Below are 43,686 nucleotides of genomic sequence, written 5' to 3' on the forward strand. Positions count from 1 at the left end.
GGCCGCCGCTCGCGTCCTGGGCAAGGTCCGGCAGCTCTACGCCGACGGATCGTTGCTGCTCGGGGCGCCGACGGACTGGTCCGACCCGGCGGCCTTCGTCCAGGGGCTGACCGCCATGCAGTGGTCGGGGCTGTGGGCGTTGCCGCAGGTCAAGAAGGCTCTCGGGGACGACTTCGGGGTGCTGCCGTTCCCGAAGGACGGCGCCGGGAAACCAGCCGTCCCCGTGGGCGCGTACGGCTCGGCGGTCAGCGCGCGCAGCAAGCACCAGAAGGAGGCCAAGGCGTTCGTGAAGTGGCTGTGGGTGGACGGAACCGACAAGCAGGAGGACTTCGCCCTCTCGTACGGCTTCCACATCCCCGCCCGTATCTCGCTCGCCAAGAAGGCCAAGCAGCTCAAGGAGGGCGCGGCGGCGGAAGCGGTGCGCTTCGCCACCGATCACGGCTTCGCCGAGCCGCTGCTCTGGACGACCGCCAGCCGCACCGCCTATCAGGACGCGCTGAACCACATCATCAAGGACGGCGCGAATCCGGAGACAGAACTGAAAGCAGTCGTGCGGAAGGTCAACTCGGAGTTGCAGCGGGCGAAGAAGAAGTGACGGACGTGGGCGGGGTGAGGCAGAGCGGGGTGGGGCAGGGCCGGGTGCCGATGCGGGGGCGGGACGGCGAGGCCCTGGAGGCCGGCCTAGGCAGCCGGGCCGCAGACGTCGGCCGGGACGGCGGGGCCGCAAAGGGTGGCCAGGGTGGCCAGGCCGGTGGAGCTGGTGAGGCCGGTGGGAGCGGCCAAGGCGGCGGCGCCGGCCGTCTGCGGCGCTTCCGCGGCCCGCAGAACCGGAACCTGTGGTTCTGGGCCTTCGTCGGACCGTTCGCGATCGGTCTCGCGTTCTTCACGTACGTTCCGCTGGCCTGGAGTGTCTATCTCAGCTTCTTCGACGCCCACAACACGGTCAGTCCGACGGACTTCGTCGGGCTGGACAACTATGTGTCGATGCTGGGCGATCACGCGTTCCTGAGCAGTTTGGGAACGTTCCTGCTGTTCACGGCCTTCATCGTGCCGACGACCTACGTGGTGTCGCTCGCGCTCGCGCTCATGGTCAACCGGCTGCGCTTCGCCCAGGCGTTCTTCCGCTCGGTCTTCTTCCTGCCGACCGCGTGCTCGTACGTGGTCGCCGCGCTCATCTGGAAGCTGTCGATCTTCAACGGGGTCAGGTTCGGGCTCGCCAACACCGTGCTGGGGTGGTTCGGCGCGGACCAGACAGCCTGGCTGTCCACGTCCGACCCGCCCTGGTACTGGCTGGTGATCGTGACCGTACGGCTATGGCTCCAGGCCGGTTTCTACATGATTCTGTTCCTGGCGGGACTGCAACGGATCTCTCCGCGACTGTACGAGGCCGCGGCGGTGGACGGCGCGCGGCCCGGCTGGCAGACGCTGCGCCACATCACCCTGCCGCAGCTGCGCGCGACCTCGGTCGCCGTCGTCCTGCTGCTGGTGATCAACGCGTTCCAGGCGTTCGACGAGTTCTACAACCTGATGTCCGACGCCCGCGGCTACCCGCCGTACGCCCGTCCGCCGCTGGTCTACCTCTACTACACCGCGCTCGGCCAGGAACAGAACCTGGGGCTGGGGAGCGCCGGCGCGGTCATCCTCGCGCTGATCATCGCGGTGGCGACCGTCGTACAGGCCCGCTGGTTCGGGCTCGGACGGAAGGAGGACTGATCGCCGATGACCGTATCGAAGCGGGTGGACCCCCGCGTACGGACCGGACGCGCCCTGCGCGCGGTGATCGTCACGATCCTCGCCGTCCTCTTCCTCATCCCCTTCTACCTGCTCGTACGCAACGGCCTGGCCACCGAGCAGGACATCACCGCCCCCGACTGGACGTTCTTCCCGCGCGACATCCAGTGGTCGAACCTGACCGATGTCTTCGCCGATCCGAACCTGCCGCTGGCGCGGGCGCTGCTGAACTCCACGCTGATCGCGGTGTCCACGACGGTCGGCACGGTGCTGCTCGCGTCGCTGGCCGGGTACGGGCTGGCACGCATCCCGTACCGGTACGCCAACGTCGTCTTCTACGCCATCCTCGGCACCCTGATGGTCCCGGCGGCGGTCACCTTCGTCCCCAGCTTCGTCCTCGTCTCGACGCTCGGCTGGATCTCCACCCTGCGCGGCCTGATCATCCCGACCCTGTTCAGCGCCTTCGCCTGCTTCATATTCCGTCAGTACTTCCTGGGTTTCCCGAAGGAGCTGGAGGACGCGGCGCGGGTGGACGGGCTCGGCCACTGGCGTACGTACTGGCGCATCGTGGTGCCCAACTCGCGCCCCGTCTTCGCGGCCGTCGGCACGATCGTCTTCATCGGCGCGTGGAACGCGTTCCTGTGGCCGCTGGTCATCGGGCAGGACCGCGAGTCCTGGACGGTACAGGTGGCGCTGTCCACGTTCACCACGGCCCAGAACCTCAACCTGCACGAGCTGTTCATCGCCGCGGCGATCTCGATCGCCCCGCTGGTGGTCGTGTTCGTGCTGTTGCAGCGGTACATCGTGGCGGGGGTGGAGCGGTCCGGGATCGACGACTGAGGGCGCTGGGTTGCGGACGGCGGGGCCATTCGGCGACCAAAGCTCAGTGGTTCGGCGACGAAAGTCGGTAGCGGGGCGCATGGCGCCTGTGGGGATACTCGACCATGAGCGAAGCGACGAAGCCGGCGCAGGGCCAGGGTGCCGCCCTCACCGTCGGCGAGCATGACCCGGAGTTGGTCAAGCGCCTGGAGGACGGGCTCGACGCCTTCAACGCCGCGGCCACGGGCCACGCCGAGGAGGCCGAATTCTCGGTACGGGTGACGGACGCGGACGGCGAGCTGATCGGCGGGCTGAGTGCCCGGGCCTGGGGCGGGCTGTGCGACATCCACCTGCTGTGGATACGAGAGGACAGCCGCGGACAGGGCTGGGGCACGAAGCTGCTGCGGGCCGCCGAGGAGGAGGGGATACGGCGCGGCTGCGACCGGGCCGCAGTGTCCTCGTACACCTTCCAGGCACCGGAGTTCTACCAGCGGCAGGGATACGAGGAGGTGGGCCGTCTGCCCGGGATACCCGGTGGTCATGAGGACGTGTATCTGTACAAGAAGCTCGGCTGAGGTCGAGGCGGGGGCGGGCCCGGCAACTTGTCAGGGGCGTGACGGGTGGGTCCGGTGTGCCCGGTGCCACCCGCCCCGCTCATGAGGTACGGTGCGTGCCATGACCACGTACTCGACGTCCCGTGAGGCGGAGCCGCTGCGCTGCGGCCCCCACGGCGAGTGCGCACCCCGCGGCATGACGTTCCTGCGCCGCCGTGGCCGGGTGGGTTCTCCCCCGGCCACCGCCCTCCGCCGCTGTTGGTGATCACCGGGCGATGACCGCCCGTCTCCACGGCAGCGTCCCCGGCCTGTCCTGACCGGCACACCGCCCTCACCAGGCCCGGCCACCTCCGCACAGCGCGAAGCGCTTCTCGTACCGCGCGGAGCACTCCCCGCACCGCGCTTCCCCCACCGCGCTTCCCCCACCGCGGATCTCGCAGCACACGCTCCGCGCCGGGTGCCCGCACCCGTGACCCGCGTCCCGTACCTCGCTCCTCACACTCCAGGAGGACCAGTTGACGGCCATCACCGACCCCACCACCCCGATCTCTTCCCGCCCCACCCTCCGCGACCATCGCATCCCCGCTGACGGCCTGTACGAAGGCCACCGCGTCCTGCGCCGCACCCCCGAGGACTGGGAGGACCGCCCGTACGAGCGCTTCGATGTCGTCCCGCAGGCGAGCACCATCGGTGCGGAGATCCGCGGCCTCGATCTGTCCCGGCCGCTCACCCCGGCGCTGCGCGACGATCTGAACCGCGCGCTGCTGGAGTGGAAGGTGCTCTTCTTCCGGGGGCAGCACCTCACGTCCGCCACGCAGCGCGCGTTCGCCCGCAACTGGGGTGAACTGGAGACGAATCCGCTGCTGGCGACGGGTGACGCGGAGGACGTGGCGCGGTTCGACCGCAGCGCGGTGCCGACCTTCGAGAACGTCTGGCACACGGACGTGACGTTCCGCGAACGCCCCGCGCTGGGCGCGGTGTTGCAGCTGCGCGAGGTGCCGGCGTTCGGCGGCGACACCATGTGGGCGGACATGGCGGCGGCGTACGACAACCTGCCGCAGGACGTGAAGGACCGGATCGACGGCGCCACCGCCGTCCACGACTTCCTGCCGGGCTTCGCCCGCTTCTACTCCGCCGAGCGGCTGGCACCGTTCCAGGAGCAGTTCCCGCCGGTGGAGCACCCGGTCGTACGGCGGCATCCAGAGACCGGCCGCCGGATGCTGTTCGTCAACACCTCGTTCACCACCCGCATCGTGGGGCTGGAGCGGGCGGAGAGCGACCGGCTGCTGCGGCTGCTCTTCCAGCAGGCGCACGTGCCGGAGTTCCAGGTGCGGTTCCGCTGGCAGGCGGGCGACATCGCGTTCTGGGACAACCGCGCCACGCAGCACTACGCGGTCAACGACTACAGCACGCAGCGCCGGGTGGCCGAGCGCGTGGCGATCGCGGGCGACCGGCCGTACTGAGGCGGGGATCGCGGTGGTACGGCACCCCCGTGCCACCGGCCGTACCAAGGCGAGGGCCACGGTACGACGCCCCGCGCCCCTACCCACCCCGAGCGCAGGAACGTTACTGCACGCCTCCGGCACCCAGGGGCTAAGCACCCACCTCCCGAGCCTCCATCTCCCGGCCCCCTGCCTCCCGAGCCCCCATCCCCCTGGCTTCCCACTCCTCGCTCTCCTTGATCTCCAGCCCCCTGATCTCCAGCCCCCGGGTGTCCACCCCGCGCACATCGACCTCCGGCCCGCCCCGCAGCAGCGCCGCCCCCAGTGGCGTCAGCGTGTGCAGCACGGCATTGCCATGACGCAGCGTCAGGAGCAGGCCCGCGTCCCGCAGCACCGTCGCATGCTGGCTGGCCGACGCCAGCGACACGTCGACGCGCCGCGCCAGCTCGCTCGTCGTGCAGCCGCCGCCCACCCCGTGCAGGATCGCCGACCGGGTCCGGCCGACGAGCTTGCCCAGCGACGCGTGGACGGGGGCGGCCGGCGTGACGAGGCGGGGCGCGGGGTGTTCGACGGGGTAGACGAGGACGGGCGTCAGGTCCGGGTCGTAGAAGGTGACGGGGGTGCGGCGGCAGAAGAACGAGGGCAGCAGGAGCAGCCCCCGGCCGTTCAGGAAGAGGTCGCGGTCCGCCGGGTAGTCCACCTCCAGGACCGGTGGCCGCCACCGCATGGTGGGCGGGAGCGTGGCGAGGAGGTGGTCGGCGCCGCCGTCGAGGAGCGCCCGGCCGCGGGCGGCGCGGTCCGCCTCGATACGGGCCTGGAGCCGCGGCCAGTACGGCGCGACCGCGTTCTCGTAATAGCTCTGCAGCGCGCCGGTGAGCCGCCCGAGCGCCGCGGAATCGCCCTCGCTGAGCGCCCGCAGCCACGAAGGCAGCGGGCGGGTGGCGGGCAGCCGCGAAAGTTCGGCGTGTAGTCGGGCGGGCGGGGTTGCGCGCACCGCTTCAAGCCCTTCGTCGAGGCCGAGCAGCCCCTCCGCGGGCGTCAGGAAATCCGGAAAATAGCCGCGCGTGGGAACGAGCGGCGCCAGCAGCCGTGTTTCACCATTCAACCGGGAACGTGCTTCGGCACGCCATTTGCCGAGGACCGGGCCGGGCCGCCGGTCGCGCAGTCGGTGAAAACTTAAAACGGTCTCCCACAGCACGTCAGGGCGCGCGGCAATGCGCACCCGGGCCAGATCCGGTCCACTGAAATGGACGCGTAGCACCGAACCCCCACCAATGCTCCTAGTCGACCCCCCGGCCCTCTGAGTATGCACGCAGACACAGGCTGTCACCACGCCCTTTTGGCCAGAGTTGAAAGGGGTCGCGCCATCGGCGCGTTCCCGGAAAGCTGTAACTCAATTCGACGGCAAGGCGAATGGAACGGATTGCTCGATCCCGTGGGGGGTGACGAGGCAATAACCGACCGCTCAGCATTTGCCGTGGAAGGCCGTCAACCAGGCCGACATGGCTGACGGCAGCTCCCGAGGGGGGAGTCCGGAGAAAAGCGAGGGCGGCACCTCCGCACAGGTGCCGCCCTCGTCGGGTCCGGAGCCGGGTTGGGGTTGAGGGTTGGGCCCCGGCCGGCTCCGGTTGTTGGTGGGTGGGGTCGGTCAGCGGCTGTCGCTGCCCAGGGACTCCGCTGCCGCGCGGCCCGCTTCGAGGCGGGCGACCGGGATGCGGAACGGGGAGCAGGAGACGTAGTCCAGGCCCACCTCGTGGAAGAAGTGCACCGATTCCGGGTCGCCGCCGTGTTCGCCGCAGACGCCGAGCTTGAGGTCGGGGCGGGTGGCGCGGCCGGCTTCGGCGGCGCTGCGGACCAGGGAGCCGACGCCGTCCTTGTCGATGGTCTCGAAGGGGCTGACGCCGAAGATGCCCTTCTCCAGGTAGGCGGTGAAGAAGCTGGCCTCGACGTCGTCGCGGCTGAAGCCCCAGACCGTCTGGGTCAGGTCGTTGGTGCCGAAGGAGAAGAAGTCGGCGGACTCGGCGATCTGGCCGGCCGTCAGGGCGGCGCGGGGCAGTTCGATCATGGTGCCGAGGGTGAGCTTGAGGTCCACGCCGCGGGCCTGCTCGACCTCGGCGATGACCTGCTCGGCCTCCTCGCGGACGATCTCCAGCTCCTGGACGGTGCCGACCAGCGGGATCATGATCTCGGCGCGCGGGTCGCCCTTGGCGGCGTTCTTGCGCTCGGCCGCCGCCTCCGCGATGGCCCGTACCTGCATGGCGAACAGGCCGGGGATGACCAGGCCGAGGCGTACACCGCGCAGGCCCAGCATCGGGTTCTGCTCGTGCAGCTTGTGCACGGCCTGGAGGAGGCGCAGGTCGTTCTCGTTGGCGTCCTTGCGGGACTCGGCGAGGGCGACGCGTACGGAGAGTTCGGTGATGTCGGGCAGGAACTCGTGCAGCGGCGGGTCCAGGAGGCGGACCGTCACCGGCAGGCCGTCCATGGCCTCGAAGAGCTCGACGAAGTCGGCCTTCTGGAGGGGGAGGAGGTCGCCGAGGGCGGCCTCGCGGTCGGCGTCGGTGTCGGCGAGGATCAGGCGCTCGACCATCTCGCGGCGCTCGCCGAGGAACATGTGCTCGGTGCGGCACAGGCCGATGCCCTGGGCACCGAACCGGCGGGCGCGGGCCGCGTCCTCGGCGTTGTCGGCGTTGGCCCGTACGCGCAGCCGGCGCACCCGGTCCGCGTACGCCATGATCCGGTGCACGGCCTTGACCAGCTCGTCGGCGTCGTCGGCGCCGGCGTGCATCCGGCCCTCGAAGTACTCGACCACCGGGGACGGGACGACCGGCACCTCGCCGAGGTAGACCTTGCCGGAGGAGCCGTCGATGGAGATCAGGTCGCCCTCCTCGACCACGATGCCGCCGGGCGCGGTCAGACAGCGGCGCTTGGTGTCGACCTCCAGCTCCTCGGCGCCGCAGACACAGGTCTTGCCCATGCCGCGGGCGACCACGGCGGCGTGCGAGGTCTTGCCGCCGCGCGAGGTCAGGATGCCCTCGGCGGCGATCATGCCGTTGAGGTCGTCGGGGTTGGTCTCGCGGCGGATGAGGATGACCTTCTCGCCGGAGCGGGACCACTTGACCGCGGTGTAGGAGTCGAAGACGGCCTTGCCGACGGCGGCGCCGGGCGAGGCGGCGATGGCCCGGCCGATCATCTGCGTCTTCGCGTTCTCGTCGAAGCGCGGGAACATCAGCTGCGCCAGCTGCGCGCCGTTGACCCGCTGGAGGGCCTCGGCCTCGTCGATCAGGCCCTGGTCGACGAGCTGGGTGGCGATGCGGAAGGCGGCGCCGGCGGTGCGCTTGCCGACGCGGGTCTGGAGCATCCACAGCTTGCCGCGCTCGATGGTGAACTCGATGTCGCACAGGTCCTTGTAGTGCGTTTCGAGGGTTTCCATGATGTGCATCAGCTCGTCGTACGACGGCTTGTCGATGCCTTCGAGGTCGGCGAGCGGCACGGTGTTGCGGATGCCCGCGACGACGTCCTCGCCCTGCGCGTTCTGGAGGTAGTCGCCGTAGACGCCCTGCTGGCCGCTGGCCGGGTCGCGGGTGAAGGCGACGCCGGTGCCGGAGTCCGGGCCGAGGTTGCCGAAGACCATGGAGCAGACGTTGACGGCCGTGCCGAGGTCGCCGGGGATGCGCTCCTGGCGGCGGTAGAGCTTGGCGCGGTCGGTGTTCCACGAGTCGAAGACCGCGCGGATGGCGAGGTCCATCTGCTCGCGGGGCTCCTGCGGGAAGTCCCGCCCGGTCTCCTTGGCGACGATGTCCTTGAACTGGCCGACGAGGCTCTTCAGGTCGGCCGCGTCCAGGTCGACGTCGACGCGTACGCCCTTGGCCCGCTTGGCCTCCTCCAGCGCCTCCTCGAAGAGTTCGCCGTCCACGCCGAGCACGGTCTTGCCGAACATCTGGATCAGGCGGCGGTAGGAGTCCCAGGCGAAGCGCTCGTCACCGGCCTGGGCGGCGAGGCCGGAAACCGACGCGTCGGACAGGCCGATGTTCAGCACCGTGTCCATCATGCCGGGCATCGAGAACTTCGCCCCGGAACGCACCGACACCAGAAGGGGGTTGTCGGCCTGGCCGAGCTTCTTGCCCATGGTGGCTTCGAGCGCTTCGAGGTGCTCGGTGACCTCGGCACGCAGTGCCGCGGGCTCCTGGCCGCTGTCCAGGTAGACCTTGCATGCCTCGGTGGTGATGGTGAACCCCGGCGGAACGGGAAGCCCCAGGTTGGTCATCTCGGCGAGGTTGGCACCTTTGCCGCCGAGGAGGTCCTTGAGGTCCTTGTTGCCCTCGGTGAAGTCGTAGACGAACTTCGAAGGCTCGGACGGGGTTACGTGGGGATCTTGTGTTTCCGGCACGGGACTCTCTCCTCGCCGCGGTCTGCCCTGACGGCGAGGAACATACCCAGATCGAAGGTGTCTGGGTACGTCCACTCGGTCGACATACGCCCGTAACCCGCCGTCGGCCAGCAGATCGAAAGTCGCGGCGGGCGAAGAGGTTTATTCAAGAGTTGAAGGCAGGGTTGCTCAGTGCGAGCGGAAGGGGGTAGATCCGCTACGCGTCGCGAACTTTCACTTGATCATTCGAACGCGAGAGGGGTGGCACCCAGTGCCATCGTTTGGAAGGTGCACTCCCTCGCGAACTGCTCATCTGAGCGCACCCCCTATCAAGGGTGGCGAGAATCACGCCCTCGCGCCCGCCCCGGTCCCGCCATGCGGACCCGGAATCGGACCCGGAACCGGACCCGGCGGACGCCTCATCCGCCCGAAGTGTCCAGTTCCGCGTCCGCCGTCACGCCCGCGCGGTCGTACGGGTCGTCCAGCCAGCCGTCCGGCAGAACCACCCGGTTCCGGCCAGATGTGCGGCCACGCGGTCCGTCGGCGCCCGCGGGCCAGGGCTGGTCGAGGTCCAGCTCGCTCATCAGAGCGTCCAGTTCGTCCAGCGACGAGGCGATTGCCAGCTTCTTGCGCAGCTCCGAGCCGATCGAGAAGCCCTTCGTGTACCAGGCGACGTGCTTGCGGAAGTCGATGACGCCGCGCGCCTCGTCCCCCAGCCACTCCCCCAGCAGCGTGGCGTGCCGCAGCATCACGGCCGCGACCTCCTTGAGGGTGGGCCGCGCGTACGTACCCGTCCCCTCGAAGGCCGCCACCAGGTCGCCGAACAGCCACGGCCGCCCCAGGCAGCCGCGCCCCACGACCACGCCGTCGCAGCCGGTCTCGCGCACCATGCGCAGCGCGTCGTCCGCCGACCAGATGTCCCCGTTGCCGAGCACCGGGATCTCCGGGACGGCCTCCTTCAGGCGCGCGATGGCGTCCCAGTCGGCGGTGCCGCCGTAGTGCTGGGCCGCCGTGCGGCCGTGCAGCGCGATGGCCGTGACGCCTTCCTCGACGGCGATCCGGCCCGCGTCGAGGTAGGTGATGTGATCGTCGTCGATGCCCTTGCGCATCTTCATCGTCACGGGCAGCCCGCCGGCGTTGGAGACCGCCTCGCGCAGGATGGAACGCAGCAGGTGGCGCTTGTACGGGAGGGCCGAGCCGCCGCCCTTGCGGGTCACCTTCGGCACCGGGCAGCCGAAGTTCAGGTCGATGTGGTCGGCCAGGTCCTCCTCGGCGATCATGCGGACGGCCTTGCCGACGGTGTCCGGGTCCACGCCGTACAGCTGGATCGAGCGCGGCTTCTCCGTCTCGTCGAAGTGGATCAGCTGCATGGTCTTCTCGTTGCGCTCGACCAGCGCCCGCGTCGTGATCATCTCGCTGACGAACAGGCCCTTGCCGCCGGAGAACTCCCGGCACAGCGTCCGGAAGGGGGCATTGGTGATCCCGGCCATCGGCGCGAGGACCACGGGCGGCTGCACCGCGTGCGGGCCGATCTGCAGCTGAGTCATGGGGAGCGGGCTTCCTTCTGGGTCGGCGGGTGGAGGGGGCGACCTCCCATTGTCGCGCACCGGCGCGGGAGGGTTGACGGGGTTGTTGTGACGTATCTGCCGGAGGCTCTGATCGGGGGCGTTGTCGCGGGCCGCCCGACGTTCTGATCGGGGCCGTTGTCGCGCCCCAGCCGACGTTCTGATCGGGGGCCGCCGTCCCGACCGGAGCCGCCATCCCGACCGGGGCCCCGTCCCGCACGCGCGCGGCGGTTTCGACGCCAGGTGGGAGCCTTGCCGGGGCCGCCGTTACGCACCCGCCCGACACCCCCGGAGCCTCCGCCCCGCCCCCACCCGGCATCCTCCCCGGAGCCCCCCGCGCCCGTTCGTTGTAGCGTTCACCTATGCCCCAGCTCAGCCATCGGCGACGCCTGCTGGTCCTGGCCATCTGCTGTATGAGCCTGCTGATCGTCAGCCTCGACAACACCGTGCTGAACGTCGCGCTGCCCTCCATGCAGAAGGACCTGGACACCACGCTGTCCGGGATGCAGTGGACGATCGACGCCTACACCCTGGTCCTCGCGTCGCTGCTGATGCTGGCCGGCTCCACCGCGGACCGGCTCGGGCGGCGCCGGGTCTTCCAGGCGGGGCTGGTGGTCTTCGCGCTCGGCTCGCTGCTGTGCAGCCTGGCGCCGAACCTGGAGTGCCTGGTGGCGTTCCGCATGGTGCAGGCCGTCGGCGGCTCGATGCTCAACCCCGTCGCGATGTCGATCATCACCAACACCTTCACCGACCCGAAGGAACGGGCCCGCGCGATCGGCGTGTGGGGCGGCGTGGTCGGGATCAGCATGGCGGCCGGGCCGATCGTCGGCGGGCTGCTGGTGCAGAGCGTCGACTGGCGCGCGATCTTCTGGATCAATGTGCCCATCGGGGCGCTCGCGCTGTTCCTGACCGTCCGGTACGTGCCGGAGTCGCGCGCCCCGCACCCGCGCCGGGTCGATCCCGTCGGGCAGCTGCTGGTGATCGCGCTGCTCGGCACGCTGACGTACGCGATCATCGAGGCCCCGGCCGCGGGCTGGACCTCGCCGCTGATCCTGGGCTTCGCCGCGACCGCCGTCGCCGCGCTGGCCGGACTGCTGTGGTACGAGCGCCGGCGCGCCGAGCCGCTGATCGACCTGCGGTTCTTCCGCAGCGCGCCGTTCAGCGGCGCCACGGTCGTGGCGGTCTGCGCGTTCGCCGCGCTCGGCGGCTTCCTGTTCGTCAACACGCTCTACCTTCAGGACGTCCGGGGCCTGTCAGCGCTGGACGCCGGGCTCTACATGCTGCCCATGGCGGGTATGACGCTGGTCTTCGCACCGCTGTCCGGGCGGCTGGTTGGAGCCGTGGGCGCGCGGCTGCCCCTGCTGCTGGCGGGGCTGGCGATGGTGGCCAGCGGGGTACTGTTCGCGGCGTTCGAGGCGGAAGCGAGCACGCCGCTGCTGTTCACCGGGTACGTGCTCTTCGGTATTGGATTCGGGCTGGTCAACGCGCCCATCACGAACACTGCGGTGTCCGGGATGCCCCGTACGCAGGCGGGTGTGGCGGCGGCGATCGCCTCCACCAGCAGGCAGGTGGGGCAATCGCTGGGCGTCGCCGTGATCGGGGCCGTACTGGCCAGCGGGACGCGGGCCGCCGCCACGGGGAGCCAGTTCGTCGAGGCGAGCCGCCCGGCATGGTGGATCATCGCGGGCTGCGGCGCGGCCGTACTGCTGCTGGGAGCACTGACCACCGGCCGCTGGGCGCGCGAGACCGCACGCCGTACCGCAGAACGACTGGAATCGACGCAGGACGCACCGGACGGGCAGACCCCGCCGCCCGGGCCCGGACCCGGCGACCAGCCTCAGACGCGGGTCAGGGCCTGATACCGCTGATCAGGGTCTGAAGCCGCTGATCAGGACCCGCAGCCGCTGATCAGGGCCTGAAGCCGCTCCAGCCGCTCGCGCGATTCCTCGTCGTCGGGGGTGTAGGTGAGCATCCTGGGGCCGTGGTTGGGGCCGGTCCACAGGCCGGTTGCGGAGAGGCGCAGCAGGCCGACCTCCTTGTGGCGGAAGATCTTGGAGTGGCTCACCGGCCGTACGACCTCCTGGCGCGCCCAGATCTCACGGAACTCGGAGGAGGCCGCCTCCAGCCGTGCCACCAGCGCCTTCCAGGCCGGTTCGGCGACGTGCCCGGCCATGGAGGCGCGGAACTTGGCGGCCATCACGCACAGGGTCTTGTCCAGCTCCACCAGGCTCGCCCGCCAGTCGGCGTTGGTGAACGCCAGCCACATGCAGTTGCGGTCCTCCTCCGGCAGCGCGTCCAGGTCGCACAGCAGCCGCCCATAGGTGCTGTTGTACGCCAGGATGTCGAAGCGGCTGTTCTGGACGACGGCGGGGAACGGCGCGAGCTGGTCGAGCATCTGCCGCATCGACTGCGTCACGACGGCGCACTCCGTGCCGCGCACCGGATCGGCCGCGCCGGCCAGCGCGAAGAGATGTCCGCGCTCGGCCCGGTCCATCTGGAGCGCGCGGGCCACGGCGTCCAGCACCTGCGGCGAGACGTGGATGTCCCGGGCCTGCTCCAGCCACGTGTACCAGGTGACGCCGACCGCGGACAGGTGGGCGACCTCCTCGCGGCGCAGCCCGGGCGTACGGCGCCGGGGGCCGCGCGGCAGGCCGACCTGCTCCGGGGTGATCCGCTCGCGGCGGCTGCGCAGGAAGGCGGCCAGTTCGCCGCGCCGGACGGCGCCCTCGGTGGGCGTCGACTGCTGCGCGGTCTGCGGCTTTACTGTCTGCGGCTGCACCGTCTCCGGCATCGTGGCGGTCATGATTCCAGGGTGCCGGAACGCCCATCGGGTTGCCAGGTAGCGCCAGTACCAGGATAAGGAGACTCTGGTACCCCTCTGGGAGTCGGACGATCGTCTTCCCTGTGAGCGATACCCAGGTACGAACCGTCCCCCCGCGGACCACCGCGTCCGCCCCGCCCCGTCCCGCCGCCCCCGCACTGACCACGCTCGGGCTGATCACCGTGCTGCTCGGCGCCGCCCTGCCGATGATCGACTTCTTTATCGTCAATGTGGCGCTGCCGACCATCGACCGTGATCTGCGCGCGGGCCCGGCGCTGCTGGAGATGGTCGTCGCGGGGTACGGCGTGGCGTACGCGGTCCTCCTCGTCGTCGGCGGACGGCTCGGCGACATGGTCGGCCGCCGTCGGCTGTACCTGTGGGGGCTGGCCGCCTTCGGGGTCACCTCGCTCGCCTGCGGGCTGGCGCCGGACGCCTGGACGCTGGTCGCGGCGCGCGTAGCCCAGGGCGCGGCGGCGGCGCTGCTGCTGCCGCAGGTGCTCGCCACCATCCAGTCCACCACCACCGGAGCGCGCCGCGCCAAGGCCGTCAGTCTGTACGGCGGTACGGCGGGCGTCGCCAGCGCTGTCGGCCAGGTGCTCGGCGGGCTGCTGGTCGCCGCCGACCTCGCGGGGACCGGCTGGCGCGCGGTGTTCCTGGTGAACGTTCCGGTCGCCGCCGTGGCTCTGCTGCTGGCGCTGCGCACCGTCCCGGAGACCCGTTCGCCGCATCCGACCCGGGTCGACGGCCCCGGCACGGCGCTGCTGGCCGTCGCGCTGGTCAGCCTGCTGCTGCCGCTGACCGAGGGCCGCGCGGCGGGCTGGCCGGTGTGGTCCTGGCTGCTGCCGGTCGTCTTCCCGTTCGCCGCCGCGGCGTTCGTCGTCGTGGAACGGCGCGCCGAACGGGCCGGCCGCACCCCGCTCGTGCCGCCGTCCCTGCTGCGCCTGCGTACCGTACGCAGCGGCCTGGCCGTGATCCTGCCGTTCTCGGTGGGTTTCGGCGGCTTCATGTTCGTGCTGGCCGTCGCCCTCCAGGACGGCCTGCGGTACGGGCCGCTGGCGGCCGGGCTCTCCCTCGCGCCGCTGTGCGTGGCCTTCTTCTTCGCCTCGCTGGCCGGGCCCCGGCTGGTGGCCCGCTTCGGGCGGCGGGTGGTCCTGACCGGGTCCTTGATCCAGGGCGCCGGGCTGCTCGCGCTGGCGCTGATCTTCCGTACGCAGTGGCCGGACGTGCCCGCGGCGGCCATGGCGGGCGCCATGGCGCTGCTCGGCGTGGGCCAGGGCCTCGTCCTGCCGATCCTGCTGCGGATCGTGCTCAGCGAGCTGCCCGCCGCCCAGGCCGGGGTGGGCAGCGGCGCCATGGTCACCACGCAGCAGGCCGGTCTGGCCCTGGGCGTGGCGACGCTCGGCTCGCTCTTCCTGGCGCTGCTGCCCTCGCTGGGCGTACGGGACGCGCTGATCATCGCGCTGCTCGCGCAGGTGGCGACGGTGGCGCTGAACGTGGGGCTCTCGTTCCGGCTGCCGCGGACGGTGCGGTAGGCGGGCGCCGGGGTGGGGTGACACCGGCACAGACAGAGTGGCGAATGACAGATATTGAAATCTGTCATCGCTCATGTCATGGTTGAAGCGTGCCGCCGCCCGCGCGCTCGTCCGCGGCGCGCGGCGGCCCGCCACCCCACCCACCGCGACTGAGGAGCACCCCGTGCAGACCCGCACCCTCGGCACCACCGGCCCGCAAACCTCGGCCCTCGGCCTCGGCTGCATGGGCATGTCCGCCCTGTACGGCGACCCCGGCGACCGCGCCGAATCCATCGCCACCATCCACGCGGCCCTCGAAGCCGGCGTCACCCTGCTGGACACCGGCGACTTCTACGGCATGGGCCACAACGAACTGCTGATCAACGAGGCGCTGCGCAGTGCGCCCGCCGCCCGCCGCGAGCAGGCGCTGACCAGCGTGAAGTTCGGCGCCCAGCGCACCGTCGAAGGCGACTTCATCGGGTTCGACGGCCGCCCGGCGGCGGTGAAGAGCTTCGCCGCGTACTCGCTCCAGCGCCTGGGCACCGACCACATCGACATCTACCGGCTCGCCCGCCTCGACCCGGACGTGCCGATCGAGGAGACGGTCGGCGCCATCGCCGAACTGGTCGAGGCCGGTCACGTACGGCACATCGGCCTGTCCGAAGTGGGCGCGGACACCCTGCGCCGGGCCGCCGCCGTCGCCCCGATCTCCGACCTCCAGATCGAGTACGCGCTCGTCTCCCGCGGCATCGAGGAGAAGATCCTGCCGACCGCGCGCGAACTGGGCATCGGCATCACCGCGTACGGCGTGCTCTCCCGCGGCCTGCTCAGCGGCCACTTCACGCGCGACCGCAAGCTGGACGCGGGCGACTTCCGCGCCGCGAGCCCGCGCTTCCAGGGCGAGAACCTGCACCGCAACCTCGACCTGACCGACGCGCTGCGCGAGATCGCCGAGCAGAAGGGCGTCACCGTCGCGCAGACCGCCATCGCGTGGGTCCTCGCCCAGGGCGAGGACATCGTCCCGCTGGTCGGCGCCCGCCGCCGCGACCGGCTGACCGAGGCGCTGGGCGCGCTGGACGTCACGCTGACCGCCGACGACCTCGCGGCCATCGAGCGCGCCGTCCCGGCGGACGCCGTCGCCGGCGACCGCTACCCGGAGCAGCAGATGGCCCTCCTGGACAGCGAGCGCTGACCTTAAGGGCACGGCCAGGGGGCGTCCGGGTACGGTCCGTAGGAGGACGCCTCCGCGTCCGTACCAGGACGCCCCCGCGCGGCGCCCCCGAGCGAAAGGCCGTACGCCCCCATGCCACCCGCCGAGACCCTGACCCCCGAACGCATCCTCGAAGCCACCGAGGACGTCCTGCGCCGCTACGGCCCGGCCAAGGCGACCGTCGTGGACGTGGCGCGCGCGCTGGGCGTCAGCCACGGCAGCGTCTACCGCCACTTCCGTACGAAGACGGCACTGCGCGAGGCGGTCACGCAGCGCTGGCTGGACCGTACGAGCAAACAGCTCCAGGCCATCGTCGCCGAGGACGGCCCCGCGCCGGAGCGACTGCGCCGCTGGGTGCGCGCGCTGTTCACCGCGAAGCAGCACAAGGCGGGCGACGACCCCGAACTGTTCGCGACCTACATGACGCTGGTCGACGAGAGCGGCGGCGTCGTGGAACGCCATGTCGCCGACCTGACCGGCCAGTTGGCGGCCATCATCCTCGACGGCATCGAGCAAGGCGCGTTCGCGCCGGGCGACTCGGCGGTGCGTGCGCGGGCCGTCTTCGACGCGACGGGCCGCTTCCACGACCCCTGCTACGCGGCGGAGTGGGCGAAGCCCGGCATCGAGGAGGCGATGGAGGCGGTGGTGGAGTTGGTGTTGCGGGGGTTGGGGGTTTGACGGAACCGCGACGGCTGTCAGTGGCGCCGACTACGCTGTGTGTTGACTGGCTCACTTCGCGAGAAAGGCGCATCATGACAGTGATGTCCGAACGATCGAAGGCCATAGACGTTCCCCGTGGCCCAGCCCGCTTCCAGGAGCTGTGCCAGACGCTCCTGAGCATGCATGTGCCCGATGGTTACCGGGCGGAAATCATCGGGGGGAACATCGTCGTGTCGCCATGGTCGAGGGGTTACTACGGCAACGTCATGTGGTCGATCCGATCACAGCTGGCTCCATACGCTCCGCAACCTCATCGTCTTGAGTCCGCCCCCTTCTTGTTCGCCTTCCCTGGGCAGGAACGGGCTTACGGACCAGACGTCTACGCCGCAGCTGCGAGCGTGTTCGACACTGACGACGTCTTCCTCGACGGCGAAGCACTTTCCCTGGTCGGTGAGCTGACCTCCACATCGACGCGTGATGTGGACTGGGGGGACAAACTCGCTGTGTACGGACGCGTCGGTGTGCCGGTGTATCTGCTCGTGGACATGCAGAAGCAGCAGACAACGGTCTTCTGGGGACCCTCCGAGAACGGCTACAACGGTTCTGAGACCACGATGTTCGGCAACAAACTCCGCATCCCCAAGCCTTTCGACTGCGACCTGGACACCACCGACTTCCTCCGGCGCAGCCGTTAGCCCTTCACACCCCCAAGAACCGCAACACCGCCAGCACCCGCCGATGATCCGCGTCGGCCCTCGGCAGGTCCAGCTTCGCCAGGATGCTGTTGATGTGTTTGGCGACCGCCGACTCGCTCACCACGAGCGCTCCCGCGATGCCCGCGTTCGAGCGCCCCTCCGCCATCAGCGCCAGGACCTCCCGCTCGCGTTCGGTCAGCCGCTCCAGGGGGTCGCTCCGCCGACGTACCAGCAGCTGGGCCACCACCTGCGGGTCCAGTGCCGTACCGCCGTCGGCGACCCGGCGCAGTGCCTCGATGAACTCTTCGACATCGGCGACCCGCTGCTTGAGCAGATAGCCGATACCGCTGGTGTTCGAGGCGAGGAGGTGGGCGGCGTACCGTTCCTCCACGTACTGCGACAGCATCAGTACGGCGGTGTCCGGCCACCGCTCCCGGATCTCCAGCGCCGCGCGCACCCCCTCGTCCGTGAAGCCGGGCGGCATCCGTACGTCCACCACCGCGAGGTCGGGACGGTGCTCCGCCACCGCCGCCAGCAGCGCCTGCGCGTCCCCCGCCTCGGCGGCCACCTCGAACCCGGCCGTCTCCAGCACCTTCACCAGGCCGACCCGCAGCAGGACGGAGTCCTCGGCGATCACGGCGCGGCGTACGGCGGGCGTCAGGTCGTGCACGGCAACTCCACGGTCATGGTGGTCGGGCCCCCGGCGGGGCTGCTGATCCGGAACGCCCCGTCCACGGAGCGCACGCGCTGGGCGAGCCCCTTCAGACCGCTCCCCCCGGACGGATCGGCCCCGCCCACTCCGTCGTCGGCGACGACCACCCGAAGTATCTCCCCCAGCCGGGTCACGGTCACCTCGGCCCGGGTCGCGTCCGCGTGCTTGGCCACGTTGTTGAGCGCTTCGGAGACGACGAAGTAGGCGACCGCCTCGACCGCCGGCGCGGCCCGCTCGGGCAGGTCCGTCCACAGCCGTACGGGCAGGGGCGCCCGTGCCGCGAGGCCCGACAGGGCGGCGTCCAGGCCGAGTTCGTCCAGTACGGCCGGGTGCAGCCCGCGCACCAGGCTGTTCAGTTCCTCGATGGCCTCCTTGGCCTCCCGGTGCGCCTCGTCGATGACCTGCTGCGCCTCCGGCGGCAGGTCCTTGAGCGTGGCCTTGGCCAGTCCCAGGTTCAGCGCGAGCGCGACCAGCCGCTGCTGCGCGCCGTCGTGCAGGTCCCGTTCGATACGGCGGCGTTCGGCGTCGGCGGCGTCGACCGCGCCGGCCCGGCTCGTGGTCAGGTCCTCGACCCGCCGCTTGAGCTCCTCGGACCGGCTGACGTGCAGCACCGCGCGGCCGACGAGGTTCTCCAGCCGTACGAGGCCGCCGGCCAGGGCGGGTACGGCGGCCAGGACGAGCAGGCCGACGGCCGTGGCGTACCCGGCCCAGGTCCAGACCCCCATGTGGTTCACCCGCCACTGCCACCCCAGCAGCTCGACCCACAGCAGGCTGGTCGCCGCGGTCAGGGCCGCCGCGAGCACGCCGAGCACCAGGAGTTCGAGGAGGCCGAAGAGCGGCCCGATCAGGCAGTTGTAGGCCCACTGCCGCTTGGCTTCACGAAAGCGCAACCTTGGCAGGTCCACGCCGCACAGGGCGCGGAATCGCCAGCGCTGGGCCTCGGTGAGGCAGTAGGCGGCGACGAGGAGCAGTCCCAGTGCCACCGGCAGGACGAACGGCGCGGCGTCCGAGGAGCCTTCCAGCAGGCCGACGAGCTGCGTGATGGCCCACAGCCCCAGGAGTACGGGTATCGCGTGCAGCGGCAGCCCGGCGCCGATGAAGAGAAGATCGCGGCGCAGCCGTACCAGAGCACGGCGCAGCCGCGGTGGGATGGTCATGATCCATACGGTATGCGGGGCCCGGCGGGCGAGCCATGGCGACAGATTCCGCTCCGGGGGTGCAACTGGTACCACCCCAGGTCGGAAAGCGGCGTTACTGACGGTGGCCGCCCGTCCCGGAAGAGTGGATCACGAGCCCGAAGGCCGGGTTCGCCACCGTCCGGAAGGGCCCGACCATGGCGCTCATCGCCCTCAACTCCCCTTACCCCGCTTGCCGGTTCGCCCCTGCGGCGAGCCGCCGCACGTGGGCGGGCCGGGCGCTGACCGGCGCCGGGCTGGCCCTGCTGCCGTGGATGGGGTACCTCGCGGGGACGCTGCCGCCCGCGGAGGCGATGGCGTGGGTGGCGCTGGACGCGGTCGAGGCGGCGTGCCTGCTGGTCGCCGGTACGCGGCTGATGGCGGGGCGGCCGGGTCACCGGGCCGCGGCGGCGGTGGCCGCGGTTCTGCTCGTCGCCGATGCGTGCGTCGATGTGGCGACTGCCGGGCCGGGTGGCGAGCTGGCGAGTGCCGTGGCCATGGCCGTCGGGGCGGAGCTGCCGCTGGCGGCGCTCTGTGCGGCGCTCGCCGCGCGGGCGGCCCGGTGAAAGATGCCCTCAAACGCCGGCCGGGCTGCAATGTCCCGGTACGCACATCGGCCGGGCCGGGATCCCCCGGCCCGGCCGATGTGCGACAAACCGACTGGCGTCAGCAGCCGAGCAGACGCCCGCCCAGGTACGACTGGATCTGGTCCAGCGACACCCGCTCCTGCTTCATCGTGTCGCGCTCGCGCACGGTGACCGCGTTGTCGTCCAGGGTGTCGAAGTCGACGGTGACGCAGAACGGCGTGCCGATCTCGTCCTGGCGGCGGTAGCGGCGGCCGATGGCGCCCGCGTCGTCGAAGTCGATGTTCCAGTTCTTGCGCAGGTCGGCGGCCAGGCCCTTGGCCTTCGGCGAGAGCTGCGGGTTGCGGGACAGCGGCAGCACGGCGACCTTGACCGGCGACAGGCGCGGGTCGAGGCGCAGCACCGTGCGCTTTTCCATCTTGCCCTTGGCGTTCGGCGCCTCGTCCTCGTTGTACGCGTCGAGCATGAAGGCGAGCATGGCGCGGCCGACACCGGCCGCCGGCTCGATGACGTACGGGGTGTAGCGCTCGCCGGCCTCCTGGTCGAAGTACGACAGGTCCTGGCCGGACGCCTTGGAGTGCGAGGACAGGTCGTAGTCCGTACGGTTGGCGACGCCCTCCAGCTCGCCCCACTCGGAGCCGCCGAACTGGAAGCGGTACTCGATGTCAGCGGTGCGCTTGGAGTAGTGCGAGAGCTTCTCGGCGGGGTGCTCGTACCAGCGGATGTTCTCCTCACGGATGCCGAGGTCGCGGTACCAGTTCCACCGCTGCTCCATCCAGTACTCCTGCCACTGCTCGTCCTCGCCCGGCTTGACGAAGAACTCCATCTCCATCTGCTCGAACTCGCGGGTGCGGAAGATGAAGTTGCCGGGCGTGATCTCGTTGCGGAAGGACTTGCCCATCTGCGCGATGCCGAACGGCGGCTTCTTGCGGGAGGTCTGCTGGACCTGGGCGAAGTTGGTAAAGATGCCCTGGGCGGTCTCGGGGCGCAGGTAGGCGACCGAGCCGCTGTCCTGGGTGGGGCCGAGGTGGGTGGAGAGCAGGCCGGAGAACTGCTTGGGCTCGGTGAACTGGCCCTTGTTGCCGCAGTTGGGGCAGTTGACGTCGGCCAGGCCGTTCTCGGGCAGGCGGCCGTGCTTGGCCTCGTACGCCTCTTCCAGGTGGTCGGCGCGGAACCGCTTGTGGCAGGCGGTGCACTCGGTCAGCGGGTCGGTGAAGGTGGCGACGTGGCCGGAGGCCACCCAGACCTCGGGGGCCAGGATCACCGACGAGTCGATACCGACCACGTCGTCGCGCGAGGTGACCATGGAACGCCACCACTGGCGCTTGATGTTCTCCTTGAGCTCGACGCCGAGCGGGCCGTAATCCCAGGCGGCGCGCTGGCCGCCGTAGATCTCGCTGCACGGGTATACAAAGCCACGGCGCTTGCTCAGGCTGACGATTGTGTCGATCTTGTCGGCGGCCACGGTGCTCTCTTCATTGCGACGACGAACGATTAATAGGAGCGGCGCCCAGGCGTCTCCGTGAGGGGGGTGGTCGGGAGACGTGCGGGCGAATAGCTCAGGGTACCGGCGCGCCTGCCCCCCGGATCAAATCGGTTCACCGCCGGTCGGCCCCGGGCCCCTTTGTTGACAATCGTTTCCACTTTTGTTGAAAATGACTGTCATGAACGTACGACGTCACATACCCGCCGCCGTCATGGCCGGAGCCTCCGTGCTCGGCATGCTCGCGCTCTCCGCCTGCTCCGACTCCGGCGGGGGCCGGGCCGACGGCAAGCTGAACGTGACGGCGTCGTTCTACCCGATGGAGTTCCTGGCCAAGGAGATCGGCAAGGACCACGTCAAGGTCACCGACCTGACCTCGCCCGGCACCGAGCCGCACGACCTGGAGCTCACTCCCCGGCAGACCGCCGACCTCGGCGAGTCGGACGCGATCGTCTATCTCAAGGGCATCCAGCCCGCCATCGACAAGGTCGTCCAGCAGTCCGGCGTGCAGCACATCGTGGACGCCGCGTCCCTGACCCAGCTGAAGAAGCACGGCGACGAGGTGGACGGCCACGACCACACCACCGGCGACAACGGCACCGGGCACGGGGAGCACGACGAGCACGGCCACGAGGGCCACGACCACGAGGCGGACGGCAACGACCCGCACATCTGGCTCGACCCGGTGAAGTTCTCCCAGGTCGCCAAGGGCGTCGGCAAGGCGTTCGCGGACGCCGACCCCGCACACAAGGCCGACTACGCCCGCAACACCGACGACCTGGTCAAGAAGCTCGGCGACCTGAACAAGAAGTTCGAGGACGGGCTGAAGAACAAGAAGGCGGACACCTTCATCACCACCCACGCCGCCTTCGGCTACCTCGCCGAGCGCTACGGCCTCACCGAGGAGGCCATCAGCGGCATCGACCCCGAGTCGGGCGACGTCAGCGGCAGCCGCATGAAGGAACTGCAGAAGCTGGCCAGGGACCACCACGTCGACACGGTCTTCTCCGAGACGCTGGCCAGCCCGGCGATGGCCAAGACCCTCGCCAAGGACCTCGGCGTCAAGACCGCCGTGCTCGACCCCATCGAGGGGATCACCGACAAGTCCGCGGGCGATGACTACATCCAGGTCATGGAGTCCAACCTCGCCGCCCTCCAGAAGGCGCTCGGCGCCCGGTGACCCGGCGGGCGGCACAGCGGGGCGGACGGCCGGGCACCCGGCGGGACAGGTACGTACGGCACGACGGGAGGATGCGGCCATGAAGGACCAGGAAACGGTCATATCGCTGCGCGGGGCGGGTGCGGCGCTCGGCGCGCGCCCCGTCCTGCGCGGCGTCGACCTGACCGTACGGCGGGGCGAGGTGGTGGCCCTGCTCGGGGCCAACGGCTCGGGGAAGTCGACCGCCGTACGCGCCGTGGTCGGTCAGGTGCCTCTGACCAGCGGCGAACTGGAACTGTTCGGCACCCCGCAGCGCCGGTTCAAGGACTGGGCGCGCATCGGGTACGTGCCGCAGCGCACCACCGCGGCGGGCGGTGTGCCCGCCACCGTCCGCGAGATCGTCGCGTCCGGCCGGCTGGCCCGTACGAAGCTGAAGTGGCCCGGCCGGGCCGACCGGGACGCCGTCCACCGGGCGCTGGACCTGGTGGGCATGGCGGACCGCGCCAAGGACTCCGCCGAGGCGCTCTCCGGCGGCCAGCACCAGCGGGTGCTGATCGCCCGCGCGCTGGTCGGTTCCCCGGAACTGCTGATCATGGACGAGCCGATGGCCGGGGTGGACCTGGCCAGCCAGGAGGTGCTGGCCGAGACGCTGCGGAAACAGGTCGTGGCGGGCGCCACCGTGCTGCTCGTGCTGCACGAGCTGGGCCCGCTGGAGCCGCTGATCGACCGCGCCGTGGTGCTGCGCGACGGCTGCGTGGTGCACGACGGCCCGCCGCCCAAGGCGGTCGGCCAACACGCCCTCCCGGGCCACGACCACGTCCACCCGCACGCGGACCCGGCCGCCGAGCCGGTCCGTACCGGGCTGCTGACCTGAGACGGACTGACCTGACATGGACCTCCTGAACTACGCCTTCATGCAGCGGGCGCTGCTCGCCGCCCTCCTGGTCGGCATCACCGCGCCGGCCGTCGGCATCTACCTCGTCCAGCGCCGCCAGGCGATCATGGGCGACGGCATCGGGCATGTCGCGCTGACCGGTGTCGCGCTGGGCTTCCTGCTGCGCGCCTCGCCCGTGTGGATGGCCGTGCTGGTCGCCGCGCTCGGCGCGATCGTCATGGAACTGGTGCGCTCCAAGGGCCGTACCCGCGGCGACATCGCGCTGGCGATGCTCTTCTACGGCGGCATGGCCGGCGGCGTGATGATCATCAACCTGGCGCCCGGCGGCTCCACCGCCAACCTGACCACCTACCTCTTCGGCTCGATCACCAGCGTCTCCGCCGAGGACGTGACGGTCACCTGCGTCCTGGCCGCCTTTGTGATGGCGGTCACGCTCGGCCTGCGCCGGCAGCTGTTCGCCGTCTGCCAGGACGAGGAGTTCGCGCGGGTGATGGGCCTGCCGGTGCGGTGGCTGAACCTGCTGCTCGCGGTCACCGCCGCGCTCACCGTCACAGTCGCGATGCGCGCCGTCGGACTGCTGCTGGTCAGCGCGCTGCTGGTGGTGCCGGTGGCCGCCGCGCAGCAGGCCACCCGCGGCTTCGCGATGACCCTCGCGCTGTCCGTCGCCATCGGAGTCGTCGTCACCCTCTCCGGTACGGTCTTCTCCTTCTACGTGGACGTGCCGCCCGGCGCGAGCATCGTGCTGCTGGCCATCGCGGTCTTCGCCCTGATGGCGGCGCTGGCCGCGCCGCTGGCCGGAAAGCGCGCGAGGGCCGCGGCCAAGGCCGCGAAGCAGTGCAGTCTGGACGTGCCCGGCAGCCGCTCCCCCGGCGACGATGTCAGCGTGCAGGGGGCCAAGGGGTAGGGATACGCGTAAGCGTTGCACCCGGGCTCCGGTCATCACCTGGCACAATGGCCGGACTGATGTGCAGGGGGACGTCCCGAGACCTAGGGAGGCAACGGTGGCGAGCGCTGGATCTCCGGTGCGTGGCCGGGCGACACGGCAGCGGGCCGCCGTGGCGGCGGCGCTGGACGAGGTGGACGAGTTCCGCAGCGCGCAGGAACTGCACGACATGCTCAAGCACCGGGGGGACTCGGTCGGGCTGACGACGGTCTACCGGACGCTGCAGTCCCTCGCCGACGCGGGCGAGGTCGACGTGCTGCGGACCAACGACGGCGAGGCCGTCTACCGCCGGTGCAGCACCGACGATCATCACCACCACCTGGTCTGCCGCACCTGCGGCAAGGCCGTCGAGGTGGAGGGCCCGGCCGTGGAGAAGTGGGCGGACCAGATCGCCGCCGAGCACGGCTTCCAGGACGTCGGGCACACCATCGAGATCTTCGGTACGTGCGGCGAGTGCTCGGCCAAGGCGGCCGAAGGCTCCGCCTGACGCGGCGTACCGCACACGGACGAGGCCGGACCCCTGACCAGGGGTCCGGCCTCGTCCGTGTGCGGGTGGGGCGGCGGCGCTACTTCTTCGCGGGCTCCGCCTCCGGCGCCGCGCCGAAGCGGCGGTCCCGCTTGGCGTATTCGAGGCAGGCGTCCCACAGGTTCCGCCGGTCGAAATCCGGCCAGAGAATGTCCTGGAACACCATCTCCGCGTAGGCGCTCTGCCAGATCAGGTAGTTGGACGTGCGCTGCTCGCCGGAGGGCCGTACGAACAGGTCCACGTCCGGCATGTCCGGGTAGTACATGTACTTGGCCACGGTCTTCTCGTTGACCTTGTTCGGGTCCAGCTTCCCGGCCCGCACATCCGCGGCGATGGCCGCCGCCGCGTCCGCGATCTCCGCCCGGCCGCCGTAGTTGACGCAGAAGTACAGCGTCATGGCGTCGTTGTCCTTGGTCTGCTCCTGGGCGACCTGGAGTTCCTGCACCACGGACTTCCACAGCTTCGGCATCCGGCCGACCCAGCGGATACGGATGCCCAGCGCGTCCATCTCGTCCCGGCGGCGGCGGATGACATCGCGGTTGAAGTTCATCAGGAAGCGCACCTCCTCGGGCGAGCGCTTCCAGTTCTCCGTGGAGAAGGCGTACAGCGACAGGTTCTTGACGCCCATCTCGATGCAGCCCTTGAGCACGTCGAGGACGACGCCCTCGCCGACCTTGTGGCCCTCCGTGCGGGGCAGCCCGCGCTCCTTGGCCCAGCGGCCGTTGCCGTCCATGACGATCGCCACGTGGTTCGGGACCAGCTCGCCGGGGATCTTCGGCGGACGCGCACCGGAGGGGTGCGGCTCGGGCGTCTCGTATTCGCGTCGGCCGCGCCCCAGAATTCCGCGTCGTGCCATCCCGTCCACATCTCCTATGCCGTAGTGCGTACTGCGTGGTGGGTTCGGTCCGGGCCGCCGCCCGGCCTCCGCACCGGTACTCGCCTTCGAGCTGCTGAGCCTATCTACTTCTCCACGTACCGCAGCGAGCGCAGTCCGCGCTCCAAGTGCCACTGCAGATACGCCGCGACGAGCCCGCTGCCCTCCCGTACGTGCCGGGGCTCGCACGCGTCCGCCGTCGCCCAGTCGCCGGACAGCAGCGCCGCGAGCAGCGCGATGGCCTCCGAGGAGGGTACGACGCTGCCCGGCACCCGGCAGTCGCCGCACACCACGCCGCCGGAGCCCACCGAGAAGAATCGATTCGGGCCGGGCAGGCCGCACTTGGCGCAGCCGTCGAAGCTGGGGGCGTAGCCGTTGACCGCGAGCGAGCGCAGCAGGAACGCGTCCAGCACCAGATGCGGTTCGTGCTCGCCGCGCGCCAGCGTCCGCAGCCCGCCGACCAGCAGCAGATACTGCTGCACGGCCGGCTCGCCCTCGTGGTCGGTGAAGCGCTCGGCGGTCTCCAGCATGGCCGTGCCGGCGGTGTAGCGGGCGTAGTCCGTGACGATGCCGCCACCGTAGGGCGCGATGGTCTCACTCTGTGTGCACATCGGCAGACCGCGCCCGACCAGCTCGCTGCCGCGGGCGTAGAACTGCACGTCGACGTGGGAGAACGGCTCCAGCCGCGCGCCGAACTTGGACTTCGTGCGGCGCACGCCCCGGGCCACCGCCCGGACCCGGCCGTGACCGCGGGTGAGGAAGGTGATGATCCGGTCCGCCTCGCCCAGCTTCTGGGTACGCAGCACAATGCCGTCATCGCGGAACAGACTCATGCGGTCCATTCTCGCGCACCCGGCGGGGACGGCCGTACGGCCCCGGGGTGCGGCCTCAGGACGGCGTGCGGGCCGCCGCCAGCAGCCGGGCGGTGTCGTCCGGGCACAGCAGGAGGGCCGTGCCGACGGTGGTCAGGACCTCGCGCTCGGACGGCAGGTACGGGCCGTCGGCGAGGGCGATCCTGGCGCCCTGGAGGAGCAGGGACTCCCGGCCGGCCGGGGCGAGGTGCGGGGCCAGCGGCTCCAGGGCCTCGTGCAGCTCTATGGCCAGCGCCGTGCCGCACGGGTCGAGCCCGCCGCCGGGCCGTCCCAGGCTGCCGGAGGCCGTACGCGACAGGGCGCCGTCGTGCGCGCCGGGCAGCCGGCCGGTGTCGGCGGCGAGCGCGGCGAGCAGGGTCAGCAGCTGGTCCTCCGTACAGTCCGCGAAGCCCGCGGCGCGCACCGTGCCGACGGCGGTGCTGCGCACCCCGGGCGAGGTGGTGCCGCCGGCGGCCAGCACGGCCAGCGTGACGGTGTGCACGGCGTCCCGCAGCATCGCCGAGAAGCGGGTCGTGGTGGGATGGTCCAGCGCGTCCAGCGCGAAGTGGCCGCGGCAGGCGGAGCACTCGACGACCGGGCCCGCGGTGCCGCGCGGCAGCAGCGGCAGGCCCAGGACGGTCAGCCGGCGGCGGCCGGTCCGCCGGAGGTAGTTGCGGTCCCCGCCGCACTCGGGGCAGAAGAACTCGCCGTCGGCGACGGTGCGCCAGGACGTCCGCACACCCACCACAGCCAGTTTGTGCATCACGTCGACCCTCCGTAACGCTCCGGCATCCTTGCCGCGTTGACGTGATGTTAGCCACATCGGAGATGTGTCGTCAGTACTGCGGACCGGACAAGACGGCCGTTTAAACCGGTTGAACGCCCAAGCGCCCCCCGGCGCTCGCGAGGAGAACCGGGGGGCGCCGGGTACGCCGCAGGTCAGGGCCGTCCGGCGGGCCGTCCGCCGGGCCGTGCGCCGATCCGCGCGGACGGCCCGGTGATCAGCGGCTCGCGCGGTTGACCGCGGAGACGGCCGCCTTGATCGAAGCGCGCACGATGTTGCCGTCGATGCCGACGCCCCACAGCACCTTGTCGCCGATCGCGCACTCGATGTACGCGGCGGCCTGGGCGCCCACGCCCTCGCTCATCGTGTGCTCGACGTAGTCCAGCAGCCGTACGTCCACGTCGATGGCGTGCAGCGCGTCGAAGAACGCCGCCAGCGGGCCGTTGCCGGTGCCGGTCAGGACCGCGTCGGCGCCGTCCACGACCGCCTCGACGGTCAGTGCGTCGGTGTTCTCGGTGGTGGTGGAGGTCTGCGCGCTGCGCAGCGCGATCCGGCCCCAGGCGTTCTCCGGGGTCGGCAGGTACTCGTCCTGGAAGGCCGACCAGATCGCGTCCGGCGTGACCTCGCCGCCCTCGGCGTCGGTCTTCTCCTGGATGATCTTCGAGAACTCGATCTGCATCCGGCGCGGCAGGTCCAGCTTGTGGTCGTTCTTCAGGACGTAGGCGATGCCGCCCTTGCCGGACTGCGAGTTGACGCGGATCACGGCCTCGTACGAGCGGCCGACGTCCTTGGGGTCGATGGGCAGGTACGGAACGGCCCACTCCAGGTCGTCCACGTCCTTGCCCTGCTCCGCCGCCTGGACCTCCATGGCCTCGAAGCCCTTCTTGATGGCGTCCTGGTGGGAGCCGGAGAAGGCGGTGTAGACCAGGTCGCCCGCGTAGGGGTGGCGCGGGTGGATCTCCATCTGGTTGCAGTACTCGGCGGTCCGGCGGATCTCGTCGATCTGCGAGAAGTCGATCTGCGGGTCCACGCCCTGGCTGAACAGGTTCATGCCCAGGGTGACCAGGTCGACGTTGCCGGTGCGCTCGCCCTGGCCGAACAGGCAGCCCTCGATACGGTCCGCGCCCGCCATGATCGCCAGCTCGGCGGCAGCCACCGCGGTACCGCGATCGTTGTGCGGGTGCACGGACAGGCAGATGTACTCGCGCCGCGACAGGTTGCGCGACATCCACTCGAAGCGGTCGGCGTGGGTGGAGGGGGTGGAGCGCTCGACGGTGGCCGGCAGGTTCAGGATGATCTCGCGCCCCGCCTCGGGCTGCCAGACGTCCATGACGCCCTCGCAGACCTCCAGCGCGAAGTCCAGCTCGGTGTCGGTGAAGATCTCCGGGCTGTACTGGTAGCCGAAGGCCGTCTCGTCGCCCAGGATCTTGTCCGCGTACTCCATGACCAGCCGGGTGCCGTCCACCGCGATCTGCTTGACCTGCTCGCGCGAGCCGCGGAAGACCACCCGGCGGAAGACCGGCGCGGTGGCGTTGTACAGGTGGACGGTGGCCTTGTGGGCGCCGCGCAGCGACTCGACGGTCCGCTCGATCAGCTCCTCGCGGGCCTGCGTCAGGACGGAGATCGTCACGTCCTCGGGGATCGCGCCCTCTTCGATGATCGAGCGGACGAAGTCGAAGTCGGTCTGGCCGGACGAGGGGAAGCCGACCTCGATCTCCTTGTAGCCCATCTTCACCAGCAGGTCGAACATCTCCCGCTTGCGGACCGGCGACATCGGGTCGATCAGCGCCTGGTTGCCGTCGCGCAGGTCCGTGGACAGCCAGCGGGGGGCCACGGTGATGCGGTTGTCCGGCCAGGTGCGGTCCGGGATGTCCACGGCCTCGTAGGCGCCGTAGCGGTGGACCGGCAGACCGGACGGCTTCTGGGTGCGGGTCGCGTTGGTGATGGGCGTGGGGCGGCCGACGGAGTTCTCAGCAGGAATCGACGGATTCGTCATGATGACGCGGGGCTCCTCGTGTGTCCGCGGGGGAAGAGGCCGACGGGGCGAAGATCGCAGCACCGAATCCCGCGGGGAGGGGGTCGGCCCTACGACAACAGACCCTCGCCGCGGCAGCTAAGGAGAAGCAGCCCGTAACGCATGATGCACAGCACCCTAGCCGAGGCAGTACGAGGACGGTGGCCCCGTATCAGTATGCGGGACCGGGGTGATGTAACCCCCTTACCGCGATCAACCACACGTTTTCAGGAATCATGACGGCAGGGAGTGACAGGGTGATGACCCAGTGCCACATTGCCGTGCATGAACCCTGAAGCCACTGAGGCCCACCCCGTCTTCTGCACGATCGTGCCGCCCCACGTCCTCGACCACCTGTCGCAGCTGGAGGACGCCGGCCGCTCCGAGCGCGCCCTGCGCACCCTGGAGCACGACGCCCTCCAGCGCACCCGGCGCCGCATCACCACCGTCCGCGGCCTCGGCGCGCCCACCGGCACCCCGTCGGAGAAGCCGAACCGCACCATCTACGACGCGAAGCACCAGGAGGTGCTGCCGGGCAAGAAGGTGCACTCCGAGGCCGACAAGCCGTCGAAGGACGCCTCCGTCAACCGCGCGCACGCAGGTCTCGGCGCCACCTTCGAGCTGTACCTGAAGGTGTACGGCCGGCACTCGATCGACGACTCCGGCCTGCCGCTGAACGCGACCGTCCACTACGGCGAGAACTACGACAACGCCTTCTGGGACGGCCAGCGGATGGTCTTCGGCGACGGCGACAACGACCTGTTCCTCGACTTCACCATCCCCGTCGACGTCATCGGCCACGAACTGACCCACGGCGTGACCCAGCACACCGCCAACCTGGACTACTTCGGTCAGTCCGGTGCGCTCAACGAGTCCATGTCGGACGTCTTCGGTTCGCTGATCAAGCAGTACGCGCTCGGCCAGACCACCTCCCAGGCCGACTGGCTGATCGGCGCCGGGCTGCTCGGCCCGAACGTCACCGGCGAGGCGCTGCGCTCGATGAAGGCCCCGGGCACCGCGTACGACGACGACGTGCTGGGCAAGGACCCGCAGCCCGCGACGATGGACCACTACGTGAAGACCTCGCGCGACAACGGCGGCGTGCACATCAACTCCGGCATCCCCAACCACGCCTTCTACCTGCTCGCCACGGACCTCGGCGGCAACGCATGGGAGCGGGCCGGCCAGATCTGGTACGACACGCTGACCGGTGGCCAGCTGGACAAGGACGCCCAGTTCGCCGACTTCGCGCGCCTGACGGTCGCCACGGCGCGCAGCAAGTACGGTGAGGGCGCAGAGCTCCAGGCCCTCCTCAAGGCATGGTCGCAGGTGGGGGTCCCCAGCAACTGATCCCGACCGCTTCTGGCCCGTTCTGTCCGTTTCCCCGCGTTCCACTGGGTAGGAAGCCCGTCATGCGGATTCAAGTACGGCGCACCGGCGGCTTCGCCGGCATCGAGCGGCACGCCGAGGTCGACACCTCGGGCCTGCCCGATGCCGCGGAATGGCACGCCCTGGCCGAGCGGGCAGCCGCCGCCGGCCGGGGCACGCCCCCGGTTGGCGTCCCCGACGGTTTCAGCTACCAGATCACCATCGACGGCGACACGGTCTACGCCTCCGACCCCCGCCTCACCGAGGAACAGCGCCAGCTGATCAGCAGAGTGCTGAAGGAGGGCAGCTGACCGGCCGCCGGGCGATAACTCCCGCCTCCCGCACGCCTCTTGACACCCATACGCGGCGGTAATCACTATCCGGCGCATGGACGCTTCGCGTGTGCCGGACGGGACCTCGTCGTCTGCGTTGCCCCGCTTTCCCGAGGGGTTCCTGTGGGGGGTGTCGACCTCCGCCCATCAGATCGAGGGGGCGGTGGACGAGGACGGGCGGGGGCGGTCGGTGTGGGACGGCTTCGCCGCGGAGGCCGGCCGGATCAAGGACGGATCGGACGCGCGGGTGGCGACCGATCACTACCACCGGTACCGGGAAGACGTGGCGCTGATCAAGGAGCTGGGCGCCGGCGCATACCGGTTCTCGGTGGCCTGGCCCCGGGTGATGCCGGACGGCGGGCCGCGGGTCAACGCGGCGGGGCTGGACTTCTACGACCGGCTGGTGGACGAGCTGTGCGCGGCGGGCGTCCGGCCGGTGCCGACGCTCTTCCACTGGGACACGCCGCAGGCCGTCGAGGCGGCGGGCGGCTGGCTGGAGCGGGACACGGCGCGGCGGTTCGCGGCGTACGCGGATGCCGTCGCGGCGCGGCTCGGGGACCGGGTGGACCGGTGGATCACGCTCAACGAGCCCGCCGAGCTGACGCTGCTGGGGTACGGGCTGGGGCAGCACGCGCCGGGCAGGCAGCTGGGGTTCGAAGCGCTTCCCGCGGCACACCATCAGCTGCTGGGGCACGGGCTGGCCGTACAGGCGCTGCGGGCGCGGGGAGCTGGCAATATCGGGATTGCCAATTCCCACGGGCCCACGTGGGCCGCGTCGGAGTCGGCCGCCGACCAGGAGGCGGCGGGGCTGTACGACCTGCTGCTGAATCGGTTGTTCGCGGAGCCGGTGCTGCTCGGGCGCTATCCGGAGGAGGAGCTGACGGCGGCGCTGCTGTCCGGGGCTGACCTGGACGACGACCTGCGGATCATCGGTGAGCCGCTGGACTGGTACGGGGTGAACTACTACCAGCCGACGAAGGTCGGGGCGCCGGAGGCGGCAGGCGGCGGGCCGACCGCGTTCGCGGGGATCGAGCTGCCGCCGGGGCTGCCGTTCGCGCCGCGGGCGATCGAGGGGTATCCGCTGACGGACTTCGGCTGGCCGGTGGTGCCCGCGGCGCTGACCGAGCTGCTGACCGGGTTCCGCGACCGGTACGGCGAGCGTCTGCCGCCGGTCGTCATCACCGAGAACGGCTGCTCGTACGAGGGCGTCGAGGACCGGGAGCGGATCATCTTCCTGGACGCACACATCCGGGCCGTGCACGACGCGGTCACCGCCGGGGTGGACGTGCGCGGATACTTCGTCTGGTCGCTGCTGGACAACTTCGAGTGGGCCGAGGGGTACGCCCGCAGGTTCGGGCTGGTGCACGTCGATTACGGGACGCTGGCGCGCACGCCGAAGGCGTCGTACCACTGGCTGCGGGACGCGCTGCGGGCGCAGCGGTGACCGGGGCGGGGGCCGCGGAGACGCCCGGGGCCCTCGCCGAGCCGGCCGTGCGCGTGGGCCGCGGCTGGACCGCCGCGCTGGCGCTGGCGAACGGGGCGGTCTGGGCCGGCTGGTACGGCCCGATCCAGGTCCTGCTGGCCCTCCAGGCGGCCGAGCTGGCGCCGTCCGGCATGTCGAAGGAGTCGGTGCTGGCCTGGGTCACGGGCCTGGGCGCCGCGGTCTCCCTCGTCGCCAACCCGCTCTTCGGGGCGCTGTCGGACCGTACGGCGTCCCGCTTCGGGCGCCGTACGCCGTGGATCGCGGCCGGTGTCCTCGGCGGCGCGGCGGCGCTGTGCCTGCTGGCGGCGGCCCGGGGCGTCGCCGCCATGGCGGCCGGGTGGTGTCTGGTGCAGCTGGCGCTCAACGCCGCGTTCGCGGCGGTGACCGCGGCCGTGCCGGACCGTGTGCCGCATGCCCAGCGCGGCACGGTCGGCGGCTGGCTGGGCGCGGCGCAGTTCCTGGGGGTGGTGGCCGGTACGGGGCTGGCGTCCGCCGCCGGCGGCATCGCGGCGGGGTACGTGGCGTGCGCCGTCTTCACGGTGCTGGCCACGCTGCCGTACGTACTGCGCTACCGGGACCTGCGGATCGGGCGCGGCGACCGGCCGCCGTTCGCGTGGCGGGCCTTCCTCGCCGGATTCCGGATCAGCCCGCGCCGCCACCCCGACCTGGCCTGGGCCTGGCTGACCCGCTTCCTGGTCAACCTCGGCAACGCGATCGCCCTGCTCTACCTGCTGTACTACCTGCGCGACGCACTGCACCGGCCGCACCCCGAGGACGGCGTGCTGGTGCTGACCGCCGTCAACGGTGTGCTGCTGCTCGCCACGGTCGTCGTCGGCGGGATCTGGTCGGACCGTACGGGACGGCGCAAACCGTTCGTCCTGTGGTCCGGTGTGATCATGGCGGTGGCCACCGCGCTGCTCGCCGGGTGGCAGACCTGGACCGGCGCGCTGGTCGCCGCCGCGCTGCTGGGCATCGGCTTCGGCGTCTTCACGTCGGTGGACTTCGCGCTGATGACGGACGTGCTGCCGACCGCCGCCGACCGGGGCAGGGACCTCGGCATCATCAACATCGCCAACTCGCTGCCGCAGGTCGCCGCCCCCGCGCTGGCCGCGCCGGTCGTGATGTACCTGGGCGGCTACCCGGTGCTGTACCTGCTCGCGGCGGGCATCGGGCTGGCGGGGGCGCTGCTGGTGCGGCGCATTCGCGGGGTGGAGTGAGCGGGCCCTGCGGGTCTCAGAAGCCGAGCTTGCGCAGCTGCTTCGGGTCGCGCTGCCAGTCCTTGGCGACCTTGACGTGCAGGTCGAGGTAGACCGGCGTGCCGAGCAGCGCCTCGATGTGCTTGCGGGACTTCATGCCGACCTCCTTCAGCCGCCTGCCCTTGGGGCCGATGATGATCCCCTTCTGGCTGGGCCGCTCGATGTAGACGTTGGCGTGGATGTCCAGCAGCGGCTTGTCGGCCGGGCGGTCCTCGCGCGGCAGCATCTCCTCGACGACGACGGCGATGGAGTGCGGCAGCTCGTCCCGTACGCCTTCGAGGGCCGCCTCGCGGATCAGCTCGGCGACCATGACCTGCTCGGGCTCGTCGGTGAGGTCGCCCTCGGGGTAGAGCGGGGGGCTCTCGGGGAGCATCGGGACGAGCAGGTCGGCGACGAGCTGCACCTGCTTGTCGCCGACGGCCGAGACCGGAATGATCTCCGCCCACTCGATGCCCAGCTCCCGGCCGAGCTGGTCGACCGCGAGGAGCTGTTCGGCGAGCTGCTTGGAGTCGACCAGGTCGGTCTTGGTGACGATGGCGATCTTCGGGGTCTTCTTGATCCCGGCCAGCTCGCCCGCGATGAAGCGGTCGCCGGGGCCGAGCTTCTGGTCGGCGGGCAGGCAGAAGCCGATCACGTCGACCTCGGCCCAGGTGGTGCGCACGACGTCGTTGAGCCGCTCGCCCAGCAGAGTGCGCGGCTTGTGCAGGCCCGGGGTGTCGACCAGGACGAGCTGGGCGTCCGGGCGGTGCACGATGCCGCGCACGGTGTGCCGGGTGGTCTGCGGGCGGTTGGAGGTGATGGCCACCTTTGTGCCGACCAGAGCGTTCGTGAGGGTCGACTTGCCCGCGTTCGGGCGGCCGACGAAGCAGGCGAAGCCGGCGCGGTGCGGTGCGGAGGACTCTGTGGGAACGCTCATGGCGCCCATTGTCCCCGATCGCCGGAGCCGCGCCGACCACCCGGTCGGGCGGCGGCCGGCGGCCCGTACCGTACGCGGCCCGGCTCAGGGCGCGGCGCCGACCCGCTCCGCCCGCGGTCGGCCGACCGCCCGGCGGGCGTCGATGCGGTCCCACAGGGTCAGCAGCGGGGTCGCCATCACCGTCGTCACCAGCGCCACCACGACCAGCACCGCGAACAGTGACGGCGTCACGATGCCGGCCGCCAGGCCGATGTTGATCGCGATGAGCTGCATCAGGCCCCGCGCGTTCATCAGCGTCCCGATGCGCAGCGCGACCGCGCCCTCCTCCCCCGCCGCCCGGGCCGCCAGCCAGCAGGCGCCCAGCTTGCCGAGGACGGCCAGGGCGACACAGGCCACGGTGAACAGCAGCAGGCCGGGCGAGGCCAGCAGCGCGAAGTCGGTGTTCAGGCCGGAGTAGGTGAAGAACAGCGGCAGGAAGACGATTCGGCTGATCGGCCCGATCGCCTCGATCGCGCGGTCCACCGCCTCGGAGCGCGGGAAGACCACGCCCAGGCTGAACGCGCCGAAGACCGCGTACAGGCCGATGCGGTCGGTGTACCAGGCGGCGAGGAACAGCAGGACGACGGTGACCAGCAGCAGCTCGTCGGGGGCGCGGCGGTGGGTGAGGCCCGCCAGGCGGGTGCCGGAGCGGGCGAGCAGCGCGAGGACGACCACCAGGCCGGCGCTCCCGGCGAGGGCGACGAGCAGCGGCCCGGTGCCGCTGCCGGCCATGCCCAGCACCCCGGCGAGCAGCACCCACGCCAGCGCGTCGTCCACCGCGCCGGACGCCAGGGACAGCGAGCCGAAGCGGGTGCCGGTCAGGCCGCGCTCGGTGATGATGCGGGCCAGCATGGGGAACGCGGTGATCGCGAGGGTCACGCCGACGAAGAGCCCGCAGACGCCGACGGCCACGTCCTTCGGGAAGACATCGACGCTGTCGTGGACGGCGTAGGTCAGCCCCACGCCCAGCGCGAACGGTACGAGGATGCCGGCCGCGGAGATCATCGTGGCCGGCTTGGCCACCCTCCGGATGCCCGCCGTACGGAACTCGTAGCCCGTCTGGAACATGAAGACGACCAGGCCGATCTGCCCGGCGACATACAGCGCGGGCCGCAGTTCCGGCGGGAAGAGCGCCGCCTCCACACCGGGCGCCAGCAGGCCCAGCACGGACGGCCCCAGCACCACGCCGGCGGCCATCTCGCCCACCACGGGCGGCTGGCCCAGCGCGCGCAGGGCCCGGCCGACCAGCCGGCAGACGAGCAGGATGACGACGACGGCCAGGAAGAAGACCGGCCCCAACTCGGTGGTGGACATGACGGAACGCCCTTCGGCTCGCGGGGACGTACGGGAACGGGCGGGCCCGGGTGCCGGGCCCGGACAGGGCGGGCTCGGGGGTCAGGCGTGCGGGTACGGACAGCGCGCCGGGGCCGGGACGGTGCCCGGCAGCGGGACGCCCTGCGTGTCGTGGGTGGCGAAGTAGCGCTCGGCCGGGCGCAGGCGGCGGGCGTCGAGCACCATCCACGTACCGAGGACGAGCTGGACGCAGCTGCGCCACACGTCCTCCCACCGGTCGCGCACCCTCAGAAAGACCCGGGCGGCGAGCAGCCGGTGCTTCGGCAGCGGGCGGTCGCGCCGGACCAGCAGGCACGGGGCGCGGTGCGGGATGGAGCGGGTGTGGGCGACGGTGGAGTGGAGGGTGAAGCGGCGCAGCACCTCGCGGGTCGCGGCGTGCATGGCCAGCGGGGCGAGCCGCCAGGCCGGGCAGGGCCGGTTGGCGGCGACGCCGAACGGGATGTGGTGCTGCTCCTTGGCCACCAGGCGGTCCCAGCGGGCGGGGTCGAAGACCTCGGGGTCGGAGTAGCCGGTGGCGTGGTAGTCGGGGTAGTTGAAGCACAGGACGGAGCCGGCGGGGATGGCCGTGCCGGGGCCGAGCGGGATGTCGTCCGTGCTGATGCGGTGGGCGACGCCGAAGAGCGGGTAGAGGCGCAGCGTCTCGTTGAGGACGTTGGAGAAGTACCGGTCGTCGTCCGGTCCGGCGGCCAGCCTGCGCTGCGCCTCCGGGTGCTGGGCGAGGACCAGCAGCAGGTGGGCCATGGCCTCGGACATCTGGACGATGGCCGTGTTGAAGAAGGTGCCCTGGAGGTAGTACGCCTGCTCGTCGGGCGTGAGGGAGCCCGGCAGGTGGTGCGGCGGTACGGTCCCGGCGGCGATGCGCTGCCGCAGGTGGCGGGTGAGGCGGGCACGGCGGGCCGGGTGGCGGAGCCGGGTGCACTTCAGGGAGTTGACCACGTCGGCGGCGTTGTCCACGATCAGGCGCCGGACGTACGGCGGGCACGGTTCGCGGAAGACGAGTCCGTAGAAGAACTCCGCCCACACCGGCATCATCAGGTCGCGCAGCCGGACCAACTCGGCCCGGCCGGTGACCAGTTCGTCGAGCACGGCGGCGGTACGGCGGGCCACCGCGGCGGACAGCTCGCGGCTGGGCCCGGACAGCACGGCGAGGGTGGTACGGGCGACCTCGTCGTAGCGCGGGCCGTCCTCCAGGTGCTCCTGGTGCACCTCGGGGCCGGGCGCGAGCCAGTACCAGAAGAGGTCCGAGAGGGCGGCGCCCCGGCTGCGGCCGTTGGCGGCGGGGTGGGAGTAGATCTCCTGGAAGCGGTCGGCGGGGACGTCGGCGCTCGGGAAGGCGATGCCTTCGTCGCCGTTGATCCGCGCGAAGAGCGCGACGCGGGCGGCGACGACGGAGCGCGGCAGCCAGTACGGGACGGAGAGGAGACCGGCCGCGGCGGCGAGCAGCTTGGCGGTGCGGCGGGGGTTCATCGGGCCTCCCCTTCGCCTTCGCCGCGCGCACTCCCCCGCGCGACCACCAGGTCCGGCCCGAGGTCGGCCGGACTGCTGCCGCCGCACAGCGCCAGTACGTGGTCGAACTCGGCGCGCAGCAGCTCCAGTACGTGCCGGACGCCCTTCTCGCCGTCCGCGGCCAGGCCCCACAGCACCGGGCGGCCGACGCCCACGGCCGACGCGCCCAGGGCGAGGGCCACGGCGGCGTCCGAGCCCCGCCGTACGCCGCCGTCCAGCAGCACCGGCACCCGGCCCGCGACGGCCAGGACGACGGCGGGCAGCGCCTCGATGCTCGCCGGTGCGGCGTCGAGCTGACGGCCGCCGTGGTTGGAGACCAGCAGGCCGTCCACGCCCTCGGCGACGGCGATCCGGGCGTCCGAAGGGTGCAGGATGCCCTTGAGCAGCACCGGCAGCCGGGTCTGCGCCCGCAGCCGGCGCAGGTCGTCCCAGGAGAGTCCCGGCGTCATGGCGATGTCGCGGGGGCGGCCGTCCGGGGCGCCGGGCAGGCCGCGCATGTTCTCGGCGGCCAGGCCGTCGGGCAGGTCGTCGAAGCCGTGCCGGGCGTCGCGTTCGCGGCGGCCGAAGACCGGCGAATCGACGGTGACGACCAGTGCCGAGCACCCGGCCCGCTCCGCCCGGCGCACCAGCGCGAGCGTGACCTCCGGTTCGGGTTGCAGATAGAGCTGGAACCACACGGGCGCGTCGGCCCGTACCGCGCGGGCGGCGGCGGTCACCTCGGCCACCGGCACGGTCGCCGCCATGCCGGTGACCAGGACCGTGCCGGCCGCCGCCGTCGCGCGGGCGGTGGCGAGTTCGCCTTCCGGGTGGGCGAGGCGGTGGAAGGCGGTGGGCGAGACCAGGACGGGCAGGGACAGGCGGTCGCCGCACAGCGTGACGGACAGGTCGCGGGTGGCCGCCCCGCGCAGGACGCGCGGCAGCAGGGCGAGCCTGCGGAACGCCGCCTCGTTCTCGCGCAGGGCCGTCTCCCCGCCGGCGCCGCCGGCGAAGTAGTCGTACACCCGGGGGTCGAGCCGTTCCCGCGCCTGTTCGTGCAGGTCGGCGAGGGTGGGGATCACGGCCGGGCCGCCGCGTCCCGCTCGGAGAGCCGGGTACGCAGGAAGCTCCGCAGGGGCGCGCGGTGGACCTCCTCGCTGTCCCACTCGTTTTCGAGGTTCTCGGTGACGTGGTGCTCGGCGGTCGCCTTGCCGGGCGCCGCGCCGTCGAAGGCGCGGATCACGGGGTGCAGGTAGCGGCCGTCCAGGCCGGTGGTGTCCTGCTGGGAGTTGCGGCCCGCGGTGATGTCGAACGGGTTCACCTTGTCGTGGCCCTCGCCGTATTCGAGGGTGACGGTGAAGTACCGGTCGATGTCGCCGAAGCCGCCGTCCGCGACGGCGGTGTGCAGATGGTCGACCGGGACCTCCTCGCAGTAGCGGGCCGTGCCGTCCCGGTCGACGAGCACCGCGTCGGCGAGGAAGCCGAACATCTGGAAGAGCGCCGAGCTGCGGTTGACGCGGGCGATCGCCGCGTCGGTGACCGCCTCGGCGGTGCCGGGCAGCGCTCGGGCGGGCCAGGGCCGGCCGTGGTGGCGGGCTTCGAGGATGCGGTGCAGGGCCCGTACGCCGTACCGGAAGCCGTGGATGAAACCACTGGTGGTTTTCTTGAAATCGCGTACCTGGGTGATGGTGCCGGCGAAGTACAGCCCGGGTACGTTCGTGGATTCCCAGGCGTCGGTCTGCGCGGGGAATCTGTCGTTGATCGCCAGTTCGGGGCGGCACGCCGGGGCGAATATCGTCGGGTCGAAGCGGAATCCGGTGGCGAGGATGACCCGGTCGTACACGATGTCCTTGACGACTTCCTGGACCCGGGAAAAGGACACGGAGACCTTATAGGTGCCGTCCGGCTGCCGCCGGATACGCAGGATGTTGCCGTCCAGTACCGCGTTCTGCAATTTCAGCTGATAGGTGTCGAGGAAGTTGTTGTTGACGGCCCGCAGGTGTCCGACGAAATGGGTCTGCCAGGCGAACTTCAGCGAGCCGGGACCGGCGACGTGGATGACGGCGGCGGTCTCGATGAGGTTGTCCGCGGTTTCGAACGCGGAGTTGCCCCGGCCGATGATCAGCACCCGCTGCCCGGTGAAGGCGGCCGGGTCCACGTCCACCTCGTCGTAGCGCTCGACCGTCTCGACGCCCTCGATGGCGGGTACGTACGGGCGGGTCACGCCGGTCGCGACGATGAGCCGCCGGGCGCGCAGGACGGTGCCGTCCGCGGTACGGACGTGGAAGTCGCCGGGTCCCGACGGGCCGCCGTCCGGCCGGGAGATCTCGGTGACGTGGGTGTCGTACCGGATGCGGAGCCGGTGGGTGGCGGCGAAGTCGGCGAGATAGCCGACCATCTCGTCGGCGGCGGGGAAATAGCGCGGGGTGCGGGCGGTGAACAGCGGGGTGCGCTCGTCGGAGAGCAGGGAGTTCCAGTCGGTGCGCATGTTCAGCTCGGGGTCGTCCCACCCGGTGTGCACCTTGTTGATGGAGATGAGCGTGCGGTGCCGGGGAAAGCGGGTGAAGAACGTACCGGGGGCCGCACCGGCCTCCACGATGAGATAACTGCGCCCGGCCTGCTGCAGAAAATATCCGGCCTGTAATCCAGCGGGCCCCGCACCGACCACCAGATAGTCCGTCGTTTCTTCGTGGCTCACGCAATTCTCCTGTCACCTGCGAAGGATGGAGATGGAGCGGAAACCGACATTACTTGAGTGTTAAAGCACGGCACCAGTGCGCGAATAAGTGATATGCGTCACACCTTTTTTGAGGTTTGCGAGTACGCTACGGAAGCCAGTGTCACAAGGTCCGGGACTTTTACCCGGAACGCCGTTCTGTCGCGCCCCGGCGGGCCCCGCATTGCTCCGCCCGTACGCCACGCCCCGCTTGTCCCGCCGGTCCCGTGACGCATTTCAGCCGTTCACCTCCAGGAGCGGATGCAGCGAAATGAATCAGCCAGCCGAAAGCCCTTTGCCCCGCGACCACGTCTTCCCGCACGCCCTCGTCGACGCCTTCCGCCGGCAGCCGGACACGGCGGCCTTCGAACACCGGGGACGCGCCGTCCCGCGCCACGAGGTCCTGGACCGGGCCGCCCGCTGCGTACGCGGACTGCGCGCCGCGGGCGTCGGCCCGGGCTCGTCCGTCGCGGTCGCCGCCGGCGTCACTCCCGAGACGTTCGCCCTGCACCTGGCGGTGCACCTGCTGGGCGCCCGGCTGACCGGCCTGCGCCCCGGACTGCCGCCGCGGCACCTCGCGCAGATCCTGGCCGACGGCATCGACGTCCTGGTGCACGACGAGCCGTCGGGCACCCCCGAACTCTTCACGGCTGCCGATGGCCTCGCCCGACTCCGCCTGGAAAAGGACCTGTTGAGTACGGCGGTCACCGCCTCACCGGACGACCTCGTACCCCGCGGCCGCCCGGACGACATCGCCCTGATCACCCTGACCAGCGGCAGCACCGGCCAGCCCAAGCGGTGCGCCCACACCTACCGCAGCCTGAGCACAAGCTGGTCGTGGCAGCCCGCCCGCTGGACCGCGCGGACCTCTACGCTCGCCGCCGCCTACGCGCGCTTCCTGCTCTTCGGCACCCTCACCAGCGCGGTGATCTTCGAGCATCTGGGGCTGTGCCTCCTCGGCGGCGGCACCGCCGTCATCCCCGACCCGCCGCCGTCCTTCCCGGAGGTCTTCGCCCGGCACCGCATCACCGCCTGCCTGCTCACCGTCCCCCGGCTATACCACATCCTCGACACCCTGCGTACCGAGCCCATGGACACCAGCAGCCTGCACGCCCTGCTCGTGGCCGGATCCCCGCTGGCCCCGCACCGCCTCGCCGAGGCCACCGAGCGGCTCGGCCCGGTCGTGCACCAGGGATACGGGCAGACCGAGACCGGCATGCTGACCCTGCTCACGCCCGACGACCTCGCCCACGGGCCCCGGTCGGTGTACGGCACGGTGGGGCGGCCCCTGGACGGGGTGGAGATCGACGTACGGGACCCGGGCGGCGGGCAGCCGCCGGCCGACGGCGCCACCGGGGAGATCTGGGTCCGTACCGCCGGGGCGCTGGCCGGTTACTGGCACGACGCGGCGGAGACCCGCGCCGTGCTGCGCGACGGCTGGGTGCGCACCCGCGACCTCGGCCGCCTCGACGAGCACGGCTTCCTGCGGCTCACCGGGCGCACCCGCGAGGTGATCATCGTCAACGCCGTACTGCACTACGCGGGCGCCATCGAACAGGCACTGGCCCGGCACCCGGACGTGGACCAGGCGTATGTCGTGGGCGCGCCGGACGAGCGGACCGGCGAGGCCGCCCACGCGTTCGTCGTACCGACGGCGGAACGGCGGCCCGACCCGGCCGCGCTGCGCACGCACGTCGCGGCGGAGCTGGGCCCCGCGAGCGTGCCCGCCACGATCACCGTCATCTCGGAGGTGCCGGTCGCGGGGAGCGGCAAACCGGACAAGCGGGCCCTGCTGGGACTGGTCGGGGCCGGGGGCTTGGTGGGCGACGGGAGTGCGGTCGGGGACGGGGGCTCGGTCGGGGGTGCGGTCCGCTCCGGGTGAGGGAGGCGCCGCGGCCGGTCAGCCCGCCTCGACCGTGGCCCGCAGCGTGCCGTCCGGACCGGCGACCAGCACCGGCGTCCCGGCGCCGCCCAGGTCCCGTACGGCCGCGAGGTCCTCGGCCGTCGCCGTCTCCGCCGCGGTCACCACGGCGGCGGCCTCCAGCGACTGCGCACCGCTCGCGACGGCCATCGCGACCGCCGTACGCAACGCGCTGAGCTGCAACGACTCCAGCGCGACGGTACCGGCGACATACGTGCGCCCGGTCTCGTCGCGGACGGCGGCGCCTTCCGGCACGCCGTTGCGGGCCCGCGCGGAACGGGCCAGCGTGATGATCTTGCGGTCTTCCGGGTCCAGCGGTGCGGCTTCGCTCATACGGGCGAGCATATGCGTCCGGGGGACGCGGGAGGCGCGGGGGGGCCTACGACTGCACGGCGGTCCGGCGTACCGTACGGCCCTGGGCCGGCCGTCAGCCCGCCACCGAATACATCCCGCCCCGGCGGCCCTCCGGCGAGGTGAGCCACTCCAGCTTCGCCGCCGTGTCCGCCTCCGCCGTCCGGCGCGGATTGTGCAGCACGATGGTCAGGTCCGGGCGGGCCGGCACCCGCAGCTGGGTGGCCTCGAACAGCAGCGTGCCGACGAGCGGGTGCTCCAGCTCCTTGTGGATCTGCCCGCCGTCCTGCACGTCCCCGCGCGCCCACAGCTCCGCGAACTCCGCGCTGGCCGCGGACACCTCCCGTACGACGTCCTCGTACCCCTCGTCACCGGCCCGCTCCGACCACGCCGCCCGGTACTGCGCCACGATCGTCGGCGCGTTCCGCTCCCAGCTGGCGGCGCGGGAGCGGTAGACCGGATCGGTGAAGTAAGAGATCAGGCAGTTGGAACGGGAGCCTTCCTGGCCGTAATTGAGGACCAGCCGGGCTGCCTCGTTGTAGGCGACGCAGTTCCAGTACGGATCGAGGATGTGCGCCGGGAACGGCATCCACGCGTCGATCAGCCGTTGCAGTCCTTCGCTCATGTCGCGCACCGCGGGGTCCGGGTCCTGCCGCAGCGGCGGGTTGAGCCCGGCCAGTACGTACAGGTGCCGCCGCTCGGTGTCACTCAGCCGCAGCACCCGCGCCACGGAGTCCAGTACGTGCGGCGAGACGGTGATGTCCCGTCCCTGCTCCAGCCACTGGTACCAGGAGGCGCCGACCCCCGCGAGCACCGCGACCTCTTCGCGGCGCAGTCCCGGCGTACGGCGGCGGCCTCCGTCGGGCAGGCCGGCGTCGGCCGGGCTGACCCGGGCCCGGCGGCTCATCAGGAAGTCGCGAAGTTCCTGGCGGCGGCGTGATGTGGCCACGCTGTTCCCCCTGTCGATCGCTCTGCGCTTAGGTCCGCATCGACTCTAAACGCAGAAAAGCCCCGCACCATACGGTGCGGGGCTTCCCCACAATGATTGTTCGGCGGCGTCCTACTCTCCCACAGGGTCCCCCCTGCAGTACCATC

Annotated in this window: 39 protein-coding genes (1 of these 39 only partly in view); 21 read left to right on the top strand and 18 right to left on the bottom strand. The window is 71.3% G+C overall.

All coding sequences use genetic code 11. The annotated features are described in order from the left end of the window. The 6 genes from ADK86_RS04920 to ADK86_RS04940 form a co-directional block, all read left to right on the top strand. On the top strand, positions 1–595 hold the 3' end of the coding sequence (locus tag ADK86_RS04920) for an ABC transporter substrate-binding protein (protein WP_199834354.1). It extends 692 nt beyond the left edge of the window; only the last 595 of its 1,287 coding nucleotides appear in the window; the start codon falls outside the window, past its left edge; its stop codon occupies positions 593–595. Positions 596–600: 5 nt separating this feature from the next. Then, complete coding sequence (locus ADK86_RS04925) at positions 601–1,713, top strand: carbohydrate ABC transporter permease (protein ID WP_234345714.1); 1,113 nt, start codon at positions 601–603, stop codon at positions 1,711–1,713. A 6-nt stretch (positions 1,714–1,719) separates the two neighbouring features. Continuing rightward, positions 1,720–2,571 carry a carbohydrate ABC transporter permease gene (locus tag ADK86_RS04930; RefSeq protein ID WP_033029012.1) on the top strand — a complete coding sequence of 284 codons (852 nt, stop codon included), beginning with the start codon at positions 1,720–1,722 and terminating at the stop codon, positions 2,569–2,571. Positions 2,572–2,675: 104 nt separating this feature from the next. Continuing rightward, the gene (locus ADK86_RS04935; protein WP_053695459.1) at positions 2,676–3,125 is read left to right on the top strand and encodes a GNAT family N-acetyltransferase; all 450 of its coding nucleotides are present in this window, start codon (positions 2,676–2,678) and stop codon (positions 3,123–3,125) included. Between the two features lie 100 nt (positions 3,126–3,225). Then, on the top strand, positions 3,226–3,369 hold the full coding sequence (locus ADK86_RS42970) for a hypothetical protein (RefSeq protein WP_159393777.1): 144 nt from the start codon (positions 3,226–3,228) through the stop codon (positions 3,367–3,369). A 259-nt stretch (positions 3,370–3,628) separates the two neighbouring features. Next, a complete protein-coding gene (locus tag ADK86_RS04940; protein WP_420718825.1) occupies positions 3,629–4,567 on the top strand; it encodes a TauD/TfdA dioxygenase family protein in 939 nt (312 codons plus the stop codon). Positions 4,568–4,697: 130 nt separating this feature from the next. Here the strand turns inward: ADK86_RS04940 and ADK86_RS04945 are convergent, their stop codons facing one another. From ADK86_RS04945 to dusB, 3 genes are all read right to left on the bottom strand, one after another. Next, positions 4,698–5,651: an ArsR/SmtB family transcription factor gene (locus ADK86_RS04945; RefSeq protein WP_053695461.1), complete on the bottom strand. Its 954-nt coding sequence runs from the start codon at positions 5,649–5,651 to the stop codon at positions 4,698–4,700. A 543-nt stretch (positions 5,652–6,194) separates the two neighbouring features. Beyond that, on the bottom strand, positions 6,195–8,933 hold the full coding sequence (ppdK, locus tag ADK86_RS04950) for a pyruvate, phosphate dikinase (protein ID WP_053695462.1): 2,739 nt from the start codon (positions 8,931–8,933) through the stop codon (positions 6,195–6,197). A 398-nt stretch (positions 8,934–9,331) separates the two neighbouring features. After that, complete coding sequence (gene dusB, locus ADK86_RS04955) at positions 9,332–10,459, bottom strand: tRNA dihydrouridine synthase DusB (RefSeq protein WP_053695463.1); 1,128 nt, start codon at positions 10,457–10,459, stop codon at positions 9,332–9,334. A gap of 380 nt (positions 10,460–10,839) precedes the next feature. On the opposite strand from dusB, the gene ADK86_RS04960 reads away from it, so the two are divergent. Beyond that, complete coding sequence (locus ADK86_RS04960) at positions 10,840–12,336, top strand: MFS transporter (protein WP_053695464.1); 1,497 nt, start codon at positions 10,840–10,842, stop codon at positions 12,334–12,336. A gap of 29 nt (positions 12,337–12,365) precedes the next feature. Here ADK86_RS04960 and ADK86_RS04965 read toward each other — a convergent pair whose 3' ends face one another. Next, a complete protein-coding gene (locus ADK86_RS04965; RefSeq protein ID WP_107088421.1) occupies positions 12,366–13,280 on the bottom strand; it encodes a helix-turn-helix transcriptional regulator in 915 nt (304 codons plus the stop codon). Between the two features lie 101 nt (positions 13,281–13,381). Here ADK86_RS04965 and ADK86_RS04970 point away from each other — a divergent pair, with 101 nt between their 5' ends. The 4 genes from ADK86_RS04970 (at position 13,382) to ADK86_RS04985 (ending at position 17,374) form a co-directional block, all read left to right on the top strand. Then, positions 13,382–14,830 carry an MFS transporter gene (locus ADK86_RS04970; protein WP_053695465.1) on the top strand — a complete coding sequence of 483 codons (1,449 nt, stop codon included), beginning with the start codon at positions 13,382–13,384 and terminating at the stop codon, positions 14,828–14,830. A 163-nt stretch (positions 14,831–14,993) separates the two neighbouring features. Then, positions 14,994–16,001 (top strand): aldo/keto reductase, encoded by a 1,008-nt coding sequence (locus ADK86_RS04975; protein WP_053695466.1) that lies wholly within the window; start codon positions 14,994–14,996, stop codon positions 15,999–16,001. A 111-nt stretch (positions 16,002–16,112) separates the two neighbouring features. Further along, positions 16,113–16,697: a TetR family transcriptional regulator gene (locus tag ADK86_RS04980; protein ID WP_003980742.1), complete on the top strand. Its 585-nt coding sequence runs from the start codon at positions 16,113–16,115 to the stop codon at positions 16,695–16,697. 161 nt (positions 16,698–16,858) lie between these two features. Continuing rightward, positions 16,859–17,374, top strand: coding sequence for a Uma2 family endonuclease (locus ADK86_RS04985; protein ID WP_324611369.1), 516 nt, complete (start codon positions 16,859–16,861; stop codon positions 17,372–17,374). A 4-nt stretch (positions 17,375–17,378) separates the two neighbouring features. Here ADK86_RS04985 and ADK86_RS04990 read toward each other — a convergent pair whose 3' ends face one another. Both ADK86_RS04990 and ADK86_RS04995 read right to left on the bottom strand, forming a co-directional pair. Beyond that, positions 17,379–18,011, bottom strand: a complete 633-nt coding sequence (locus tag ADK86_RS04990; RefSeq protein ID WP_053695496.1) for a response regulator transcription factor — start codon at positions 18,009–18,011, stop codon at positions 17,379–17,381. 20 nt (positions 18,012–18,031) lie between these two features. Then, on the bottom strand, positions 18,032–19,243 hold the full coding sequence (locus tag ADK86_RS04995) for a sensor histidine kinase (protein WP_053695468.1): 1,212 nt from the start codon (positions 19,241–19,243) through the stop codon (positions 18,032–18,034). A gap of 176 nt (positions 19,244–19,419) precedes the next feature. On the opposite strand from ADK86_RS04995, the gene ADK86_RS05000 reads away from it, so the two are divergent. Beyond that, positions 19,420–19,827, top strand: a complete 408-nt coding sequence (locus ADK86_RS05000) for a hypothetical protein (protein WP_053695469.1) — start codon at positions 19,420–19,422, stop codon at positions 19,825–19,827. Between the two features lie 100 nt (positions 19,828–19,927). Here the strand turns inward: ADK86_RS05000 and ADK86_RS05005 are convergent, their stop codons facing one another. Further along, on the bottom strand, positions 19,928–21,310 hold the full coding sequence (locus tag ADK86_RS05005) for a glycine--tRNA ligase (RefSeq protein WP_003980747.1): 1,383 nt from the start codon (positions 21,308–21,310) through the stop codon (positions 19,928–19,930). A gap of 199 nt (positions 21,311–21,509) precedes the next feature. Between ADK86_RS05005 and ADK86_RS05010 the strand changes: the two genes are divergently transcribed. The 4 genes from ADK86_RS05010 (at position 21,510) to ADK86_RS05025 (ending at position 24,812) form a co-directional block, all read left to right on the top strand. Beyond that, positions 21,510–22,508: a metal ABC transporter substrate-binding protein gene (locus tag ADK86_RS05010; protein WP_053695470.1), complete on the top strand. Its 999-nt coding sequence runs from the start codon at positions 21,510–21,512 to the stop codon at positions 22,506–22,508. 79 nt (positions 22,509–22,587) lie between these two features. Then, complete coding sequence (locus ADK86_RS05015) at positions 22,588–23,361, top strand: metal ABC transporter ATP-binding protein (RefSeq protein WP_053695471.1); 774 nt, start codon at positions 22,588–22,590, stop codon at positions 23,359–23,361. A 16-nt stretch (positions 23,362–23,377) separates the two neighbouring features. Further along, positions 23,378–24,286, top strand: a complete 909-nt coding sequence (locus ADK86_RS05020; RefSeq protein ID WP_053695472.1) for a metal ABC transporter permease — start codon at positions 23,378–23,380, stop codon at positions 24,284–24,286. 97 nt (positions 24,287–24,383) lie between these two features. Continuing rightward, positions 24,384–24,812, top strand: a complete 429-nt coding sequence (locus ADK86_RS05025) for a Fur family transcriptional regulator (protein ID WP_053695473.1) — start codon at positions 24,384–24,386, stop codon at positions 24,810–24,812. 79 nt (positions 24,813–24,891) lie between these two features. On the opposite strand, the gene ADK86_RS05030 is transcribed toward ADK86_RS05025, so the two are convergent. From ADK86_RS05030 to leuA, 4 genes are all read right to left on the bottom strand, one after another. Beyond that, positions 24,892–25,707: an isoprenyl transferase gene (locus tag ADK86_RS05030; RefSeq protein WP_053695474.1), complete on the bottom strand. Its 816-nt coding sequence runs from the start codon at positions 25,705–25,707 to the stop codon at positions 24,892–24,894. Between the two features lie 104 nt (positions 25,708–25,811). Continuing rightward, positions 25,812–26,558 (bottom strand): DNA repair protein RecO, encoded by a 747-nt coding sequence (gene recO, locus ADK86_RS05035; protein WP_003980753.1) that lies wholly within the window; start codon positions 26,556–26,558, stop codon positions 25,812–25,814. 55 nt (positions 26,559–26,613) lie between these two features. Then, a complete protein-coding gene (locus tag ADK86_RS05040) occupies positions 26,614–27,339 on the bottom strand; it encodes a TerB family tellurite resistance protein (RefSeq protein ID WP_030595745.1) in 726 nt (241 codons plus the stop codon). A 238-nt stretch (positions 27,340–27,577) separates the two neighbouring features. Further along, complete coding sequence (leuA, locus tag ADK86_RS05045; RefSeq protein ID WP_053695475.1) at positions 27,578–29,356, bottom strand: 2-isopropylmalate synthase; 1,779 nt, start codon at positions 29,354–29,356, stop codon at positions 27,578–27,580. Between the two features lie 303 nt (positions 29,357–29,659). Between leuA and ADK86_RS05050 the strand changes: the two genes are divergently transcribed. The 4 genes from ADK86_RS05050 to ADK86_RS05065 all read left to right on the top strand — a co-directional run bounded on the left by ADK86_RS05050 (position 29,660) and on the right by ADK86_RS05065 (position 33,774). Continuing rightward, the gene (locus ADK86_RS05050) at positions 29,660–30,724 is read left to right on the top strand and encodes a M4 family metallopeptidase (RefSeq protein WP_053695476.1); all 1,065 of its coding nucleotides are present in this window, start codon (positions 29,660–29,662) and stop codon (positions 30,722–30,724) included. Positions 30,725–30,786: 62 nt separating this feature from the next. Further along, on the top strand, positions 30,787–31,053 hold the full coding sequence (locus ADK86_RS05055) for a protealysin inhibitor emfourin (protein WP_053695477.1): 267 nt from the start codon (positions 30,787–30,789) through the stop codon (positions 31,051–31,053). A 76-nt stretch (positions 31,054–31,129) separates the two neighbouring features. After that, positions 31,130–32,518 carry a GH1 family beta-glucosidase gene (locus tag ADK86_RS05060; RefSeq protein ID WP_053695478.1) on the top strand — a complete coding sequence of 463 codons (1,389 nt, stop codon included), beginning with the start codon at positions 31,130–31,132 and terminating at the stop codon, positions 32,516–32,518. After that, the gene (locus ADK86_RS05065) at positions 32,515–33,774 is read left to right on the top strand and encodes an MFS transporter (RefSeq protein WP_053695479.1); all 1,260 of its coding nucleotides are present in this window, start codon (positions 32,515–32,517) and stop codon (positions 33,772–33,774) included. Before ADK86_RS05060 ends, ADK86_RS05065 begins: the two co-directional genes overlap by 4 nt. Before the next feature lie 16 nt (positions 33,775–33,790). Here the strand turns inward: ADK86_RS05065 and era are convergent, their stop codons facing one another. From era to ADK86_RS05090, 5 genes are all read right to left on the bottom strand, one after another. After that, a complete protein-coding gene (era, locus tag ADK86_RS05070; RefSeq protein ID WP_420718824.1) occupies positions 33,791–34,738 on the bottom strand; it encodes a GTPase Era in 948 nt (315 codons plus the stop codon). A gap of 75 nt (positions 34,739–34,813) precedes the next feature. Then, on the bottom strand, positions 34,814–36,082 hold the full coding sequence (locus ADK86_RS05075; protein WP_053695481.1) for a cation:proton antiporter: 1,269 nt from the start codon (positions 36,080–36,082) through the stop codon (positions 34,814–34,816). An 81-nt stretch (positions 36,083–36,163) separates the two neighbouring features. Beyond that, the gene (locus tag ADK86_RS05080; RefSeq protein WP_053695482.1) at positions 36,164–37,588 is read right to left on the bottom strand and encodes a cytochrome P450; all 1,425 of its coding nucleotides are present in this window, start codon (positions 37,586–37,588) and stop codon (positions 36,164–36,166) included. Continuing rightward, a complete protein-coding gene (locus ADK86_RS05085; RefSeq protein WP_199834355.1) occupies positions 37,585–38,685 on the bottom strand; it encodes an alpha-hydroxy acid oxidase in 1,101 nt (366 codons plus the stop codon). Before ADK86_RS05085 ends, ADK86_RS05080 begins: the two co-directional genes overlap by 4 nt. After that, positions 38,682–40,301 carry an NAD(P)-binding domain-containing protein gene (locus ADK86_RS05090; RefSeq protein ID WP_078951822.1) on the bottom strand — a complete coding sequence of 540 codons (1,620 nt, stop codon included), beginning with the start codon at positions 40,299–40,301 and terminating at the stop codon, positions 38,682–38,684. The genes ADK86_RS05085 and ADK86_RS05090 overlap by 4 nt, the downstream gene beginning before the upstream one ends. A 289-nt stretch (positions 40,302–40,590) precedes the next feature. Between ADK86_RS05090 and ADK86_RS05095 the strand changes: the two genes are divergently transcribed. Further along, positions 40,591–42,201 (top strand): class I adenylate-forming enzyme family protein, encoded by a 1,611-nt coding sequence (locus tag ADK86_RS05095; RefSeq protein ID WP_234345715.1) that lies wholly within the window; start codon positions 40,591–40,593, stop codon positions 42,199–42,201. Positions 42,202–42,219: 18 nt separating this feature from the next. Here the strand turns inward: ADK86_RS05095 and ADK86_RS05100 are convergent, their stop codons facing one another. Together ADK86_RS05100 and ADK86_RS05105 are read right to left on the bottom strand one after the other, a co-directional pair. After that, positions 42,220–42,573 (bottom strand): hypothetical protein, encoded by a 354-nt coding sequence (locus ADK86_RS05100; RefSeq protein WP_033022087.1) that lies wholly within the window; start codon positions 42,571–42,573, stop codon positions 42,220–42,222. A 94-nt stretch (positions 42,574–42,667) separates the two neighbouring features. Then, positions 42,668–43,498 carry a helix-turn-helix transcriptional regulator gene (locus ADK86_RS05105; RefSeq protein WP_234345717.1) on the bottom strand — a complete coding sequence of 277 codons (831 nt, stop codon included), beginning with the start codon at positions 43,496–43,498 and terminating at the stop codon, positions 42,668–42,670. Positions 43,499–43,686 lie beyond the last annotated feature (188 nt).

This window comes from Streptomyces sp. NRRL F-5755 (genome assembly GCF_001279365.1).
GTDB lineage: Bacteria > Actinomycetota > Actinomycetes > Streptomycetales > Streptomycetaceae > Streptomyces > Streptomyces rimosus.

Coding starts and splice junctions, on each gene's coding strand:
- ADK86_RS04930 (WP_033029012.1), top strand. CDS start 1,720: ATGACCGTATCGAAGCGGGTGGACCCCCGCGTACGGACCGGACGCGCC.
- ADK86_RS04935 (WP_053695459.1), top strand. CDS start 2,676: ATGAGCGAAGCGACGAAGCCGGCGCAGGGCCAGGGTGCCGCCCTCACC.
- ADK86_RS42970 (WP_159393777.1), top strand. CDS start 3,226: ATGACCACGTACTCGACGTCCCGTGAGGCGGAGCCGCTGCGCTGCGGC.
- dusB (WP_053695463.1), bottom strand. CDS start 10,459: ATGACTCAGCTGCAGATCGGCCCGCACGCGGTGCAGCCGCCCGTGGTC.
- ADK86_RS04960 (WP_053695464.1), top strand. CDS start 10,840: ATGCCCCAGCTCAGCCATCGGCGACGCCTGCTGGTCCTGGCCATCTGC.
- ADK86_RS04965 (WP_107088421.1), bottom strand. CDS start 13,280: ATGACCGCCACGATGCCGGAGACGGTGCAGCCGCAGACAGTAAAGCCG.
- ADK86_RS04980 (WP_003980742.1), top strand. CDS start 16,113: ATGCCACCCGCCGAGACCCTGACCCCCGAACGCATCCTCGAAGCCACC.
- ADK86_RS04985 (WP_324611369.1), top strand. CDS start 16,859: ATGCATGTGCCCGATGGTTACCGGGCGGAAATCATCGGGGGGAACATC.
- ADK86_RS04995 (WP_053695468.1), bottom strand. CDS start 19,243: ATGACCATCCCACCGCGGCTGCGCCGTGCTCTGGTACGGCTGCGCCGC.
- ADK86_RS05000 (WP_053695469.1), top strand. CDS start 19,420: ATGGCGCTCATCGCCCTCAACTCCCCTTACCCCGCTTGCCGGTTCGCC.
- ADK86_RS05010 (WP_053695470.1), top strand. CDS start 21,510: ATGAACGTACGACGTCACATACCCGCCGCCGTCATGGCCGGAGCCTCC.
- ADK86_RS05015 (WP_053695471.1), top strand. CDS start 22,588: ATGAAGGACCAGGAAACGGTCATATCGCTGCGCGGGGCGGGTGCGGCG.
- ADK86_RS05020 (WP_053695472.1), top strand. CDS start 23,378: ATGGACCTCCTGAACTACGCCTTCATGCAGCGGGCGCTGCTCGCCGCC.
- ADK86_RS05030 (WP_053695474.1), bottom strand. CDS start 25,707: ATGGCACGACGCGGAATTCTGGGGCGCGGCCGACGCGAATACGAGACG.
- recO (WP_003980753.1), bottom strand. CDS start 26,558: ATGAGTCTGTTCCGCGATGACGGCATTGTGCTGCGTACCCAGAAGCTG.
- ADK86_RS05040 (WP_030595745.1), bottom strand. CDS start 27,339: ATGCACAAACTGGCTGTGGTGGGTGTGCGGACGTCCTGGCGCACCGTC.
- leuA (WP_053695475.1), bottom strand. CDS start 29,356: ATGACGAATCCGTCGATTCCTGCTGAGAACTCCGTCGGCCGCCCCACG.
- ADK86_RS05050 (WP_053695476.1), top strand. CDS start 29,660: ATGAACCCTGAAGCCACTGAGGCCCACCCCGTCTTCTGCACGATCGTG.
- ADK86_RS05055 (WP_053695477.1), top strand. CDS start 30,787: ATGCGGATTCAAGTACGGCGCACCGGCGGCTTCGCCGGCATCGAGCGG.
- ADK86_RS05060 (WP_053695478.1), top strand. CDS start 31,130: ATGGACGCTTCGCGTGTGCCGGACGGGACCTCGTCGTCTGCGTTGCCC.
- era (WP_420718824.1), bottom strand. CDS start 34,738: ATGGGCGCCATGAGCGTTCCCACAGAGTCCTCCGCACCGCACCGCGCC.
- ADK86_RS05075 (WP_053695481.1), bottom strand. CDS start 36,082: ATGTCCACCACCGAGTTGGGGCCGGTCTTCTTCCTGGCCGTCGTCGTC.
- ADK86_RS05080 (WP_053695482.1), bottom strand. CDS start 37,588: ATGAACCCCCGCCGCACCGCCAAGCTGCTCGCCGCCGCGGCCGGTCTC.
- ADK86_RS05095 (WP_234345715.1), top strand. CDS start 40,591: ATGAATCAGCCAGCCGAAAGCCCTTTGCCCCGCGACCACGTCTTCCCG.
- ADK86_RS05100 (WP_033022087.1), bottom strand. CDS start 42,573: ATGAGCGAAGCCGCACCGCTGGACCCGGAAGACCGCAAGATCATCACG.
- ADK86_RS05105 (WP_234345717.1), bottom strand. CDS start 43,498: ATGAGCCGCCGGGCCCGGGTCAGCCCGGCCGACGCCGGCCTGCCCGAC.